Annotated in this window: 58 protein-coding genes, 1 other RNA gene, 1 pseudogene and 1 other annotated feature (1 of these 61 running past the window's edge); of the genes and pseudogenes, 44 read left to right on the forward strand and 16 right to left on the reverse strand. The window is 38.2% G+C overall.

What is annotated here, in order from left to right; translation table 11 throughout:
• The 4 genes from thpR to QFZ28_RS08165 all read left to right on the forward strand — a co-directional run.
• Positions 1 to 448: the 3' portion of an RNA 2',3'-cyclic phosphodiesterase gene (gene thpR, locus QFZ28_RS08150; RefSeq protein ID WP_307194163.1), read on the forward strand. The gene continues 119 nt to the left of window position 1, outside the view; 448 of the gene's 567 nt are visible here — the last part of the coding sequence; its start codon lies beyond the left edge, outside the window; the stop codon is at positions 446 to 448.
• 28 nt (positions 449 to 476) lie between these two features.
• Positions 477 to 1460 (forward strand): diacylglycerol/lipid kinase family protein, encoded by a 984-nt coding sequence (locus QFZ28_RS08155; protein ID WP_307194164.1) that lies wholly within the window; start codon positions 477 to 479, stop codon positions 1458 to 1460.
• The gene (gene pulA / locus QFZ28_RS08160; RefSeq protein WP_307194165.1) at positions 1447 to 3594 is read left to right on the forward strand and encodes a type I pullulanase; all 2148 of its coding nucleotides are present in this window, start codon (positions 1447 to 1449) and stop codon (positions 3592 to 3594) included. Before QFZ28_RS08155 ends, pulA begins: the two co-directional genes overlap by 14 nt.
• 176 nt (positions 3595 to 3770) lie before the next feature.
• The gene (locus QFZ28_RS08165; protein WP_307194166.1) at positions 3771 to 4544 is read left to right on the forward strand and encodes a phosphotransferase family protein; all 774 of its coding nucleotides are present in this window, start codon (positions 3771 to 3773) and stop codon (positions 4542 to 4544) included.
• Here the strand turns inward: QFZ28_RS08165 and QFZ28_RS08170 are convergent, their stop codons facing one another.
• Positions 4545 to 4823, reverse strand: coding sequence for a YtzH-like family protein (locus QFZ28_RS08170; protein WP_307194167.1), 279 nt, complete (start codon positions 4821 to 4823; stop codon positions 4545 to 4547).
• Positions 4824 to 4955: 132 nt separating this feature from the next.
• Here QFZ28_RS08170 and trmB point away from each other — a divergent pair.
• Together trmB and QFZ28_RS08180 are read left to right on the forward strand one after the other, a co-directional pair.
• A pseudogene (trmB, locus tag QFZ28_RS08175) lies at positions 4956 to 5598 on the forward strand (tRNA (guanosine(46)-N7)-methyltransferase TrmB).
• 77 nt (positions 5599 to 5675) lie between these two features.
• Positions 5676 to 6515, forward strand: coding sequence for a YtnP family quorum-quenching lactonase (locus QFZ28_RS08180; RefSeq protein ID WP_307194168.1), 840 nt, complete (start codon positions 5676 to 5678; stop codon positions 6513 to 6515).
• 50 nt (positions 6516 to 6565) lie between these two features.
• On the opposite strand, the gene QFZ28_RS08185 is transcribed toward QFZ28_RS08180, so the two are convergent.
• The gene (locus QFZ28_RS08185) at positions 6566 to 6727 is read right to left on the reverse strand and encodes a hypothetical protein (protein ID WP_307194169.1); all 162 of its coding nucleotides are present in this window, start codon (positions 6725 to 6727) and stop codon (positions 6566 to 6568) included.
• 34 nt (positions 6728 to 6761) lie between these two features.
• Positions 6762 to 6893 (reverse strand): hypothetical protein, encoded by a 132-nt coding sequence (locus tag QFZ28_RS08190; protein ID WP_307194170.1) that lies wholly within the window; start codon positions 6891 to 6893, stop codon positions 6762 to 6764.
• 160 nt (positions 6894 to 7053) lie between these two features.
• Here QFZ28_RS08190 and QFZ28_RS08195 point away from each other — a divergent pair, with 160 nt between their 5' ends.
• The 7 genes from QFZ28_RS08195 to murC all read left to right on the forward strand — a co-directional run bounded on the left by QFZ28_RS08195 (position 7054) and on the right by murC (position 14560).
• The gene (locus QFZ28_RS08195) at positions 7054 to 8127 is read left to right on the forward strand and encodes a M42 family metallopeptidase (RefSeq protein WP_307194171.1); all 1074 of its coding nucleotides are present in this window, start codon (positions 7054 to 7056) and stop codon (positions 8125 to 8127) included.
• Positions 8128 to 8171: 44 nt separating this feature from the next.
• Positions 8172 to 8690, forward strand: coding sequence for a DUF84 family protein (locus QFZ28_RS08200; RefSeq protein ID WP_307194172.1), 519 nt, complete (start codon positions 8172 to 8174; stop codon positions 8688 to 8690).
• A gap of 124 nt (positions 8691 to 8814) precedes the next feature.
• Positions 8815 to 9330 (forward strand): hypothetical protein, encoded by a 516-nt coding sequence (locus QFZ28_RS08205; RefSeq protein WP_307194173.1) that lies wholly within the window; start codon positions 8815 to 8817, stop codon positions 9328 to 9330.
• A 17-nt stretch (positions 9331 to 9347) separates the two neighbouring features.
• The gene (locus QFZ28_RS08210) at positions 9348 to 9662 is read left to right on the forward strand and encodes a thioredoxin family protein (RefSeq protein ID WP_307194174.1); all 315 of its coding nucleotides are present in this window, start codon (positions 9348 to 9350) and stop codon (positions 9660 to 9662) included.
• A 78-nt stretch (positions 9663 to 9740) separates the two neighbouring features.
• Positions 9741 to 10559: a DUF1444 domain-containing protein gene (locus tag QFZ28_RS08215; protein ID WP_307194175.1), complete on the forward strand. Its 819-nt coding sequence runs from the start codon at positions 9741 to 9743 to the stop codon at positions 10557 to 10559.
• A 92-nt stretch (positions 10560 to 10651) separates the two neighbouring features.
• Positions 10652 to 13036 carry a DNA translocase FtsK gene (locus tag QFZ28_RS08220; RefSeq protein WP_444875315.1) on the forward strand — a complete coding sequence of 795 codons (2385 nt, stop codon included), beginning with the start codon at positions 10652 to 10654 and terminating at the stop codon, positions 13034 to 13036.
• Positions 13037 to 13258: 222 nt separating this feature from the next.
• On the forward strand, positions 13259 to 14560 hold the full coding sequence (murC, locus tag QFZ28_RS08225; protein WP_307194176.1) for a UDP-N-acetylmuramate--L-alanine ligase: 1302 nt from the start codon (positions 13259 to 13261) through the stop codon (positions 14558 to 14560).
• 164 nt (positions 14561 to 14724) lie between these two features.
• On the opposite strand, the gene QFZ28_RS08230 is transcribed toward murC, so the two are convergent.
• The gene (locus QFZ28_RS08230) at positions 14725 to 15840 is read right to left on the reverse strand and encodes an aminopeptidase (RefSeq protein ID WP_307194177.1); all 1116 of its coding nucleotides are present in this window, start codon (positions 15838 to 15840) and stop codon (positions 14725 to 14727) included.
• Between the two features lie 213 nt (positions 15841 to 16053).
• Between QFZ28_RS08230 and QFZ28_RS08235 the strand changes: the two genes are divergently transcribed.
• The 5 genes from QFZ28_RS08235 to ccpA all read left to right on the forward strand — a co-directional run bounded on the left by QFZ28_RS08235 (position 16054) and on the right by ccpA (position 19849).
• A complete protein-coding gene (locus tag QFZ28_RS08235) occupies positions 16054 to 16515 on the forward strand; it encodes a DUF948 domain-containing protein (protein ID WP_307194178.1) in 462 nt (153 codons plus the stop codon).
• 25 nt (positions 16516 to 16540) lie between these two features.
• Positions 16541 to 16909, forward strand: coding sequence for a YtxH domain-containing protein (locus QFZ28_RS08240; RefSeq protein ID WP_307194179.1), 369 nt, complete (start codon positions 16541 to 16543; stop codon positions 16907 to 16909).
• Between the two features lie 89 nt (positions 16910 to 16998).
• On the forward strand, positions 16999 to 17331 hold the full coding sequence (ytxJ, locus tag QFZ28_RS08245) for a bacillithiol system redox-active protein YtxJ (RefSeq protein ID WP_307194180.1): 333 nt from the start codon (positions 16999 to 17001) through the stop codon (positions 17329 to 17331).
• A 228-nt stretch (positions 17332 to 17559) separates the two neighbouring features.
• Complete coding sequence (locus tag QFZ28_RS08250; protein WP_307194181.1) at positions 17560 to 18636, forward strand: bifunctional 3-deoxy-7-phosphoheptulonate synthase/chorismate mutase; 1077 nt, start codon at positions 17560 to 17562, stop codon at positions 18634 to 18636.
• 214 nt (positions 18637 to 18850) lie between these two features.
• Positions 18851 to 19849: a catabolite control protein A gene (gene ccpA / locus QFZ28_RS08255; RefSeq protein ID WP_307194182.1), complete on the forward strand. Its 999-nt coding sequence runs from the start codon at positions 18851 to 18853 to the stop codon at positions 19847 to 19849.
• A gap of 112 nt (positions 19850 to 19961) precedes the next feature.
• On the opposite strand, the gene acsA is transcribed toward ccpA, so the two are convergent.
• On the reverse strand, positions 19962 to 21680 hold the full coding sequence (gene acsA / locus QFZ28_RS08260) for an acetate--CoA ligase (RefSeq protein ID WP_307194183.1): 1719 nt from the start codon (positions 21678 to 21680) through the stop codon (positions 19962 to 19964).
• A 200-nt stretch (positions 21681 to 21880) separates the two neighbouring features.
• On the opposite strand from acsA, the gene QFZ28_RS08265 reads away from it, so the two are divergent.
• The 3 genes from QFZ28_RS08265 to QFZ28_RS08275 are packed head-to-tail and all read left to right on the forward strand — an operon-like array spanning position 21881 to position 24360.
• Positions 21881 to 22513 carry a GNAT family N-acetyltransferase gene (locus QFZ28_RS08265; protein ID WP_307194184.1) on the forward strand — a complete coding sequence of 211 codons (633 nt, stop codon included), beginning with the start codon at positions 21881 to 21883 and terminating at the stop codon, positions 22511 to 22513.
• 27 nt (positions 22514 to 22540) lie between these two features.
• Positions 22541 to 23188: an acetoin utilization AcuB family protein gene (locus QFZ28_RS08270; protein WP_307194185.1), complete on the forward strand. Its 648-nt coding sequence runs from the start codon at positions 22541 to 22543 to the stop codon at positions 23186 to 23188.
• Positions 23185 to 24360, forward strand: coding sequence for an acetoin utilization protein AcuC (locus QFZ28_RS08275; protein ID WP_307194186.1), 1176 nt, complete (start codon positions 23185 to 23187; stop codon positions 24358 to 24360). The genes QFZ28_RS08270 and QFZ28_RS08275 overlap by 4 nt, the downstream gene beginning before the upstream one ends.
• Before the next feature lie 38 nt (positions 24361 to 24398).
• On the opposite strand, the gene QFZ28_RS08280 is transcribed toward QFZ28_RS08275, so the two are convergent.
• Entirely contained in the window at positions 24399 to 27155 is a 2757-nt protein-coding gene (locus tag QFZ28_RS08280; RefSeq protein WP_307194187.1) for a transglycosylase domain-containing protein, read from the reverse strand.
• Between the two features lie 148 nt (positions 27156 to 27303).
• Positions 27304 to 27519, forward strand: a binding site (T-box leader).
• 53 nt (positions 27520 to 27572) lie between these two features.
• Between QFZ28_RS08280 and tyrS the strand changes: the two genes are divergently transcribed.
• Positions 27573 to 28829, forward strand: coding sequence for a tyrosine--tRNA ligase (tyrS, locus tag QFZ28_RS08285; protein ID WP_307194188.1), 1257 nt, complete (start codon positions 27573 to 27575; stop codon positions 28827 to 28829).
• Between the two features lie 62 nt (positions 28830 to 28891).
• On the opposite strand, the gene QFZ28_RS08290 is transcribed toward tyrS, so the two are convergent.
• The 3 genes from QFZ28_RS08290 to rpsD form a co-directional block, all read right to left on the reverse strand.
• Positions 28892 to 30193 carry a S8 family peptidase gene (locus QFZ28_RS08290; protein WP_307194189.1) on the reverse strand — a complete coding sequence of 434 codons (1302 nt, stop codon included), beginning with the start codon at positions 30191 to 30193 and terminating at the stop codon, positions 28892 to 28894.
• Between the two features lie 114 nt (positions 30194 to 30307).
• Positions 30308 to 31669 (reverse strand): N-acetylmuramoyl-L-alanine amidase, encoded by a 1362-nt coding sequence (locus QFZ28_RS08295; RefSeq protein WP_307194190.1) that lies wholly within the window; start codon positions 31667 to 31669, stop codon positions 30308 to 30310.
• A 235-nt stretch (positions 31670 to 31904) separates the two neighbouring features.
• Complete coding sequence (rpsD, locus tag QFZ28_RS08300; RefSeq protein WP_307194191.1) at positions 31905 to 32507, reverse strand: 30S ribosomal protein S4; 603 nt, start codon at positions 32505 to 32507, stop codon at positions 31905 to 31907.
• Between the two features lie 307 nt (positions 32508 to 32814).
• Between rpsD and megL the strand changes: the two genes are divergently transcribed.
• Positions 32815 to 34002, forward strand: coding sequence for a methionine gamma-lyase (megL, locus tag QFZ28_RS08305; RefSeq protein WP_307194192.1), 1188 nt, complete (start codon positions 32815 to 32817; stop codon positions 34000 to 34002).
• A 25-nt stretch (positions 34003 to 34027) separates the two neighbouring features.
• Here megL and QFZ28_RS08310 read toward each other — a convergent pair whose 3' ends face one another.
• The gene (locus QFZ28_RS08310; RefSeq protein ID WP_307194193.1) at positions 34028 to 34510 is read right to left on the reverse strand and encodes a GAF domain-containing protein; all 483 of its coding nucleotides are present in this window, start codon (positions 34508 to 34510) and stop codon (positions 34028 to 34030) included.
• A gap of 155 nt (positions 34511 to 34665) precedes the next feature.
• Between QFZ28_RS08310 and refZ the strand changes: the two genes are divergently transcribed.
• The 6 genes from refZ (at position 34666) to mbcS (ending at position 41968) form a co-directional block, all read left to right on the forward strand.
• On the forward strand, positions 34666 to 35295 hold the full coding sequence (refZ, locus tag QFZ28_RS08315) for a forespore capture DNA-binding protein RefZ (RefSeq protein ID WP_307194194.1): 630 nt from the start codon (positions 34666 to 34668) through the stop codon (positions 35293 to 35295).
• A gap of 292 nt (positions 35296 to 35587) precedes the next feature.
• On the forward strand, positions 35588 to 37276 hold the full coding sequence (gene ezrA, locus QFZ28_RS08320) for a septation ring formation regulator EzrA (RefSeq protein ID WP_307194195.1): 1689 nt from the start codon (positions 35588 to 35590) through the stop codon (positions 37274 to 37276).
• Positions 37277 to 37400: 124 nt separating this feature from the next.
• Positions 37401 to 38543 carry a cysteine desulfurase family protein gene (locus QFZ28_RS08325; RefSeq protein WP_307194196.1) on the forward strand — a complete coding sequence of 381 codons (1143 nt, stop codon included), beginning with the start codon at positions 37401 to 37403 and terminating at the stop codon, positions 38541 to 38543.
• Between the two features lies 1 nt (position 38544).
• A complete protein-coding gene (gene thiI / locus QFZ28_RS08330) occupies positions 38545 to 39753 on the forward strand; it encodes a tRNA uracil 4-sulfurtransferase ThiI (RefSeq protein WP_307194197.1) in 1209 nt (402 codons plus the stop codon).
• Positions 39754 to 40036: 283 nt separating this feature from the next.
• Positions 40037 to 40240, forward strand: a complete 204-nt coding sequence (locus QFZ28_RS08335) for an alpha/beta-type small acid-soluble spore protein (RefSeq protein ID WP_307194198.1) — start codon at positions 40037 to 40039, stop codon at positions 40238 to 40240.
• Positions 40241 to 40384: 144 nt separating this feature from the next.
• Complete coding sequence (mbcS, locus tag QFZ28_RS08340) at positions 40385 to 41968, forward strand: acyl-CoA synthetase MbcS (protein WP_307194199.1); 1584 nt, start codon at positions 40385 to 40387, stop codon at positions 41966 to 41968.
• A 48-nt stretch (positions 41969 to 42016) separates the two neighbouring features.
• Here mbcS and QFZ28_RS08345 read toward each other — a convergent pair whose 3' ends face one another.
• Positions 42017 to 42835 carry an NAD kinase gene (locus tag QFZ28_RS08345; RefSeq protein ID WP_307194200.1) on the reverse strand — a complete coding sequence of 273 codons (819 nt, stop codon included), beginning with the start codon at positions 42833 to 42835 and terminating at the stop codon, positions 42017 to 42019.
• A 160-nt stretch (positions 42836 to 42995) separates the two neighbouring features.
• Between QFZ28_RS08345 and sppA the strand changes: the two genes are divergently transcribed.
• From sppA to QFZ28_RS08390, 9 genes are all read left to right on the forward strand, one after another.
• Complete coding sequence (sppA, locus tag QFZ28_RS08350; protein WP_307194201.1) at positions 42996 to 44006, forward strand: signal peptide peptidase SppA; 1011 nt, start codon at positions 42996 to 42998, stop codon at positions 44004 to 44006.
• An 11-nt stretch (positions 44007 to 44017) separates the two neighbouring features.
• Positions 44018 to 44497, forward strand: a complete 480-nt coding sequence (locus tag QFZ28_RS08355; RefSeq protein WP_373428053.1) for an RDD family protein — start codon at positions 44018 to 44020, stop codon at positions 44495 to 44497.
• Between the two features lie 82 nt (positions 44498 to 44579).
• On the forward strand, positions 44580 to 45272 hold the full coding sequence (locus QFZ28_RS08360; protein ID WP_307196982.1) for a DUF2953 domain-containing protein: 693 nt from the start codon (positions 44580 to 44582) through the stop codon (positions 45270 to 45272).
• A 17-nt stretch (positions 45273 to 45289) separates the two neighbouring features.
• Positions 45290 to 45778 (forward strand): GerW family sporulation protein, encoded by a 489-nt coding sequence (ytfJ, locus tag QFZ28_RS08365; RefSeq protein ID WP_307194202.1) that lies wholly within the window; start codon positions 45290 to 45292, stop codon positions 45776 to 45778.
• 170 nt (positions 45779 to 45948) lie between these two features.
• Positions 45949 to 46449 (forward strand): thiol peroxidase, encoded by a 501-nt coding sequence (tpx, locus tag QFZ28_RS08370; protein WP_034676799.1) that lies wholly within the window; start codon positions 45949 to 45951, stop codon positions 46447 to 46449.
• Positions 46450 to 46514: 65 nt separating this feature from the next.
• The gene (locus QFZ28_RS08375) at positions 46515 to 47498 is read left to right on the forward strand and encodes a class I SAM-dependent methyltransferase (protein WP_307194203.1); all 984 of its coding nucleotides are present in this window, start codon (positions 46515 to 46517) and stop codon (positions 47496 to 47498) included.
• A gap of 243 nt (positions 47499 to 47741) precedes the next feature.
• Positions 47742 to 48926, forward strand: a complete 1185-nt coding sequence (locus tag QFZ28_RS08380; protein ID WP_307194204.1) for an acetate kinase — start codon at positions 47742 to 47744, stop codon at positions 48924 to 48926.
• Between the two features lie 119 nt (positions 48927 to 49045).
• Entirely contained in the window at positions 49046 to 49882 is an 837-nt protein-coding gene (locus tag QFZ28_RS08385; RefSeq protein ID WP_307194205.1) for an EcsC family protein, read from the forward strand.
• A gap of 1 nt (position 49883) precedes the next feature.
• A complete protein-coding gene (locus QFZ28_RS08390) occupies positions 49884 to 50396 on the forward strand; it encodes a MogA/MoaB family molybdenum cofactor biosynthesis protein (RefSeq protein WP_307194206.1) in 513 nt (170 codons plus the stop codon).
• Positions 50397 to 50429: 33 nt separating this feature from the next.
• Here QFZ28_RS08390 and QFZ28_RS08395 read toward each other — a convergent pair whose 3' ends face one another.
• Both QFZ28_RS08395 and QFZ28_RS08400 read right to left on the reverse strand, forming a co-directional pair.
• Positions 50430 to 50744: a hypothetical protein gene (locus tag QFZ28_RS08395; protein WP_307194207.1), complete on the reverse strand. Its 315-nt coding sequence runs from the start codon at positions 50742 to 50744 to the stop codon at positions 50430 to 50432.
• A gap of 55 nt (positions 50745 to 50799) precedes the next feature.
• Positions 50800 to 51252, reverse strand: a complete 453-nt coding sequence (locus QFZ28_RS08400) for a universal stress protein (RefSeq protein ID WP_307194208.1) — start codon at positions 51250 to 51252, stop codon at positions 50800 to 50802.
• A 103-nt stretch (positions 51253 to 51355) separates the two neighbouring features.
• On the opposite strand from QFZ28_RS08400, the gene QFZ28_RS08405 reads away from it, so the two are divergent.
• The 3 genes from QFZ28_RS08405 (at position 51356) to ald (ending at position 53141) form a co-directional block, all read left to right on the forward strand.
• Entirely contained in the window at positions 51356 to 51511 is a 156-nt protein-coding gene (locus QFZ28_RS08405) for a hypothetical protein (RefSeq protein ID WP_307194209.1), read from the forward strand.
• Positions 51512 to 51637: 126 nt separating this feature from the next.
• The gene (locus QFZ28_RS08410) at positions 51638 to 51859 is read left to right on the forward strand and encodes a spore coat protein (RefSeq protein ID WP_373428054.1); all 222 of its coding nucleotides are present in this window, start codon (positions 51638 to 51640) and stop codon (positions 51857 to 51859) included.
• A gap of 160 nt (positions 51860 to 52019) precedes the next feature.
• The gene (gene ald / locus QFZ28_RS08415) at positions 52020 to 53141 is read left to right on the forward strand and encodes an alanine dehydrogenase (protein WP_307194211.1); all 1122 of its coding nucleotides are present in this window, start codon (positions 52020 to 52022) and stop codon (positions 53139 to 53141) included.
• A 151-nt stretch (positions 53142 to 53292) separates the two neighbouring features.
• Here ald and ssrS read toward each other — a convergent pair.
• Positions 53293 to 53489, reverse strand: a non-coding RNA gene (gene ssrS / locus QFZ28_RS08420) — 6S RNA.
• 47 nt (positions 53490 to 53536) lie between these two features.
• A complete protein-coding gene (locus QFZ28_RS08425) occupies positions 53537 to 54634 on the reverse strand; it encodes a M24 family metallopeptidase (protein WP_307194212.1) in 1098 nt (365 codons plus the stop codon).
• A gap of 174 nt (positions 54635 to 54808) precedes the next feature.
• Between QFZ28_RS08425 and QFZ28_RS08430 the strand changes: the two genes are divergently transcribed.
• The 3 genes from QFZ28_RS08430 to QFZ28_RS08440 all read left to right on the forward strand — a co-directional run bounded on the left by QFZ28_RS08430 (position 54809) and on the right by QFZ28_RS08440 (position 57237).
• Entirely contained in the window at positions 54809 to 55489 is a 681-nt protein-coding gene (locus tag QFZ28_RS08430) for a metal-dependent hydrolase (RefSeq protein WP_307194213.1), read from the forward strand.
• A gap of 64 nt (positions 55490 to 55553) precedes the next feature.
• Positions 55554 to 55790, forward strand: a complete 237-nt coding sequence (locus QFZ28_RS08435) for a hypothetical protein (RefSeq protein WP_307194214.1) — start codon at positions 55554 to 55556, stop codon at positions 55788 to 55790.
• Between the two features lie 127 nt (positions 55791 to 55917).
• Complete coding sequence (locus QFZ28_RS08440) at positions 55918 to 57237, forward strand: CBS domain-containing protein (protein ID WP_307194215.1); 1320 nt, start codon at positions 55918 to 55920, stop codon at positions 57235 to 57237.
• A 41-nt stretch (positions 57238 to 57278) separates the two neighbouring features.
• On the opposite strand, the gene QFZ28_RS08445 is transcribed toward QFZ28_RS08440, so the two are convergent.
• Positions 57279 to 57587 (reverse strand): YtpI family protein, encoded by a 309-nt coding sequence (locus tag QFZ28_RS08445; RefSeq protein ID WP_307194216.1) that lies wholly within the window; start codon positions 57585 to 57587, stop codon positions 57279 to 57281.
• Positions 57588 to 57671 lie beyond the last annotated feature (84 nt).

Consider the following 57671-nt stretch of genomic DNA (forward strand, 5'->3'; position numbering starts at 1 on the left):
TGAAGATTTGCATATTACTTTAGCTTTTCTAGGCAATGCCCCTTCGGAAAAACTTACGATCGCGATGGAGAAGGTTCACGGAACAATAAGCGGGTCAAAAGGATTTATATTGGAAATAAACCAGCTTGGAATCTTTGGAAAGCAAGATTCTCCGCGTATTTTTTGGGCAGATACAAAGGAAAGTAATGATTTACAGATGGTCCGAAAAAAAGTTTTTACGGCATGCTTAGAGGCTGGTTTTCAACTGGAAACAAGACCCTTTAAACCTCACATCACCCTTGCGCGGAAATGGAAAGGGGACAAACCTTTTCAAAAAAATCTCCTCGATGTTTGGAACGAACTTCACCCCGAGCCGATTCTTTTTAAAGTGAGTGAAGTAGTTTTATATCAAACACATCTTGATAAAACACCTAAATATGAGGAAAAAACAATATACAAATTGGAATGAGATTAATTTAACTTAAAAGGTTGGTTGTATGAAACAAATCTATTTTATTATCAATCCAAAAGCGAGAAATGGTTACTGTTTAAAGATATGGAAAAAAGTGGAAACAAAATTAATCGATAATAAAATCCCTTACATTGCATTCTTCACAGAATACCATGGTCATGCAATCAAACTAGCGGCACAAATTGCGTCAAGGAATCATGAGCAAAAAGTCATTATTGCTGTTGGCGGGGACGGAACCATGCACGAAGTTTTGAATGGAATTGTAGAATATAACCATATTACTCTTGGTTTTGTTCCCGGAGGATCTGGAAATGACTTTTCAAGAGGGTTCCAAATTCCCGCAGATCCAGAAGAAGCACTAAAGGTTATTCTCCGTCTGATAAGAGAGGAAGCAGCTATAATAGATATTGGAAAGATTACGATGAAGGATGATTCTCAAGCCTATTTTATTAATAATATGGGTGCGGGGTTCGATGCATTAATTTCTTACGAAGTTAACCATTCTAAAGTCAAAGCTTGGCTTAATAAACTGTCTTTAGGCCGGCTCGTTTATGTATATTTTTTACTAAAAAAACTATTTTCTTATAAATGCTCAACAATTGATTTATCAATTGACGGCAGAAGGCATATACTTGAACAAACGTGGTTTGTAACTGTTTCCAATCAACCCTATTACGGGGGAGGAATGATGATTGCTCCCGATGCGCTCCCAGATGATGGTCTCTTAGACATTACAGTGGTCCATAGATTATCAAAGTTGAAGCTATTATTGGTTTTTATCAGCGTATTTTGGGGTAAGCACGTTCAATTCAAAGAGGTGAAAACCTTTAAGGGACGAATGATTTCCATTCAATCCTCATCTTCCTTATATGTCCATGCTGATGGCGAGGATATCGGATTCACTCCCTTAAATATCCATGTTCAAACAAAAACTCTAAAAGTATTAACGAGGGTGCGAAGTGTGCGAGAAACTGTTCTGAAAGAGAGGGATACGAATGAACTCCAATGAACGTATTTTCCTTGCTTATTTGGATGAGATGGATATCATTACGATTCTTCTTCCACTTTCCTATCATCAAGGATTGTCTTCCACTTTCTCGATTACTGATGAATCACAACATGTTACTCCCTTACAAATAATCAAAAAGCAGGAGATTGAAAATCATAATAAATATACTTGTCGGATTGCTGAGGAAATTTCTTTTGGTCATCTTTATTGGATTATCGATGAACATGGCGGAAGAACTGATCTTCAAATAGGGGCAGTGATTCGAACAGCTGCTTTTGATGATCGCTTTTTCTATGAGGGTAATGACCTTGGGGTAAAAAGCAGCGGCAATCAAACAAGCTTTAAACTTTGGGCACCAACAGCAACACAAGTAAAATTGAAATTACGAAACCCAAGCAGTTCCTTTTCGGAAATTGTCAAAATGAAACGTGATGATAAAGGTGTTTGGTCAGTAGTCATTCACGATGATCTAGAACTTTATCAATATACGTTCCTAATCCTTGTCAATCAGGTATGGAGAGAATCGGTCGATCCTTATGCTGTTGCAGTCACAGCAAACGGGGAACTTGGGGTAATTGTTAAGCTCGAGAAAACGCGGAGGGAAAAACCTGCATTACCGCCCTTTGAAAATCCAGTTGATGCGATTATATATGAAACGCATATTAGGGATTTCACGATCCATCCAAATAGCGGTGTGAAACACAAAGGACTCTATTTAGGTGCAAGTGAGTTAAATACAAAAGGTAAAGACAGTGGGCTGACAGGACTATCCTATGTAAAAGATTTAGGTATTACTCATATTGAATTTCTGCCATTCAATGATTTCGCAGGAGTAAATGAATTAGAACCACATAAAGACTATAATTGGGGGTATAACCCGATACACTTTAATGTCCCTGAAGGATCCTATTCCACAAATCCATCCGATCCTTACGCACGAATTATTGAATTGAAGCAATTAATTGATGCCATTCATAGACAAGGAATAAGAGTCATTATGGATGTTGTATACAATCATGTCTACATTCGAGAAACTTCTTCCTTTGAAAAAGTCGTTCCGGGGTATTACTTTCGCCATAATGAGCTTGGTTTCCCATCGAATGGAACAGGAGTAGGTAATGATATTGCATCGGAGAGAAAAATGGTCAGAAAGTTCATCCTTGATTCTATTCGTTTTTGGATGGAAGAATATCATATTGATGGGTTTCGTTTCGACCTAATGGGGATTTTGGATGTTGAAACCATGAATGAAGTCAGGAAGACTTGTAATCTTATTGAAGAGGGAAGCCTGATTATTGGCGAGGGCTGGAACCTTAATACGCCTCTTCCCATTGAAAAGAAAGCAATCATTCGCAATCACGGAAAGCTTCCTGACATCGGACAATTTAATGATAAATTTCGTGATACGATAAAGGGAAGTACTTTTAATTTGTATGATAAAGGGTACGTATTAGGAAATGAGCATTATTATGAGGGAGCTATCGATGTCATCACTGGAAGCATTGGTTTAAATCAAGAAACAGGCGGGCTCTTAACTGAACCTTTTCAGTCGGTAAATTATGCTGAATGCCATGATAATCATACGATATGGGATAAACTTGTTTCTTGCCTTCCGGATTCAGACCATGCTCTTCATATGAGATATCACCGGCTTGCAACAGGTCTGGTACTATTATCTCAGGGAGTTCCTTTTCTTCACAGTGGTCAGGAATTTTTCCGAACAAAACGTGGCGATGGGAATAGTTACAAATCACCAGACCATATTAACCAACTAGATTGGAATCGAAAGCACCTTTATAAGGAAAATGTCTATTATATAAAGGAATTGATTGAAATCCGTAAAGAGTTACCTTGTTTTCGAATGAAAAGTGCGGATGAAATCAGAACTAATACTCAAATTTTACCACTCCCTGCACCTCTAATTGGATTATCCTTTCATAATAAAAGTAATGATATCGGTGAGGTGCTTCTACTCATTAACCCGCTAAGGACGAAGCAGTTAGTCGAAATTCCGGATGGCAGCTGGACAGTAATCGCCAATGATAAAAGAGCGGGAATTTATTCCAAGGAAAAGGTTCAAGGAAAAGAAATAGTGCTAGAACCAGTTTGCTTAACCATTTTAGCGAAAAAATAGTTTGTTCAGATTTACTTGACGACTAAAGCTAATTGGAGATAAAATTTAGTAAGATGGCTATTGTGTGTTATTGTCCAATAGCTTTTTTTATTTTTCTAAAATATTTTTCTTAATTAAACTACTAAATGGTGTTTTGAGACCCATTTGAGAACGGCATAAATTGAAGGTGAACAATTTTGGAACATATATTAGGACAAGAATGGGAGATTGTCCCTGCGGGGGGCGCAACGGGAGAAGCCTTTTATGCTAGCTATGAAGACCAAAGGCTTTTTCTAAAACGCAATTCCTCTCCTTTTCTAGCAGTTTTATCTGCAGAAGGAATCGTCCCAAAGCTTGTATGGACAAAACGATTGGAAAACGGAGATGTGATTACGGCACAGCAATGGCTCCCTGGACGTGAATTAAAGCCGCATGATATGAATCATGAACGTGTTGCTAGGATGCTTAGGAAGATTCACCGCTCTGAACCAATGGTTGGGATGTTAAGCAGGCTTGAAAAGCAGCCTTTACAGCCAGATATGATTTTTCAATCTGTTGTCGAGCTCTTGGATGAAGAAGTGTTAGCTTTACCTGTTGTAAAAAAAACGTTGAACTTTCTATTAGACGAGGCAGCGAATGTTTTCAGTAATGAGAAAGTCGTTTGTCATGGTGATGTCAACCATAACAACTGGCTGCTCACGGAAGACAACCAGTTGTATTTAATTGACTGGGATGGTGCGATGATAGCAGACCCAGCGATTGATCTTGGTATGCTTCTTTATTTGTACATTCCGGAAGATAATTGGAGTAGCTGGTTAAACATGTATGGAAAACCGTTAACAGAAAACCTAAAGCTTAGAATGAAATGGTATGTGGCACTTCAAACACTGTCTTCCATTCAATTTTACAAAAACAAAGACCGTCTACAGGAAATGGATAAGTGGATTGCATTTTTAGATGAGCTTTTGTAATCAAGAGTAACTGTCTATATTTGACACCCATTGTGATAAATTACCTTGATTAGATAAAATATGCTCATCTAGGTCTGCTGTTTGAGCACCATACTGACTGTAATTGTATACCTCCTGCAAAATGCTTTTAACGTTTTGATCAATCTGTGTGTTTACCATTAAAGACTTTACTAAACGTTCCAATTGTTCACATTCTGAAACAGACCCACAGCAGTCGGTTTGATGATTATTTAATATATCTTTTAGTAATGAAACTTGGTCCTGATGACTTAATGGCATGTTAGTACACCCTTTCAAGTGAAAATAAAAACGAATTCACAGTTAGGTTGTGAATTCTTTTTTTGTTTATACATTAATGGATAACCCCATTATTACCAATAATAAAAATAATATCTTTTTAGGAGTGGCATAATGAGACTTAGGCATAAACCTTGGGCAAAGGAAATGATAGATAACCATCCACAATATATTGTCGCAAACCCCGAAAATTATAAAGGAAAGTGGCATGAAGTTTTTCATAATGAACAGCCTCTTCACATTGAAGTGGGAACAGGAAAAGGCCGCTTTATAACAGAAATGGCAAAGGCACATCCTGATATAAATTATATAGGCATAGAACTTTACGACTCCGTTATTGTTGCTGCTTTAGATCGATTAATTGAGGTTGATTTGCCAAATTTAAGATTACTCAATGTCAATGCGAGCGATTTAAGTAATTATTTTGCAAAAAAATGATGTTGACAGAGTCTATCTTAATTTTTCCGATCCATGGCCAAAGACCCGTCATGAAAAAAGAAGGCTAACCTATAAGGACTTCTTGAAGCTTTACGAAACCATATTGGTTGATAAAGGTGAAATCCATTTTAAAACCGATAATCAAGGCTTGTTTGAATATTCATTGAAGAGTTTTTCCGAGTATGGATTATTATTAACCTTCCTGAGCCTTGATCTTCATAAAAGTGATTTTGAAGGAAATATCATGACAGAATATGAACAAAAGTTCTCAGAAGCTGGTAATCGGATTTACCGTTGTGAAGTAAAATATCAAAACTAATCATCGGACAGTCTATTCATAAGACTGTCCTTTTTGTATATGGTAAAATATGAATAATCAATGAAAGGGGGCTGGGTATGGAGACTTTAAAAATTGGCAGAGTTAAGCTGACGTGGTTATCAGGGGGTGTTACAAACCTAGATGGCGGCGCTATGTTTGGTGTTGTTCCTAAAGCATTATGGTCGAAAAGGTATCCACCAAATGACAAAAACCTAATTGAACTTCCTACTGATCCAATCTTAATCCAAATGGAAGGCAAGAATATTTTAGTAGAAGCAGGACTTGGCAAGGGGAAATTATCGGAAAAACAACTTCGGAATTTTGGTGTTACAGCAGAATCGGACGTTGAGGGATCCTTACAGCATATAGGGTTAACTCCAGAAGATATTAATTATGTATTAATGACTCATATGCACAATGATCATGTTGGCGGACTAACAAAGTTGGAAGATGGGATTTATAAATCAGTCTTTCCTAATGCCAAAATAATTACCACTACGATTGAATGGGATGAAATGAGGAACCCAAATATACGATCAAAAAGTACATACTGGAAAGAAAATTGGGAGCCCATCCAATCGCAAGTGATTCCGTTTGATGAAAAATGGAGTTTAGGGGCTATTACTATGCATCATACTGGCGGTCACAGCAACGGACATTCAATCCTTATTATTGAGGATGAAGGAGAGATGGCTATTCATATGGCAGACTTAATGCCTACACATGCGCATAAAAACCCATTATGGGTCATGGCTTATGACGATTATCCAATGGACTCCATTGCTGCAAAAGAGAAATGGGGAACCTATGCTGCAAATAAAGATGTATGGTTTACTTTTTATCATGATGCCTTTTATCGTGCGGTAAAATGGGGAACAGATGGTCAAATTCTAAACAGTATAAAGAGGGTAAAATAAGGTCACGATATAAAAAAAGCCGTACCTCTTGGGATACGGCTTCTCGAGTTTTATAGGACTGGATCTGTAGTGGACTTGATGTCTAAAAGGGTTCCTGTAGAAGCATCAGCAATGAATTCGAATTGTTCATTTATCCCATTTTGACTTTTAGAAATTCCGCCTTTATAAACTTGATAGTTGATTTGGTGCTTTTCAAAAGGCTCCGTTACCATATGTATCCATGAGCCGCTAATCGGTCCGTTTTGGTTAAAATGTTTTTTTTACGTTTTCCAAAACTCTTTCAGGTGAAACATATGTTTTTTGTGAAATGATTTCCTTCACTGCATAGCCGCTGATTACTCCGACCGCAGCTCCAAGAAAAAATGATTTCCAGTTCATAAGGCACCTCCAAAATTTCAACTTGCTCTTGTTTCCAGTATATCTCATTTATGGGGAGGAACATAATAAATCCTTCAGACAAATTAATTGGTAAGAAAACTACTATTTCAGTAATATAAAAACATACATATTGAAAGTACACATAAAGGGGGAATTTACTTTGAATGAGCAGACATTAGATTTATTCAAAACTCTGACAGAACTCCCAGGGGCACCTGGAAATGAGCATTTAGTTAGAAACTTTATGAAAGAGCAATTATCTCAATATGCGGATGAAATAATCCAGGACAAATTAGGCAGTATTTTCGGAGTCAAAAAAGGCAGCCAAAATGGACCAAGAATTATGGTTGCCGGTCATATGGATGAAGTTGGATTTTTAGTGACCGCGATTACGGATAATGGAATGCTGCGATTTCAACCGCTTGGAGGCTGGTGGAGTCAGGTCTTATTGGCGCAGCGGGTTCAGGTAATGACCAATAATGGTCCGGTTATTGGTGTTGTAGGATCTATTCCTCCGCATCTATTAGATGAGGCTAAGCGAAACAAACCAATGGAAATGAGAAATATGCTAATTGATATTGGTGCAGATGATCGTGAGGACGCAGAACGAATCGGAATTAGACCAGGTCAGGCAATTCTGCCGATTTGCCCATTTACACTAATGGCGAATAAAAAGAAAATACTTGCGAAGGCTTGGGATAACCGCTATGGCTGTGGGCTTGCAATAGAATTGCTTCAAGAAGTAAAGGATGAAAACCTGCCTAATATTCTTTATTCTGGTGCAACAGTTCAGGAAGAAGTAGGACTTCGCGGAGCCCAAACAGCAGCCAATATGATTAATCCAGACATCTTTTTTGCGCTAGACGCGAGCCCAGCTAACGATATGTCAGGAAGTAAATCAGAATTTGGTCAACTGGGAAAGGGAGCGCTTCTCCGGATTCTTGATAAATCCATGGTGACGCACCGCGGAATGAGAGAGTTTATTCTTGATACCGCAGAAACAAATAAAATTCCGTATCAATATTTTGTATCACAGGGTGGGACTGACGCAGGACGCGTTCACCAATCCAATGAAGGAGTTCCAAGCGGCGTAATCGGTATTTGTTCTCGTTATATACACACACATGCTTCCATCATCCATATCGATGACTACGCAGCCGCCAAAGAACTAATCGTAAAACTAGTTAAGGCTTGTGACCAAACTACGGTGGATACCATTAAAGCAAACAGTTGAGGGGGCATATATGTGCCTTCTTTTTATATGAGAGGAAAGAGAAAATGAAAATTATTATTGGGTCAAATAATCCTGCAAAAGTTGCTGCTGTAAAAAACGCATTTCATTATCAACAAACAGAGATTCTATCGTTAGATATCCCTTCGGGCGTCAGTGAACAACCGTTTTCAGATGAAGAGACCATTAGGGGGGCAATCAACCGTGCCGTCGGTGCCTTAGAAATGGGAAACGGAGACATTGGAGTTGGGTTAGAAGGCGGTGTCCAAGAGACTTCTCACGGTTTACTGCTATGTAATTGGGGCGCGTTAGCCTCGAAAAATATGGAACCAATTATTGCTGGAGGAGCTAGGTTTCTTCTTCCCCTTGAGATTGCAGACAGGTTAAGAGCAGGAGAAGAACTTGGACCCATCATGGATGATTATGCAAAAAAAGAAAATGTTCGAAAAAACGAAGGTGCAGTTGGTATCTTTACCAATGGATTAATCAATCGTTCAGAGATGTTTTCACATATTATGAATCTCCTTGTCGGTCAATTTCACTATCAAATAGCTGCAAGGAAGTAAAATTGGCTGCTATTAAGGAATTCCTCCTTTTTCGACAACAAATATCGACAAAAGACTTGTCTTATGAATATTATCAAAGGTATGATATAGATAGGACGATAGTCGTATTAGGAGGCGAAGAAAGATGAAATTCTTTAATGCCATTTTGATCATAATTTTATCTATACTCTTATTAAGTGCCTGTGGCCAATCAAATTTTAAAGCCGAAAGTAAAGAAACCATTGGGACGGTGAAAGAAGCACTTAATGAAAAGGCGAAAAAGCCAAATAAAAAAAGTGGAGAAATTAACTTTTATTTGCCCTTTGGATATGAAATCGAAGATGAATCAGCTAATAATATAATTTTAAAAAATGGGTCTAAACAATATATTCTTTTTAATAATCCGCAAGAAAATAAAATGAGCGATGTAGTTTATAAATCAACTGTTGCACAAAATAAAGACCTAGATATTAATGAACAATTTAAGAAAAGTGACGAATTTGGATACCTTATCATAAAGAAACTAGACGACGATATGAATGAAATGACGATTGGGATTGGCGGCACAAAGATTACAACATTGATAAAAACTAGCAGCATGAAAAATGAAGCAGCAGTGATGACACAAATGGTAAAATCAGTTGTAAATCAGGCAAAATAAAGAAGGAGCGATACCGGTTGAAAAATTTAGAGTCTATAGAGCAATTTGAACAACTCCGTGATGGAGGAAAAACCATATTTATGTTCTCAGCAAACTGGTGTCCTGATTGTCGGATTATTGAACCAGTACTTCCAGAAATAGAAGAAAAGTTTAGTGAGTTTGCTTTTATTCATGTTGATCGAGATCAGTTTATTGACTTATGTCAACAATTAGACGTTTACGGTATTCCAAGTTTTATTGCATTTGAAAATGGAAAAGAGCTTGGCCGCTTTGTAAGTAAAGACCGGAAAACACAAGAGGAAATAGAAGGATTTATTAACGGTCTAAAATAATACAGCCATTCTCCTCCATCTTTTTTGAGATGGGGGATTTTTTAATGTACAATTGGTGGGTAGGCTGGAGGGATAAAGATGAAGATGGATAGTATTAAAATGAAAAGAGAATTAGAAACACGCTTAGCTGCAGAAGATCGGCAAATCACGTATGATCGTGATAAGGATCAATTACGTATTGAACATAAAAAGGTTGGAAAAGGAATCACTATCTCTCTAGGTGGTATTGTTGCAAAGTGGCATTCTGAAAAGGAAAAGGCCATTGATGAAGTGGTTTATTATGTGGAAGAGGGACTTAGAGCCATGACGGACAAAGTCCAATTAACAGACCACGAGAAGAAAATTTTCCCGGTTATTCGCTCGACATCGTTTCCTATCGAATCAGAAGAAGGTGTTGCTTTTTTAACGGAGGAGCACACTGCCGAAACGAGAATCTATTATGCCTATGACATGGGGACAACATACCGATTAATTGATTCACGGATCATGGAAAAAGAGGGATGGCAGGCAAGCCGCATTAAAGAAATTGCCTTATTTAATGTGAGGTCTTTAAAGACATCACTAAAAGAAGACCGAGTTGCGGGAAATACCTTTTATTTTCTTAATTCCAACGATGGTTATGACGCAAGCAGGATATTAAATAAAGGCTTCCTAAATGATATGCAGAAAAGAATTACAGGGACAATGGTCCTCGCTGTTCCACATCAGGATGTTTTAATCATTGCTGATATTGAAAACAATACAGGGTATGATGTTTTAGCGCAAATGGCCATGAGCTTCTTTGCTAGTGGACGTGTACCGATAACGGCGTTATCCTTTTTGTATGAGGATGGAGAATTAGAACCAATTTTTATATTAGGTAAAACAAGAACTCAAGACGGAAAAGGATCACAGTAAGTGGTCTTTTTTGCTTATTCTTAGATTTTTTGTCGAAAATTTTATAATACCTGTTAAAATAGATTGATAGAAATATAGAAAGAGTGATAGTTTTGAGCTGGATCCAAAACTTTTTTCAAAAGTTTATAAAGGACAATCGGGATGAATATGCTGAATATAGCATACATAACAAGCAACTGGAAAGGTCGCTGCCACATAAAATAATGGAGGGCAGTTATCATCTTGATACCAAAATTTCCTATCAGTATCCTAAAGGTAAACGACAATTGTATGTACAGCCAGAGACACCGGTAGTAACATCTGAAAAAACGAATCGTAAAGAGCGGGCAGAGCTGCGTTTTGAACTAAAAAGTTCAGAAATAAGAAGTTCAGAAATAAGAAGTTCAGAAATAAGAAGTTCTGACATTAAAAGCTCAAATACAAAGTCTAGAGAGGTAATAAACAAAAGTAACCCTCCGATTCAGAAAAAGCCGTTCCAGCTGACAGAGGTCCCTTCACCTGTTTATGGTTTTAGCAGACCTGCTAAAACTTCAGAAAACATTGTTGAGCATGAGTTAAGCCATTTTCTAGATGTTGATACTGACAAACTACTGGTTTCACTCATGGCCACAGAGCAAAAGCCCATGCCCGAAGTGGAAATAGCTGCCTCTGAGAGTGCTGTTGCAATATCTGAAGCAATTGAGGTAAATGAGGAGCATCCCGTAAATGAGCCAAATGCAGCAGAACAAACGCAGGATTCTAGAGGGGTACAAACACGAAAACGGTCCCATCTTCCTTTCAATGTGATGATGCTAAAACAGGATAAGCTAAAATGGGAAGAAAGAAACAGCAGAAGAACTTTGCCTGAGGAAAAAGAAAAGGGTAAGGAAGAAACAACTGAAGTAAAGAAAAATACAGACACTCTCGAATCACAAGAGAAAATTCAACTAGACCTTCCAAAAGTTGAAGTGATTGTTAATAAAACGGAAAAGATTCAACCTGACCTCAAAGTTGAATACTTGCCTGCAAGCAATATCGTAAAAGCGGAAACCATGGTAAAATCAGATTCAAGTTCATATGAGTTTCCTAAGATGAACTTGTTAACACCGCCTATTATTGTTGAAGACGATACGGAATGGTTACTGTACCAAGAAGAACTATTAAACCAAACGCTACAAAATTTTAATGTAGGTGCGAGTGTTGTAAATGTAACACAAGGACCAGCTGTGACTCGTTTTGAAGTCCAGCCTGAGCCAGGGGTAAAGGTAAACAAAATCACCAATTTAAGTGATGATATTAAACTAAGTCTAGCTGCCAGAGACATACGGATTGAAGCACCTATTCCAGGTAAACATACGATAGGTATTGAGGTACCAAACCAAAAATCACGTCCTGTGTTCATCAATGAAATTATTCAGAGTCCGGTATTTCGTGAATCTGCTTCTCCGTTAACCGCAATACTGGGTCTTGATATTTCCGGAAAACCAATTGTTACAGACCTAAAGAAAATGCCTCATGGGTTAATAGCTGGTGCAACAGGTTCTGGTAAGAGTGTGTGTATAAATACGATCCTAGTAAGTTTATTATTTAAAGCTAGTCCAGAAGATTTAAAGCTATTATTGATTGACCCTAAGATGGTAGAGCTTGCTCCCTATAATCGAATACCACATTTAGTTAGTCCAGTCATAACCGATGTAAAGGCAGCGACCGCTTCACTGAAATGGGCTGTAGAGGAAATGGAGAGACGTTATGAGTTATTTGCGCATTCAGGCGTCCGCGACATAAATCGATTTAATGAGCTTGCCATGCAGCATAAACAATACTCTGATAAACTACCGTTTATTGTGATTATTATTGATGAGTTAGCAGATTTAATGATGATGTCTCCTGCAGATGTGGAAGAGGCGATTTGCAGGATTGCTCAAAAAGCAAGAGCATGTGGAATTCATTTGATCGTGGCTACACAAAGACCATCTGTGGATGTAATAACTGGATTAATAAAAGCCAACATTCCAACACGGATTGCCTTTTCCGTATCTTCTCAGGTGGATTCTCGCACCATTATTGATATAAGCGGTGCCGAAAAATTACTCGGCCGTGGAGATATGCTGTTCTTAGAGAATGGGTCATCAAAACCTGTACGTCTGCAAGGAACCTTTGTTTCAGATGAAGAAATTGATCTTGTCGTCGGTCACGTGAGGGATCAGCGTGAGCCTGATTACTTGTTTGAACAAGAGGAACTGTTAAAAAAGGCACAGGTAACGGAAGAAGAAGATGAGCTCTTTTACGAAGCATGTGAATTTATAATCGAACAAGGGCTGGCGTCAACCTCTAGCTTACAAAGGAGATTTAAAATCGGTTATAACCGTGCTGCAAGATTAATGGATATGCTTGAATCTAATGGTTTTATTACGAGTGCTAATGGAAGTAAGCCGCGCGAAGTCTTGATTACGCTCGCAGACTTGGAGTCCTTGCAAGATACTGGTACAATGAACTAATCTTAAGTATCCTTTGCTAAGATAACACAAAAAATATACTGTTAATGAAGTATCAAATAGTTTTTATTGATGAACAATGATATAATACTTAAATGTGAATCACTCAAATATTTTTATTCGTTAGCAAGTTAAAGCGTCAAGGCGTTTCGTTTCAACAATTAGCATTTTAAGATAGATGTCATATACTGTTTTACAGATAGACGTTGGTTGGAGGTTCTTTATATGACTATTTACCATTTTGTAGGTATAAAGGGGTCAGGAATGAGTGCACTAGCACAAGTTCTCCATGATATGAATTTCGATGTACAAGGCTCCGATGTCGAAAAGCGCTTTTTTACTCAACTGGCCCTTGAAAAATCAGGGATAAAGATTCTCCCCTTTCAAAAGGAAAATATCAAACCGGGGATGACTATTATTGCTGGAAATGCATTTCCTGATACTCATGAGGAAATTCAAGAGGCTATGAAGCTGGGGCTGCCGATAATTCGTTACCACCGATTCTTAGGCGATTTTATGCAAAATTTCACCAGTGTCGCTGTAACCGGTGCACACGGTAAAACGTCCACAACAGGTTTGCTTGCCCATGTTATCAAGGGTGCAAAGCCGACTTCGTTTTTAATTGGTGACGGTACAGGCAAGGGTGAAGAAGGCTCGAAATATTTTGTTTTTGAAGCATGTGAATACAGAAGACACTTTTTGTCCTATTTTCCTGATTATGCGATCATGACAAATATAGATTTTGATCATCCAGATTATTTCGCCAATATTGATGATGTTTTTTCAGCATTCCAAGAAATGGCCGTTCAAGTTAAGAAGGGCATATTCGCTTACGGTGATGATGAGCAGCTGCAAAAGATCCAAGCAAAGGTTCCCGTATTGTTTTATGGGTTTGGCGAGGAAAATGATTACCAAGCGAAAAATCTTGTTAAATCTACAAGTGGAACAACATTTGATGTGTTTATTCGTAATACTTTTTATGATACGTTTACAATCCCTACCTTCGGTGAGCATAGTGTTTTAAATGCCCTGGCTGTTATTGGGGTATGCCACTACGAAGAAATTGATGTATCGATTGTGAAAGAACAATTAATTACTTTCCAAGGTGTGAAAAGAAGATTTTCTGAAAAAAGCATAGGGTCACAAATTTTGATTGACGATTATGCCCATCACCCAACAGAAATTAAAGCAACTATCGACGCTGCTAATCAAAAATATCCAGATCGAGAAATTGTCGCAGTGTTCCAGCCTCATACGTTTTCGAGAACGCAGGCTTTTCTTGAGGATTTTGCCAAAAGCTTGAGACTTGCAGATAAAACGTACTTGTGTGAAATTTTTGGCTCTGCAAGAGAAAATCATGGAAAACTGACGATAAAAGATCTCCAGACAAAAATAGAAGGTGCAGAAATTATATCGGAAGAAACTACCTCTATGCTCGAGAAACATAAAGACAGCGTCATTATCTTTATGGGTGCAGGAGATATCCAAAAATTCCAAGAATCCTATGAAAACCAGTTAACCTTATAAAAAACAAAGGATGCCAGTCCAGCTGACATCCTTTGTTTTTTTATTGTCTAGCTTCAGCGCCTAGGGGCTCGGGGTCATAAGCCAATCCGACAAGAAGGTGAAAACCAACCTTCTTGTCAGCTCGTCTTATGCCTGTCGCCCCTGTTCAAGGCGCTTCCGCTTTTCTATTTTAAATTTTCAGGATTAAGTCCTTCCAGTTCAGGAATAACGAAAAGACCGTCTTTACGAATCAAAACATCGTCAAAGTAGATTTCGCCGCCGCCGTATTCTGGACGTTGAATGTTAACCATGTCCCAGTGAATATTAGAGTGATTTCCGTTAAAAGCCTCGTCATAACATTGACCAGGGGTAAAGTGGAAGCTGCCTGCGATTTTTTCATCAAATAAAATATCCTGCATTGGATTTAAGATATATGGGTTAACGCCGATAGCAAATTCTCCAACATAACGTGCCCCTTCATCAGTATCAAATATTTTATTGATACGTTCCGTATCATTTGCTGTCGCCTCAACGATTTTACCATCCTTAAAAGTCAGTTTTACATTTTCAAAAGTAAACCCTTGGTAAGGGGATGGGGTATTATAGGAAATCACTCCATTTACTGAATCACGTACAGGCGCACTATATACCTCTCCATCAGGAATATTCGCATGACCCGCACACTTTATCGCAGGGATATCTTTTATAGAGAAGGTAAGGTCTGTTCCGGGACCTGTCAGACGAACTTTATCTGTCCGGTTCATCAATTCCACAAGACTGTCCATGGCTTTATCCATTTTTCCATAATCCAAATTACAAACATCAAAATAGAAGTCCTCAAATGCCTCTGTGCTCATCTTTGCAAGCTGAGCCATGTTTGATGTTGGGTAGCGGAGAACAACCCACTTTGTTTTTGGTACGCGGATATCGCGATGAACCTTTTTACCAATCGTACTGCCATGAATTTTAATTTTATCGTCTGGCACATCTGCATGCTCGTTGATGTTATCACCAGAGCGTAGTCCTATGTATGCGTTCATTTTACTCATAACATTTGCTTCAAAATCAGCAATCATATTAAATTGTTCTTCCTCGGCACCAAGTAATAACGCACGGTCAACTTGTTGGTCCTTTAAAAGAACAAATGGATATCCTCCAGCTAAATAAGCTTCTTTAACTAGGGCTGTAACAAGTTCGCGCTGCAGACCAAAGTTTTCAATTAATACCTTTTCACCTTTTTGCAGTTCTACCGAGTAGTTAATAAGATTTTTTGCTAGTTTTTCAATACGTGGATCCTTCATGTTTAACCCTCCAAAAAATATATGTAGAATACATAGTCTATTGTAACCGATTTCTCCATGGATTGAGAAATATTCAACTTAAGAGCAAAACGTATTGTAATCCTTTGCAGGAAAATGAGACAATCATATTGAAGTAGTATTAGATACCTATTTACGTTTAACACTGCCTAAGATAGGTAATACATAAGGATATAAAAGCGGAGGTAAAAACGAATGGAAATTATTTTATACTTAAGCGTGGCTTTAATTGCGATTGCATTTTTGGTACTAGTCATTTACTTAGCAAAAACACTTAACTCTCTACAAACGACTCTTTCAAGTGTTTCTAATACGTTAACAGGGTTAGAAAAACAATTGGATGGAGTCACAAAAGAAACGACGGAACTTTTACAGAAAACCAATGCACTAGCGGATGATATCCAGGAAAAATCACAGAATTTAAATAGTGTAGTCTCGGCTGTGAAAAATGTAGGGACAACGGTAAATAAATTCAATGGTACCTTAAAAACGTTAACTGAATCCTTTGATATACAAGTTGAAGAAAATAAAGAAAAAATCTCCCAAATTGTGCAATGGGGTAACGTTTTCCTTGAACTAAAAGATAAATGGACTGCGAAGAAGCAAGAAAAAAAGGAAAATCCCGTTCAGGAGATTAAGAGAGTTAGGTCACGTTAATTTTTATATAAGGGAGGAATCCAGAATGAGCAGTAAGGAGTATGAATTACGAGAAACAAATCAAAACAAAAGCGAAGACTCATCCAGCAGTTTCTTGTTAGGGGCATTGATTGGCGGACTAGTAGGTGCCGCTGCAGCCATATTCTTAGCCCCTAAATCAGGCAGAGAGCTTCTAAGTACACTTAACAACCAAGCGGGTACAATAAAGGAAAAAACTACCCAACTCATGAATAAAACAAAGACACCAGTTGATGAAGAGGAAGTCAATTATATTTCAATCGGCGGTATGCCAAAAGCAACTAATGAAGAATCAGTTGATGAACAATCGATAAGAAAAAAATTAGAAGAAGCAAAAAAAGCTTTTGAAGAGGAAGAAAATAAAGTAACACAATAGAAGAATATTCAAATAATAATCCAATTATTTGTAACAAAAACGGTGAAGTGATAGAATGACTTCACCGTTTATTATTTGGAGGAAAAAATATGTTAAAAAAAATTGATACTGTAGAGCAATTTGAAGATTTATTAAAGCAAGAGGACAAATTCTTTTTATTAAAACATAGTTTAACTTGTCCGATTAGTCATGCGGCCTATCAGGAGTATGAAAAATACGCAGGCAGTGATGAAAGTATACCGGCCTATTTTTTAGCTGTTCAAGATGCACGTCCTTTATCTAATGAGGTTGCAGAGAAGTTTGAAATTAAACATGAATCCCCTCAAGCCCTGTTGATAAAAAATGGTGAGCCTGTTTGGAATGCTTCTCATTGGAAGATTACAAACAAATCTTTAACCACTGCAACAACTGAAAATTTATAGTACTATTTTTATCTCTCTAGCATAGAATATTTTATTATTAATGATTTGCTTTAGCGCTTAAAAGCGTTTAATCACTAAAGAAAAAATACGTGACAAAAAAGCTCATATCAGCTATAATAAAACCTAATTATTGAATAGTGAAAAAATTCATGTTTAAGGGAGCTAGCTGACAGTATTTAGTTATTCTGCAATCATTCTGTCAGGCTATTGAAAGGGCGGGGACAATAAATGAGCAAAAGTAATTTGGAACAGTTAAGGACACGTGTCGATGATTTAAACTTGGAATTATTGAAACTAATTAATGAAAGAGCTCAACTTGTCCAAGAGATTGGGAAGGCTAAAGAAAGTCAAGGAGTTTACAAATACGATCCTGTTCGTGAAAGAAAAATGCTTGATGTCATTAAAGAACATAATGATGGACCATTTGATAATGCGACAATTGACCATTTATTTAAGGAAATCTTTAAGGCTGGCTTAGATTTGCAAAAAGATGATCATCAAAAAGCACTTCTTGTTTCTAGAAAGAAGAAGCCAGAAAATACAATTGTCAACTTAAAAGGTGAAACTGTCGGAGACGGAAAACAACATTTTGTTTTTGGTCCATGTGCAGTCGAGTCTTATGAACAAGTGGCTACAGTGGCAAAAGCAATGAAAGAAAAAGGTCTAAAACTTCTTCGCGGCGGGGCCTATAAGCCAAGAACATCTCCATATGATTTCCAAGGACTTGGGGTTGAAGGGTTAAAAATATTAAAACGAGTGGCAGATGAGTATGATATGGCTGTCATTAGTGAGATTGTAAACCCAGCTGATATTGAGATGGCGATTGATTATATTGATGTAATCCAAATCGGTGCCCGTAATATGCAAAACTTTGAATTGTTAAAAGCAGCAGGAGCAGTAAATAAACCAGTTCTATTAAAGCGTGGTATTGCAGCTACGATTGAAGAATTTATTAATGCTGCCGAATATATTATGGCACAAGGAAATGGGCAGATTATTCTTTGTGAACGTGGAATTAGAACATACGAACGGGCAACCAGAAATACGCTTGATATTTCTGCAGTACCGATTCTTAAGCAAGAGACACATTTACCGGTCATGGTCGATGTAACTCACTCAACAGGCCGCAGAGATTTACTTCTTCCTGCTGCAAAAGCAGCACTTGCGATTGGCGCAGATGGGGTTATGGCTGAGGTTCACCCAGATCCAGCAGTAGCACTTTCAGATGCGCAGCAGCAAATGAATCTAGACCAGTTTAATACATTCTATAAAGAACTGCTTGCATCCAACCTCGTTAGAATATAAGATGAATAAAGGGATCTTCTGTCTGGCAGAGGGTCTCTTTTTGTTTGATAAAATGAAAATATGTGAAAATGAGAACAAATTTCATTGCGACTTGATGGTACTTATCGTATGATTAAATACATAAAAGATTGTATACTATATCACAATGACTAATTTATTAAAAAATGCTGTAAAATAAAGAAAATACGTATCGTGTTTAAGGAGAGTGTAAAACGTGAATATTACAATTTATGATGTTGCCCGTGAAGCGAATGTTTCGATGGCAACTGTTTCACGTGTCGTCAATGGAAATCCAAATGTAAAGCCTGTTACCCGCAAAAAAGTATTAGAAGTCATTGATAGACTTGGTTATCGTCCTAATGCAGTTGCAAGAGGATTGGCCAGCAAAAAAACAACAACCGTTGGGGTTGTCATTCCGGACATCTCGAATATCTTTTTCGCAGAACTCGCACGTGGTATCGAAGATATTGCAACTATGTACAAGTACAATATTATTTTAAGTAATTCCGATCAAAACAAAGAGAAAGAATTACACTTATTAAATACCATGCTAGGAAAACAAGTGGATGGAATTGTTTTTATGAGTGGAAATATTACCCAAGAGCATGTGGAAGAATTCGGGAAATCACCAGTACCAATTGTCTTGGCTGGATCTATTGAAGAATCTGAACAGATTCCTTCGGTTAACATAGATTATGAGCAGGCAGTTTATGACTCAGTGGAAGAATTTATCGAGAAAGGTCATAAGCATATTGCATTTGTAGTAGGTCCATTACAGGAGCCGAGAAATATCCACAAAAAACTAAAAGGATATCAGCGGGCACTGGCAGAGGCAAAATTAGATTTTGATGAGTCACTTATCGTCGAAGGTGATTACACCTATGACTCCGGATTAGAAGCGTTCGATAAATTATTAGAAGCTCCTAATAGGCCTACTGCAATACTGGTGGGCTCTGATGAAATGGCACTTGGTGTAGTCCATGGTGCCGAGGATAAAGGATATAAAATTCCTGAAGACTTCGAAGTAATCACATCAGATAATACAAGGCTTTCATTAATGGTTCGCCCGCAGCTGACCACAATCGTTCAGCCTTTGTACGATATCGGAGCTGTGGCTATGCGTCTACTCACCAAATTAATGAACAAAGAAGAGGTAGAGGAACAAACGGTTGTTCTTCCACACCGTATCGAGCACCGACAATCAACTAAATAAATAAGAAAAGCAGAAGCGCCTTGTCCAGGGGCTTATGACCCCGAGCCCCTAGGCGCTGGAGCTAGACAAAATAAAAAAAGGAAGCGCATATCGTTTATGCGCTTCCTTTTTTTTAATCTTCCATTGTAGATAAGTCACCTGTTGGGAGGTTAAGTTCCCATGCTTTTAGAACACGTCTCATAATCTTACCGCTTCTTGTCTTTGGAAGCTTATCGCGGAAATCGATTTCTCTAGGAGCTGCGTGCGCTGCAAGGCCCTTTTTCACAAAAAGTCTGATGTCTTCTTTAAGTTCATCAGAAGCTACATAGCCATCTCTTAGGGCGATAAAGGCTTTAATGATCTCGCCGCGTACAGGGTCAGGTTTCCCGATTACCCCAGCTTCTGCGATTGCAGGATGTTCGACAAGTTTGCTTTCCACCTCAAAAGGTCCAACACGTTCACCTGAAGTCATAATTACATCATCGACTCGTCCCTGGAACCAGAAGTATCCATCCTCATCCATATAGGCGGAATCTCCAGAGAAATACCATCCGCTTGGCATAAAATAGGAATCGTATTTTTCCGGGTTATTCCAAATGGTGTACATCATAGAAGGCCAGCCCTTCTTAATAGCAAGATTCCCCATGCGGTAAGGAGGAAGTTCATTGCCTTGGTCGTCAACAATCGCAGCAACGACACCAGGAATCGGTTTACCCATTGAACCTGGTTTAATCTCCATACAAGGGTAGTTACTAATAAGCTGTGCACCTGTTTCCGTCATCCACCAGTTATCATGAATTCTTTTGTTAAAGACTTTCACGCCCCATTTTACTACCTCAGGGTTTAAAGGTTCCCCAACACTCAAGACATGGCGAAGACTGCTTAAATTGTATTTCTTAACGATTTCATCTCCTGCCCCCATTAACATCCGGAAAGCAGTAGGAGCACTATACCAAACGGTTACACCAAAGTCTTCAATCATTTTATACCAGGTATCAGGGCTGAAACGTCCGCCAACAATTACGTTGGATGTTCCTGTTAACCATGGTCCAAAAATACCGTAAGAAGTCCCTGTAACCCATCCTGGGTCAGCGGTACACCAATATACATCTTCTTCTTTTAAATCTAATACCCATTTTGCTGTTTGATAATGTTGGATCATTGCATTATGTACATGCAGGACTCCCTTTGGTTTACCTGTAGAACCTGAAGTATAGTGAAGAATGAGCCCATCAGTCCGGTCTAACCATTCAATTCGCAGCTCGTTGCTAGCATTCTCGAATTTTTCCAAAAAGTTAATGTACTGCTCATTTTCTTCAACATTTTGACCGACAAGGAAAATGTGTTTTAATGCCGGCAACTCATCGACAGGTACACGGTCTAATAATTCAGGAGTGGTTACCAAGACTTTCGCTTCGCTATCTTGCAAACGATCGCGAACAGCTCCCTCCATAAAAGCTTCAAATAATGGACCAACAATCGCACCAAGCTTTATTGCACCTAATACAGTAAAATAGAGTTCAGGTGACCGTGGCATAAAAATGAATACGCGGTCTCCTTTTTCAACATCTCCGTATGTTTTTAATACATTACCAGCTTTATTTGAAAGCTCTTTCATTTCTTTAAACGTATACTTTTCATTTCGAGAGTTATCGCGGTAATAAAGTGCTACTTTATTTTTTCGAAAAGTTTCAGCATGGCGGTCAATAGCCTCATAAGCCATATTAACCAGTCCAGTTTCATACCAGGAGAATTCCTTTTCAGTCTCTTCCCAACTGAAGGTCTTATACTTTTCATCATAATTTGATAAGTTATGCTCTCCTTGCATAACCGGCAGCTTTTCCACTTTCATTCCATTTCCCCCTTATGCTAGTATGAGATAATTATAGTACAAATAGAAACTATTCTCAATTTTTAAAATAATTTATTTGATTTCGTAAAATTGTCACATCATTTTCTAATTAAACAGAAAGTTAAGTAAAGGGACTAAAAATTGATAGAAATTATGTATAATAGAGATGATACGCGAATGATCTTTCAGGTGGTGTAGGGATGGAACACAAAAAGACGTATAATGCGAAAGAATTAAAAACTCCCCATGGTAACTTAATTATAGAAGGTCCTATTTCCTCAGATAAACTTGCTGGATATGAATTTCACGAACATCTCACCGCTTTTCGCCCTCCCGAACAGCAGCATCAAGCACTCGTTGGGATTGCAAAACTCGAAGAAGGAAGAATTATTATCGCAAGGCATCACCATACTATTGTTGGCTATGTGACATATCTTTTTCCAGATCCTCTTGAAAGATGGTCTGAAGACAAAATGGATAATTTAATTGAATTAGGTGCGATTGAGGTAATTCCTAAATTTAGAGGATGTGCTGTTGGGAAAAATCTCCTCACCGTTTCGATGATGGATGATGCCATGGAGGATTACTTAATTATTACGACTGAGTATTATTGGCATTGGGATTTAAAGGGAACAGGGTTAAATGTTTGGGAGTATCGAAAAATCATGGAGAAAATGATGAATGCTGGCGGCCTCCAATGGTATGCAACAGATGATCCTGAGATTTGTTCACACCCTGCTAACTGTTTGATGGCGAGAATTGGAAAAAGGGTAGATGTAGAGACTATCCAGAGGTTTGATCGATTGCGGTTTATGAATCGATTTATGTATTGATCCAAATCAATTGAGGAGGCCATTGTGATGATAGTAGAAGAAATAATGAAAACGGAGATTGTTACGGTTACCCCGTCAGTTTCAATTGCTGACACAATGAGAATAATGGAGTCAAAAAAAATCCGGCATATCCCCATTATCGATTCCACTCAACAGCTTGTTGGTATTGTAACCTTAAACGATATACGTGACGCTGCTCCATCTATATTTCGTGCAAACGAACATTTGGAAGACCTAGAAAAACCCGTTGAATCAATCATGAAAAAAAATGTTATTACAGGCCACCCTCTTGATTTTGTGGAGGAAATAGCCGCATTGTTCTATGAACATAAAATTAGCTGTCTTCCGATTACAAATAATCAAAAACTCGTTGGGATCGTTACTGAAACGGATTTACTGAGAACGCTCGTTGAGTTAACGGGTGCCCATCAGCCTGGGTCTCAAATCGAAATCAGGGTACCTAATTTTGCAGGAAAGCTTAGCGATATTACTAGTATAATAAAAAATCGCAAAGCCAATATATTGAGTGTGCTCGTTTATCCTGACAAAAAGGATGATCAATTTAAAATTCTCGTCATAAGATTGCAAACCATGAATCCAACTATACTCATCGAGGATCTAAAGCAATCGGGCTATGACGTTCTATGGCCAAATCTGCCAGGTGTTTCCCTATGACCGATTCCTGTTCATTTGTATTTTCAGAAGAATTGTTAAACTATAAATTTAGCAATAACCATCCTTTTAACCAGTTTCGATTAAAACTTACTGTGGATTTATTACATAGATTAAATGCCTTAGACAATATGCAGGTTGTTCCGCCAAGAATGGCTACAGAGGAAGAACTAAGCCTAGTTCATGATCCAAGCTATATTGAAGCTGTAAAGAAGGCCGGATATGGAAAGCTTCCATTACAAGTGGCTGAAAACTATGGGTTAGGAACAGAGGATACACCAATTTTTCCTAACATGCATGAAGCTAGCGCTCTGCTTGTTGGAGGGGCATTAACGGCTGTCGATCAAGTAATGACAGGACAAGCAGTCCATGCCCTTCATTTAGGCGGGGGATTGCACCATGGTTTTCGTGGAAAAGCTTCTGGATTTTGCATTTATAATGATAGTTCAGTAGCTATTAAATATCTGCAAAAAAAATATAATGCTAGGGTTCTTTATGTAGATACGGACGCACATCATGGAGATGGAGTCCAGTGGTCCTTTTATGATGATCCCAATGTCTGCACGCTCTCCATACATGAAACGGGAAGATACCTATTTCCGGGTACCGGTAACGTGAACGAAAGAGGGCAAGGTAAGGGGTATGGTTATTCTTTTAATATTCCAGTAGATGCATTCACTGAGGATGAATCATGGCTCCATGTCTATACTCATTCAATAAAGGAAGTAGCAGAGTTTTTTAAACCAGATGTTATTTTGACTCAAAATGGAGCAGACTCTCATTATTATGATCCTTTAACTCATTTATCCGCTTCAATGAAAATCTATCGTGAAATCCCAAAGCTGGCTCATGAGATTGCCCATCAATATTGCGGGGGTAAATGGATTGCAGTTGGCGGCGGGGGTTATGATATATGGCGTGTGGTTCCTAGAGCTTGGGCACTTATTTGGATGGAAATGACTGAAAACTCAAACTGTTATGGAAGTTTACCACAGGACTGGATCGATTATTGGCAAGAAAAAGCACCAGTCAGCCTTCCAAAAAATTGGGACGATCCAGATGATATGTATAAGCCAATTCCGAGAAAAGCCGAAATAACGGAAAAAAACTTACTCACGCTCGAAAAGGCGCTGTATCCAATTAGAAATAATCAAAAAAGTGAATCTAAAAAATAAAGGGGCTTGGATTTTCCAAGCTCCTTTATTGTTATTTATTAAGGTGCAGGTACAGGTGCAGGTGTAATAGTAACACCAACATCCACTTTGTTTGATGGTCCAGATTCATTCCCTGCGATATCTACGGCGGTTACATAGTATGAACCGTTAGATGCTGAAAAGGAAAGACTAGAACCACTAATGATACTCGCGACCTTTGATCCGTTCTGATAAACTCGGTACCCAACAATATCATTATCTGCTGGTGGTGACCAAATGAGATTATTACCGGATACTGAAAGGGTTATCCCGTCAGGCCGTTTTCCGTTATCGACAATCTTATCATTCGGAACTAGGATTTTACCCCATCGTTCCATCTTAGGAATTAGCTGGCTTGTATTACTAAAATTACTTCCAACCATTTGTGTGATAAAGTCTGGATTGAGGATAACCCCTTGTTGGGCAAATTCTTTTGGTGTTGAATCTAAAGCTAGATACCTTTTATCACCAATTTGCACATAATTTCCTGCAATCAGGCTGTCATCTCGTTTTGTTGGAACATTTTCTGCGTTAAAATAATCACTTTCAACTAAACCAACCTTAGCGCAGGCATCCGAAGGCAGCAAGCCTGAAACCGCACAGAACGAACGCTTTACAATTCCTTCTGGTACAGGAAATGATTCAGAAGGATTAACTAACTCAGGTTTAATATCATAAGCCGCATTCATTAATTCAGCCCATAGATTATTTGTTCTCTGTGAGTAAGACATTCCGCCGGTTTTTAATGATTTTGGTGTATCATAGCCAGTCCAGATTCCGAAGGTTACATTTGGATTGGTAGCCACAAACCAAGCGTCATGATAATCATGCCCAGTTCCTGTTTTACCTGCCCAATCAGCCCTAAATTTCAGCCTACTGTTAATACCAGCAGCTGTACCGCTTTTGATTACATCCCGCATCATATCAAGTGTTAAAAACGCTGTTTGCGGTTTAAACACGTCAACAGGCTTCACTTCGTGCTGGTAAATGATTTTGCCGTTTTTATCAACGATTTTTTCAATCATATACGCGTCAATAAATTTACCTTGATTCGCAAAGGTTCCAAAGGCGTTGGTGTTTTCTTCAACTGTTACACCATTTTTCATTGATCCAATAGAGGTTGAAAGATTGGTATAATCCTCACTTCTTAAGGATGTAAAGCCCATTTTTTCAAGATATTTAGCAGGCTGCTGATCAATGATATCTTTATACAGTTTAACTGCCGGTACGTTATAAGATTTTTTTAGTGCATGTCTGGCTGATGTGATACCGCTATAACGCCTGTCATAGTTATTAGGCCATGGTTTCGAATTAGAAGGATCTAACCTTAAGGCTACATCCGGTAAAGGTGTGCCTGGTGAGACTTTCCCCAATTCTATTGCTGGTGCATAAACAAGCAGGGGCTTCATCGTAGAACCATTTTGCCGGACAGCACTCGTCGCGTGATTTAGCTCTTGTTTATTATGGTCTCGTCCACCGACAAAACTAATAATTCTTCCCGTTTTATTTTCGATCAGCATAGCGCCGACTTCAACCGGCTCCATGACAGTAATCGTTTCACCTGTTTCAGGGTCCTGTTTGGTTTCTTGCTTATCAGGTCCATAGTTGGGGTAGTTATTCTTTACAGTCTGAAATACATCATATATCTCTTTGTTAATCGTTGTGTGAATTTCATACCCATTTTGTCGTAAGTTTTGCTTGGCTAATGTTCGGTATTTATAATAGAGATTTTCATCTTCCCTTAAATCCTTTTCTTCATAACCTTCGTTTTTCGCCAATACATTGGTCAGAACTTCAACTGCACGATTTTCAACTTCAAATGATAAGTATGGATATTTTTCAAGCGGGTTGTCCCCTGCAGGAATAAAATCCTTTGTAATATCATAGGATGCGGCTTCAGCATACTGCGTTTCAGTGATGTGGCCGCCATCATACATTCTTTTTAAAACCGTTTTCATTCTAGTAAGACCCGGTTCTAAATTGTTTTTCACTGTACCTTCTCTTGTAAACGGAGTGTAGCCAAAGGGACTTTGCGGTAAACCTGCAATAAAGGCTGCTTGGGGAAGAGTCAATTCGCTCGCATTTTTCCCAAATATTCCTTTTGCTGCGGCTTGAACACCGCCGATATTTTTACCAGATGAATTTCTTCCAAATGTAGATACGTTTAGGTAAGCTTCTAGAATCTCCTTTTTGCTAAAAAACTTCTCTAGACGCAGTGCCAGCAAGATTTCATTTGCTTTTCTTTCGAAAGAAACCTCATTCGTTAAAATTTGGTTTTTGATTAATTGCTGTGTTAATGTACTTCCACCTGATTGCACTGCAGAGTTTGTTACTTCTTGAAAGAGTGCACGAAAAACAGCTTTTGGCACGACTCCTTTGTGTGTGTAAAAATACTCATCCTCAGTTGCAATTACTGCTTTTACCAGGTAATCTGATACTTGGTCAATTTTCACTTCTTCACGTTCGAGATCTGTACGCAGCTTTCCAAGATAAACATTGTCAGAAAAATATAAGTCCGATGTTTCAGTATAATTATAAATATCTTTTTTCATGCTGTCATAAGACCGGACAGGCTCGTCCTTTACAAGCGAGGCGAAATATCCCGCGCCCACACCACCTGCAAATGCTCCCCCAAGGATGACAACTGTCAATACCAGCAGCAAAAGGTTCCAAAAGACCTGGTACGTTATTCGTGCACTTTTTACAGTTTTTTTATGGGTAAACAAGTTGGTAATGGACTTGATTTTCTCGATCCACGCTTGAAATTTATCATTCATAGAATCACCTCTTTTAAAATCACATATATTATAGCATAATGATGATTACAAAATTGACAAACTTCTACATTTTTCTGATATTACCAATTCCTGTTTGACAGTGGAAATAATTTATAATGGTAAAAATTCTATAAGTTATAAATTTAATAATCAAGCTATGAAGGGAACCTACTGTAGGTCTTCTATCCCTGTTTTTTAGAGAGTCAGCGGCTGGTGAGAGCTGATACAAATAGAAGAGTGAATTACGTCCCAGAGCTTTCTCTGTGAACATAGAAGTAGCGGAGAACGGTCTAAACCGTTAATTTTTCGAGTTGGAGTGTTTTTTGCTCAAGCCGGGTGGTACCGCGCGTTATGCGTCCCTGCATTTTTTGCAGGGGCGCTTTTTGTGTTATTTTTGAGAATTTGGAGGAAAAGAAAATGGATTTATTACAAGATTTAGCATGGCGTGGGCTCATCTACCAGCAAACAGATGAAGAAAGTCTTAAGGATTTGATTGGTAAGGAGAGTATCTCTCTATACTGTGGTGCAGATCCAACAGCGGACAGCCTGCATATCGGTCACTTGGTACCGTTTTTAACTCTTAGAAGATTTCAACAGCATGGCCATCGCCCGATTGTTTTAGTGGGCGGTGCGACAGGGCTTATCGGAGATCCGAGTGGTAAAAGTGAAGAGCGTAACCTGCAAACCTTGGAGGCTGTACAGGAAAATGTTAAAGGGATCCAAAAACAGTTAGCTGCCATTTTTGACTTTGATGGTCAAAATGGTGCTGTTATGGTAAATAACTATGACTGGGCTGGATCTATGGATATTGTTACATTCCTACGTGATATTGGTAAGCACATTGGTGTTAATTACATGCTCGCTAAGGATACTATTGCTTCGCGACTTGAAACAGGGATTTCGTTTACAGAATTTACGTATACGATTCTGCAAGCTATGGACTTCAATCACCTTTACGAGAATTTCAATTGTAAATTACAAGTAGGGGGAAGTGACCAATGGGGTAATATCACTTCAGGCCTGGAATTAATTCGAAAAATGCAGCCAGAAGGTTCCAAGGTATTTGGATTAACCATCCCGCTTGTTACAAAAGCAGATGGAACGAAATTCGGAAAAACAGAAGGTGGAGCAGTTTGGCTTGACGCTAAGAAGACGACTCCTTATGAATTCTACCAATTCTGGATTAATTCTGCAGATGCAGATGTTGTTAAATACTTGAAGTACTTTACGTTCTTGTCTCATGAGGAAATCGAGGGACTAGAAAAGTCTGTTCAAGAAGAACCTCATTTACGTCTGGCACAAAAGGCATTGGCTGAGGAAATGACTCGTCTTATTCATGGTCAAGATTCTTTGCAGCAGGCGATAAAAATTACCGAAGCATTATTTAGCGGAGATGTTCGCAGCCTGACTGCTTCCGAAATTCAGCAAGGATTTAAAGATGTACCTTCCTTTAATGCAGGTGATACAGATGGAAATTTGGTAGACTTATTAGTCGCGGCGAAAATTTCTCCATCCAAGCGCCAGGCCAGAGAAGATATCACTAATGGTGCAATCACAGTGAATGGTGAACGAATTACTGATACATCGTATGTATTACAAGAAACGGATCGCATTGAAGGGCAGTTCACAATTATTAGAAGAGGTAAAAAGAAATACTCGTTAATTAAATATTAAACACTTTGAAAACCGGTCCTATGAAATTAATAGGCCGGTTTTCTTATCAGTCATTCAAGGGATTAATGTTGTCTTATATTCATATTTAATAACTTTTCAGCGTTTAAATAACCATTCCCTTGAGCAGTAGGGTCTTGTCCCATATCTTCACATGCATTAATTAGCTGTAGTTTGATGTCGTCAGGAGATTGGTTTGGATTCCTTTGCAGCATTTGTGCGACTATGCCTGCACAGATTGGGGTGGCCATTGAGGTTCCTGATAAGGAGAAATAGTTTGAATTGACACGTGCTGATGCATTTGTTTTATCAAGAAAAGATCCCGGTGAGCGTAAAGAAATAATATTGACCCCAGGTGTTACGAGATCAGGTTTCATCAGCCCATCAATAGTTGGACCACGGCTTGAAAAGTCGGCTACAATATCATCAGAACGGTCAACCGTATTAAGATCATTGACAGCACCTACGGTAATCACTTTTGGGCTTATCCCAGGGCTGGCAATCGTGGATGGACGAGGACCTGAGTTTCCGCCAGCTACACACACAACCATTCCATTATCCCACGCTTTTTCCACAGCTTTTACGACAGGGTCATCTGCAGCGGACTGCTGTGCATCACTGCCAAGCGATAATGAAAGAATATCTATATTTAATTGTGCTTGATTTTGGATGCACCAATCAATACCGGAAATGACAGTTGAAAGTGAACCAGAACCCATTTTATCGAGAACCTTTACTCCCACTAGATTAGCTTCAGGTGCAGGTCCTTTATATTTACCTCCGGATAAAGATCCGTTGCCTGCTGCATCTCCTGCACAGTGGGTACCATGGCCATTATCATCATATGGAGCTGTTCGATTATTAATAAAATCTTTAAACCCTTTGATCCGTCCTTGTAAATCTTCGTGTGGATGTATGCCTGTATCAATAACCGCTATCGTTACATCTTTTCCTGTTAAGCCGGTTTGCTGTAATTGGTCGGAGTGAATGGAAGTGGTAGCTATATCAAGGAGGGCTGTCAATTTTCGATCATAATAGATTTTCTTAATGTGACTACAGTTATTGAGTAAATGTTCTATTTTTTCTATAGATAATTTAGTAGAACAACAGGAAATGGAAGGATACTGATTCAACTTTTTGCTATTTGTATTTTTTACATCGTTTATACCATCATCAAAACAATCTGCCTCAAACTCAATAATTAATGGTAGCTTCTTTGCCTTCTTACTTACATACTCTAAGGGTCGGTGTAAAAAACACGGAATGTTGCTGAATGGGGAATAGATATGCAGTAATTCTTGACGTATGTTCTTATCAAGTTTATGCCCATTTCGCCGAACTAGCTGAATCACGGAAAAACCAAACATGAACATCAACCTCTCTTAAAAATTTTTCGTACAAGATATCCTACGCAAATTTTTAATAGAGGGAATGAGTAAAACGTTCAAAAAAGTCAAAAAGGGCAAAAAACTAGAAAAGGATTAGCCTTTTACCTCTTTTAGGACCTTCTCTAAATTTTCCTTTGCACTATTAATCATTCTTTCATACAGGCCTAAAATGGATTGACCATAAGTAGTGCCCGGTACAGCCCATTTTCCGTTTAAACCAACCCATGTTGGAGCAGAACCTCTTGCTACAAGACTAAAACGAGGATCAACGAGTGGATATCCATCAGGTAATGGTTTCGTAGAAGCATAGGCATATAAATGTTGCAAATGGGCAAGCACACCTTCCCTTGGTGTTTCAAAGCTTGCGCCCGGGTTATCTGGACCAGTTGCTCCTAATCCACAAAAGTTGTTCTGCTCAGGTTTCACAACCCCTGTGAATCGGAGATAGTCCGTTTCATGCATGGCTTGTGCAAAGGCAACGTCACCTCTGATTCCATAATATTCTCCGAACGTTAAATAATAAATCCCTAACTCTAGCGCATCTGGCTTGATATTTTTAACAAATAGATTCATCTGTTCCGGAGAGAGATAAGTTTTGCCTAGTATGGAATATCCAGATGGAGATTCTAAATCTTCGGCAGTGTTGGAGTCTTCAGCAAGAATAAATGCATCAGAAATCCCCGTCTTTTTGACTTCTTCCAAACGTTTTTCTGCATTATCCCTGCTTGAAAAAGCACCTGCCTGAACCCTGTACCAGGTGGCACCTGAGATGGATACGGCATCCACAAACGATTCAATCCCTTTGGATCGAAGAAATGTGACACGCTCGTCCGCATTTTCTCTTGATTGGAATGAGCCGGCAATGACTTTATACACGGTACCAGAATCGGGAGCATCCTGTTGTTGTTTACGCACAAGATTAAATGCTTTTGCCACTCCATTTGCATGACCTTGTGCCACTTGTTGACGCCATGTTGATTGTTTCATCAGTGCAGCATCTTGAGCGTTATCAATAAATCCATTTTCTGTTAAAAGGGCAGGCATCGCGGTTTCACGCAGAACATGGAAATTGGCCTTTTTTTGGCCGCGGTCTGGTAATTGATTTAAGTTTATAACCTCTGCATGGATGATATCTTGATATTTTGCGGTCGTAGAGGAATCGGATAAGCTTGTGTGAATATAATCTTCGTAGCCTCTCGCAGAACCATTGAAAGCATTGCAGTGAATCGACAAATAAAAATCGGCTCCCCAAGCGTTCGCCTCATTTGTCCGCTGGCTTAAGCTCTTGGTCGTATCGTCTGTACGACTCATCTTCACTTGAATATTTTCATATTGAGAGGTTAAGATGGACTGTATTCTAAGTGCAATATCTAATGCAATATTTTTTTCACTCAGTCCATGACCCACTGCACCTGGGTCAGAGCCTCCATGACCTGGATCTAAATAAAGCTTCATCAACTATCTTCCTTTCTTCTATTAAATTTATCATACTATACATATATATGGTGGAAATTCAAATTTGTATGGGACAAGTGTAATGTTTTCTGCCAGATTTGGGGGTATTGTAGTATATATTTTTGAGGAGAATACAAAATTGCTCCAAAGCAGAGTATAAATAAAAAAACCCTAGAAGCGTTGATATAACGCAGTTTCTAGGGTTTTCGCAATTGCTATTTAATAAGCAAATCAATTAACGAGAGTAGAACTCGACGATAAGAGTTTCGTTAATTTCAGCTGGTAATTCAGAACGCTCTGGTAAGCGAGTGAATGTACCTTCAAGCTTGTCTGCATCAAATGTTAAGTAGTCAGGAACGAAGTTATTAACTTCAACTGCTTCTTTAACAACATCAAGATTACGTGATTTGTCACGAAGGCTGATAGTTTGACCAGGAGTTAAACGGTAAGATGGGATATCTACGCGAGATCCATCAACCAAGATGTGTCCGTGGTTAACTAATTGACGAGCTGCACGACGAGTACGAGCTAAACCTAAACGATAAACTACGTTATCAAGACGTGATTCAAGTAGGATCATGAAGTTTTCACCGTGAACCCCGCCTAATTTGCCAGCTTTATCAAATAAGTTACGGAATTGACGCTCAGTTACTCCGTACATGTGACGAAGTTTTTGCTTTTCTTGTAATTGCAATCCGTATTCAGAAAGCTTCTTACGTTGGTTTGGACCATGTTGTCCAGGAGCGTAAGGACGCTTTTCTAATTCTTTACCTGTGCCGCTTAGAGAGATTCCAAGACGACGAGAAATTTTCCAGCTTGAGCCAGTATAACGAGCCATGAATGACTCCTCCTTAGTGTTTTTATTTTTTGGTAAAATAAAAACCGTTATGAAACATCAATGATAGCCATTTTGTTTTCATGCACCTTCGCCCTAGCAGCAGAGGGTTACAAGATACACCATCAAATGAGTTCAATGACTCATGAGGAACAAAATGAATCCATTCACGTGTTCACATAGGCTGCAGTTATTTTACACAAAGGATATTATATAATTTTATTCATCAATGTGTCAAGTTAATTTCAGGAAATGAATAGGATAAAGAAACAGATAGAGATGATAACGTTTTCAACTAGGAGGAGTCAGCTTGGCAAATGAAAATTTTCGCTTTGAAACGGAAGCCATTCATTCAGGGTATAATTCAGAAGAACATCAAGGTAGTTTAGTCCCCCCTTTGTATCAAACTTCCACATTCACCTTTTCAGGTGCAGAACAAGGGGAAAGAAGATTTGCAGGTCAAGAGGAAGGATTTATATACTCCCGTCTGGGAAATCCTACAGTAAAAATTCTCGAAGATCGAATGGCAAAGCTGGAACAAGGTGAAGGAGCCTTGGCATTTGCATCAGGGATGGCAGCAGTTTCTGCTGTGTTAACGGCTTTAACTAAATCAGGTGACCATATCCTGTGTTCACAAGGTGTATATGGTTGTACGTTTGGATTACTGCAATTGTTAAAAGAAAAATACCACATCAACCATCATTTTTCGTTAATGGCATCAAAAGAAATTCTAGAAGAAGAAATCCGCCCAAACACTGCTTGTATCTATATAGAAACCCCGATTAATCCTACCATGAAACTAGTTGACTTAGAATTGGTCGCCAGTATTGCTAAACAACGTGGTATTCCTGTTGTGGTTGACAATACATTTTGCTCACCGTATTTACAAACCCCTATAAGCCAAGGATGTGATGTTGTTATTCATAGTGCAACAAAATATATCTGTGGTCACGGTGATGTGATTGCTGGAATTGTTGTTGGTGAACGTGATTTTATCAAAAAGGTATCAAAAACAACACAAAAAGATTTCGGCGGCACGATTTCACCGTTTGATGCCTGGCTTTTATTAAGAGGATTGAAAACGCTGCCCGTTAGGATGGATCGTCATTGTGATAATGCTACTATGCTTGTTGAATTTTTACGGAATCATCCAAAAGTAGAGAAACTCTATTTTCCTGGCAATAGTGATTATATAGATGATAATAGAATCATGTATAAACAAATGAAAAAACCTGGCGGTGTGATTTCGTTTTCTGTAAAAGGAACAAAGGAAACCGCTCAATTTTTTATGAATCAATTACAATTGGTAAAAATAGCGGTAAGTTTAGGAGATGCTGAAACGTTGATACAGCACCCTGCAACCATGACACACGCTGTCGTTCCAGAAGAAGAACGAAGAAAAATGGGAATTGACAATACATTGCTTCGTCTGTCAGTCGGTCTTGAAGCATGGGAGGATATACAAGAGGACTTAGAACAAGCACTTGAAAAAATATAAAAAACTCGCCTCGGCGAGTTTTTTTTTACAAATGGTTTACAAGAATGGCTGTTAATTCCTCCAACTGCTGTTGGTCCAGCTCATCAAAGCGATTTTTCTCAGGTGAGTCAATGTCTAAGACCCCAAGTAATTTTCCATCCTTGATAAGAGGTATTACAATTTCGGAATTGGAGGCAGCATCACAGGCAATGTGTCCAGGAAATTGGTGAACGTCTTCTACCCGAATGGTTTTCATTTTCTTTGCCGAGGTTCCGCATACACCTTTGCCCAGTGGGATGCGAACACATGCCGGAAGTCCTTGGAAGGGACCTAATACTAGCTCATTGTTCTTATCCATTAAATAGAAACCAACCCAATTTATACGATCCAGGAATTGATTTAATAAAGCTGAGGTATTGCTAAGATTAGCGATTTGGTTATTCTCGCCATGGAGAAGAGCCTGTAACTGTTTTTTTACTAATTCATAATTTTCTAGGCGGCTCCCCTTATACATTTCGACATTAAACATGTTTTTTCACCCATCCATTAATAAATTTCTAATATATTTTATCAAACTTACAAGAAAAAGAGCACACTTTGTCGATATTTTCATGAAGGAATCAACCATACAATCAAGAAATGTTTATAGATAGATAAAAAAACTCGTGTATACGGAGGTGTACGATGAAAAAGGATTCTAAGGAAGAAATAGTGAAAGCAGCGATATCGCTTTTTAATTCAAATGGATATGCAGGAACATCGATACGAGATATTGCAACTGTGGCAAAAGTAAACTCTGCAACCATCGCTTACCATTTTGAGAATAAGCTTGGTTTATTAGAATATTGCTTTACTTACTTTTTTGAGCAATATCTCTGTATTATTGAAGAAAAGTTTTCTTTAATGGATACAGGTGTTAAGGATTGTTTAAAACGAATTACCGCTGACTTGCTTCACTATCAATGTGAAAATATTGAACTTACAAGCTTCGTATACCGAGAGATGTCAATGGATTCTCAGGTAGTCAGAGAAATTATGTCTACCTATGCATTAAAGGAGAAGTATTATTTTCAAAAGATCTTTGAAAAAGGGTTTGAAAGGAAGGAATTCCGTCCACATTCTATTGCATATTTAATTATTCAATACAAAGGCTTACTAATGATGCCGTTTATTAATGCACATTATTTAAGAGAGGTATTATATATTTTTCCAAATGAAAGGTTCTTTGAACAAAAGTACCTAAAGGAAATTAATAGCTGGATCGAAAATACGCTGGGAACTAAAATAATAGAAAAGAAAGAGGCCATCCTCTAATTGAAACAACAATATAAATATTTATTTGGTAAGCACTAGCTAGGAAACCTAATTTCCTTCAGCAAGTGCTTTTTAATTTGGAGTTACAATGATTCATCTTTTCATAAAGATTTTGTCATAAAATAGTAAATTAAAATTTCTTTTACAAAAAAATTGAAAATACTGGTCAAAAAATGTCGTTTACATGGTATCATAGAGGCATTGAACTTTACCGTATATCGATGGTTTTTAATAGATTAGTATCTAGCGCTTGAAAGATTTAAATGAAGTGTTTGAAACAGGGGGCTTGAACGTGACATATTTTATTGGATTTATTATCCTGCTACTAGCCTTATTCGTATTGGGGTATTTTATAAAGAAAAAGTATTTTAAAGAAATGGATAGGTTAGAAGCCTGGAAAATAGATTTGTTTAACCGGCCGATACTGGATGAAATGTCAAAGGTAAAACAATTAAATATGACCGGACAAACCGAGGAATTATTCGAAGGCTGGCGTAATCAATGGGATGATATCATAACGGTTAAATTGCCTGATCTTGAAGAGATGTTATTTGACGCTGAAGAATTTATCGATAAATACCGATTTAATAAAGCAAAGGCTGTTCAACAGGAAATCAAAGATAAATTACAGTCCACTGAAAATGAGATTAATAAAATTGTTGAAGAGCTTCATGAACTTGTTGGAAGTGAAGAAAAGAACAGGACGGAAATTGAGCAGTTAAAGGAATTGTATCGGGAAACGAAAAAAACGCTACTTGCTCATCGACATAGTTTTGGGAAGTCCGAAAAATACTTAGAAGCTCAACTAGAGGAAGTTACGAAAAAGTTTCACGAATTTGATGAGAAGACGGATCATGGTAACTATCTTGAAGCACGAGAGCTGGTATTAGGAATTCACGATCAACTAGTGAAGGTTAAAAACAATATGGATACTATTCCTCAGCTGTTAATAGAGTGTCAATCTCTTATTCCGGCTCAATTGTCAGATATTCTCGAAGGCTATCGTGAAATGACCGAGAAGGGGTATTACTTAAGCCATATTCAATTAGAAAATGAAATTGAAAGTCTGCACGAAAAATTGGTTGAGTATTTAGCACTGATTGAAGAGACGAAAATAGAAGAAGCACTTGAGGGAATTGGTGAAGTTAAAGAGCGAATTGATATTCTGTTTGATTTATTAGAAAAAGAAGTGAATGCCAAGCATTTTATCCTTCAAAATGAAAAAGGGATGAGTGGACTTTTATCTTCGGTTCTTGAAGAACATGACCATCTTTCTAATGAAGTAAAGCATGTTCAAGAAAGCTATCATCTGACAGAAAGTGACTTTGAAATTCAGAGGCACTTGGAAAAACAGCTTTCCACTGTTACAAAGCACTATGAAATCTTGATGGAAAAAATTAATATCAATGAAACAGCCTTAACGATTCTTTGTGAAGAACTGAAAGAAATAAAAATGCATATAGAAATGATTCAGGAAGAGCAGGAAAATTTCGCTCTGAAGTTACAAGCCCTAAGAAAAGATGAGTTCGAAGCGCGTGAAACACTAAGGGATTTAACTAAAAAAGTAGGCGAAACGATTCGTTTAGTAACTAAGAGTAATATTCCGGGATTACCAGAGGACTACAAATATTTATTGGAAGATACAAATGAGAGTATACAAAACGTAAAGCTTCAGCTTCAAGAAAAGCCGCTTAACGTTTCAGCACTCAATCAATATTTAGAGATTGCAGTTTTAACAGTTGAAAAATTATCAAATACAACCGTTGAACTCATTGAAAATGTTATGCTTGCTGAAAAGGCGATTCAATACGGAAACAGATACAGAAGTCAGTATCCTTCTGTTGCTAAGGGACTTAGTGATGCAGAACGTGCATTTAGACATTTTGAGTATCAGGCCGCTTTAGAACAAGCTGCTGCTTCGCTTGAATCCATTGATCCAGGTGCCCTGAAGAAAATTAAGGCAACATTTGTAAAACAATAAGAAAATAACTTTAAACCGATTCTGCTAAAAAATGGCGAATCGGTTTTTATTTGCCTATCACAATTCTTTTTCAATTGATTAAGTTTGTGGTAAGATTTAGTCCTGCAAAGGTGAGGTGTTAAATGTGATTTATTTTGATAATAGTGCAACGACAAGACCATATAAAGAGGTTTTAGACTCATTTGTGAAGGTCTCAAGTGAATTTTTTGGCAATCCTTCTTCCCTGCATGGCCTAGGGCTGCAAGCTGAAAAACTTCTCACACAGGCGCGTACACAAGTAGCTAATCTCTTAGCTGTAAAACCAACAGAGGTTTACTTTACTTCTGGTGGTACAGAAAGTAATAATTTAGCAATTAAAGGGACAGCGATGTTAGATAAAAACAAAGGGAAGCACCTGATTCTATCTAGTGTTGAGCACCCTTCTGTCCGTGGAGCAATGGAACAGTTACAAAATTTAGGATTTGACATTACCTATCTTCCAGCTGACCAAACTGGAAGAGTAATGGTAGAGGATGTCAAAGCATCTATAAAAAAAGATACAATACTTGTTTCCGTTATGCAGGTAAATAATGAGGTAGGAACAATTCAGCCAATTGCAGAAATTGGCAGGCTCTTGAAGCAATACCCAACTATTCTCTTTCATGTTGATGCTGTACAAGCTGTCGGAAAGGTTCCTTTAAATTTAATCGAAAATGGTGTGGATTTATGTTCATTTTCTGCACATAAGTTTCATGGATTAAAGGGGACTGGTGCGCTCTTTATAAGAGAAGGAGTTAGATTGGACCCGCTGCTTTCAGGCGGAAATCAAGAATGGAAAGTCAGAAGTGGAACAGAGAATGTAGCAGGAGCCGTCGCAATGGCAAAGGCTCTAAGAATGACGATAGAGAAAAGTGAAAAGGGATTTGAAAAAATGAAAAGGGTTAAGTCCCTTTTGAGAGAAGGGTTAAGCAGGATAGACGGTCTTACCATCAACACACCGTTAGAAAATTCTGCACCCCATATTCTTAACTTTTCAATCAGTGGTGTTAAAGCTGAAGTTTTAATCCACACTTTGGAGCAAAAAGGAATTTATCTATCGACAACTAGTGCCTGTTCTTCTAAGAAACAATTACCAAGTCAGACACTCTTAGCAATGGGGGTTCCAGATGATTTGGCTGACAGTGCATTTAGAATAAGCTTATCGTATGATAATACGGAAGATGAGGCAGAAAAAGTAATTGTGGCAATCGAAGAGGCTGCCAAACAATTAAGAAAGGTTATGAAATAATATGAATTATGATCGAATATTGATTCGCTATGGTGAAATCTCTACCAAGGGCAGAAATCGAAAGAAATTTGTAGATAAATTAAGAAAGAGTGTTCGGATTGCATTAGCTCCCTTTCCGAAAATAAAAATACGAGCAGAGCGTGATAGGATGTACGTGCTCGTTAACGGAGAAAACGTTGAAGAAATCATCAAGTCTTTGAAAAATATATTTGGCATCCAATCCCTTAGTCCAGCAATCAGAGTTGAAAGAGATATTGAACAAATGAAAGAGGCAGCTCTTTCCTTAGTAAAAAGCCTGTACAAAAAGGGACAGACCTTTAAAATTACCCCTAAACGATCGGATAAATCATTTGAATTGGATACATCCGGAATTAATCACACCTTTGGCGGCTATATTCTAGAAAATATACCAGGCATCAAGGTGGATGTGAGAAATCCTGATATTAATTTGAAAATTGAGGTTCTAACCGATGCCATATACATGTCATGTGAGAACATCTTAGGTGCCGGGGGACTTCCGGTTGGTTCAAGCGGTAAGGCAATGTTAATGATATCTGGAGGAATCGATAGTCCAGTGGCAGGATATCTGACAATGAAACGCGGAGTAGAAATAGAGGCTGTACATTTTTTCAGTCCACCGTATACAAGTGACAGATCCAAGGAAAAAGTAATCGACTTAGCAAAAAAGCTGGCTGAAATATTTGGTTCAATGAAACTTCATATCGTTCCATTCACAGCTATACAAGAATCAATTAAAGAACAAATTCCGGAAAATTACTCAATGACAACAACAAGAAGGTTTATGCTTCGAATAACCGATGAAATTAGAAAAAAACAAGAAGGTCTTGCGATTATTACGGGAGATAATCTTGGTCAGGTTGCTAGTCAAACATTGGAAAGCATGTATGCGATTAATGAGGTCACCAATACCCCAATCCTAAGGCCATTGCTGACTATGGATAAAAATGATATTATAAAAATCGCCAAAGAAATTGATACCTATGATATCTCAATAAGACCTTTCGAGGACTGCTGTACCATATTCGTTCCATCATCACCAAAAACCAAACCAAAAAAAGAAAAAGTCCAGCACTACGAAAGCTTCTTCGACTTCGAACCACTAATCCAAGAAGCAGTAGAAAAAACAGAAATGCTGACAATCAAACCAGATAGCAAAGAACAACCATCCGAATTTGAGGATTTATTTTAAAACGGCCGTGTTAAAGCTAATTGTAATATTGGCACTCTGTTGATTTGTGCGGAAGGCACGAAGACTCCTGCGGGAGGACGGGGCTGGGGAGACCCCACAGGCGCTTACGCGCCGAGGAGGCTCCCCGGACCGCCCGCGGAAAGCGAAGTGCCTGGAGCACAAATCAACAGACCTAATTAACACGGCCCTTTTTTGTGAAATATTTGTGAACAATTACCAATTGTAAAAAAGAATACAGCCATGTGATTCTACACATTCTATACTCACAAGGAGGTGATATCACATGGCTAATAACAACAACTCAAACAATTTACTTGTACCTGGTGTAGAGCAAGCTCTTCAACAAATGAAATTTGAAATTGCTCAAGAATTTGGTGTAAACCTTGGTGCAGACACTACTTCACGTGCTAACGGTTCTGTTGGTGGTGAAATCACTAAGCGTTTAGTATCAATGGCTGAATCTCAATTAAGCGGATTTTCACGATAACAAATGAATACGATGGCTACAGAGAGTGGGATTCTTCCCACTCTCTTTTATTTGCTATTTTCGGTATAACAATTTTAAATTTTTCAATAATTTTGTATAATAGTATTTGTGATAATACTTATATTTTGAATGAGGAGGAGAAACATGAACCGCGAAGAATTAATTGCTCCCGAAAAGTATAATCTTGTTTCAGAAGTAGAACGATTTGCACTAGATCCAAACAGATTGGCATTAAAGTGGGAAAATGAATCAGGCGAAACAAAACAGGTTACATACGAGGAATTAATAAAAAAAGTTAATCAAGCGGGAAATGTCTTCACACAGAATGGTTTGAAAAAAGGCGATGTAGTCTTAGTGATAATACCAAGGCTAATTGAAGCCTATGTTGTATACTTGGCTGCTTTAAAAGCTGGTCTGGTTGTTATTCCAAGTTCAGAAATGCTGCGAGAGAAGGATCTTCAATATCGAATTTTACACGGTGATGTAAAAGCAGTAATCAGCTATTACCCGTATGTCGATCAATTTGAAAATATTACTAGTCCACAACCACTTTTAATGTTTTCAGTCGGCGAAAAGAAGGAAGGCTGGATCTTTTTAGAAGAAGAAATGAAATCAGCATCACTAGATTTTGAATTTGCAGAAACACTTCGTGAGGATATGGCGTTTTTATCCTATACATCAGGTACAACCGGGAACCCGAAAGGGGTAGTACATACACATGGATGGGCATTTGCTCATTTGAAAACAGCAGCACCAAAGTGGCTTTGTATCGAAGATGGTGATACAGTTTGGGCTACAGCAGCTCCTGGCTGGCAAAAGTGGATTTGGAGTCCATTCTTATCCGTGCTTGGTTCAGGCGGGACGGGGTTAGTGTATAATGGCAAGTTTGAACCCCAAAAGTATTTGAGTCTTTTAGAAAAATATTCTGTAAATGTCCTTTGTTGCACACCAACAGAATATAGGTTAATGGCAAAGGTAGAAAACCTTGATGAATACAAATTACCTAACCTTCATAGTGCTGTATCCGCTGGTGAGCCGCTTAATAGAGAGGTTATCGACACTTTCAAAAGACATTTTAATGTTGATGTCCGCGACGGCTATGGACAAACTGAAAATACCTTGTTAGTTGGCGTAACGAAAGGGATGGAGTTAAAAGCTGGTTCAATGGGTAAACCAACTCCAGGCAATCGCGTTGAAATTATTAATGAAGAAGGCGGAGTCTGCCCTGTCGGTGAAGTTGGTGACATAGCTGTACATGTTGAAACACCAGCACTGTTTAAAAATTATTATAAGGACCCGGAAAGAACAGCTATGCAATTCCGTGGTGATTATTATATAACAGGGGATAAGGCAAAAAGGGATGAAGATGGATACTTTTGGTTTGAAGGCCGCGGTGATGATATCATTATCAGCTCGGGCTATACAATTGGACCTTTTGAAGTAGAGGATGCACTTGTAAAACATCCATTTGTTAAAGAATGTGCTGTAGTGGCAAGCCCTGATGAAATTCGCGGCTTTATTGTAAAGGCTTTTGTCGTTCTAAAAGATGATGTCGACGCAAATGACCCTGAATTAACAAAGAACCTTCAAGAGCATGTTAAAACACTTACCGCACCTTATAAATATCCAAGGAAGATCGAATATTTATCTGAACTTCCAAAAACTACTTCAGGGAAAATTCGAAGAATTGAGCTTCGCCAGCAAGAATTACAATCATTAAAACAATAGTATGCAAAGGTAAGGCTGTCTATTTTGCGACAGCCCTTTTTGTCGTTATTACAAAAATGTTCTTTTAACCTTCTCCCAGAAGGAATTATCTTTTAGCTTTAGAGTTTTAATTTTCTTTTCACTAAGTCTGATTTGGATTTTATCAACATGACGTATGCTTAAAGCCTCATTGTCTAATCCCATTGTCGGGTGCTCATTGCCTTCCGAAATAATTTTAAGAGTCAGTGAGCGTTTGCCTCCAATTACAAATGGAGCACCTAATGTACGATACTTGTTGTTGTTGATAGATGCGACCTCGCTCACCTGCATGCAGGGAATTAATGGATCAACAACTGCGCCATTAACTGATTTATTGTAAGCCGTACTTCCTGTTGGTGTTGCAACGATCAAACCATCACCACGGAAGGTTTCAAAATGTAATTCATCAATACAAACATCTAATTCAAGAGTTCTAATGATGGAAGAGCGAATACTAAACTCATTGAGGCATGGAAATACCCCTTGTCCATCGACTATGACTTCAATAATAGGATAACGCCGTACCTTTAAATCTTCATTCGTAACTGTCTCAACCTTAGAAACAGCTTCAACCATTTTAGAAGAATCATTAATTTTGAAATCACAATACATACTCAAACTATCCTTTGTTGTTATTCCACAATAAAGGACATCATCACGAAAACCGGTTTTTCTTACAGCCTGAAGGAAAGTACCATCATCACCAATGCTAGCAATAATATTGGCGTCGCGGTGATCATTTACAATTGTTAAACCATACTGTTTTGCGGAGTCATCTAATTTCCCGACCTTTTCCAGCATTTCCTTATCTAAATGATGATAAAAGAAGATGTTACGTCTATGTCCCATAGTGCCCTCCATATTTTGGTTGTTAATTTTGTGGAAAATTCCCATGAAACTTTTTATTTTTGATAAACTAGGATAGTCTGCTTTAATTTTAGCATTATTTTGAAACAATATTAAATTATGTAAGAGAAAATTATGAAGAATTAAAGGAGGAATCTAACACATGAATGGGAAACGATGGGCCGCCCTTGGAATTGCTGCGGCATTATTTTTTGTATCGGTCGTGATTAACTTTTTATCCGCTTTTGCTTTTAAAGGGGTTGAAACGGATTTAAGTGAGCTTTTAGCTGCGACAGAGCTGCCTTTCACGGAAGAAATTGTGCAGGAAGGAAATGAAATGAAAAAGATTGCCGTACTTGACGTTGAAGGAGTTATACAAGATACAAACAGTGCGGAATCTTTTTTTCAATCAGCTGGATACAATCACCAAGGATTTATGAAAAAATTAGAGTACATAAAAGAAGATGATACCGTAAAGGGGATTATTCTTAAGGTTAACTCTCCCGGTGGCGGTGTAGTGGAAAGTGCTGAAATTCATGATAAATTAATCGAAATTCAAAAAGAAACAAAGAAACCAGTCTATGTTTCAATGGGATCAATGGCTGCCTCTGGAGGTTATTATATTTCAGCTGGTGCTAAAAAGATTTTTGCAAGTGAAGAAACTCTTACTGGTTCTCTTGGAGTCATCATGCAAGGAATTAATTATGAAGGATTGGCTGATAAGTATGGCGTAGATTTTGTTACCATCAAAAGCGGCCAATATAAAGACATCATGAGCCCAACCCGCCAAATGACTGAAGACGAACGGCAAATTCTCCAGAGCATGATCGACAACTCCTATGAGGGGTTTGTTAAGGTGATTTCAGAGGGCAGGAATATGACAACTGAACAGGTAAAAGAAATAGCCGATGGAAGAATTTACGATGGGAGACAAGCCAAAGAGCTAAATTTGATAGATGACTTTGGATACCTAGAAGATGTAATCCAGCAGATGAAGGAAGACGAGAAGCTTAAAGACGCTAAGGTTGTCCGTTATACAGACGCGATTGGATTTGGTTCACTGTTAAATCTAAAGGTTCAGAAATTAATTGGCACTGATAATGAGATGACTGGGATTATGGAAATTTTATCAAGACCAAATTCTCCACGTCTCATGTATTTATATGCAGAGTAGGGGGAAAAAAGATGGAATATGAAAACCAAGGGGAATTTGCCAAATCAGTAACAACTCATGAACCCGATCCTGTCTCTATCCGTTTTGCTGGTTTTTGGATGCGGTTTTGGGCATACCTGCTAGATTTGATTGTTATAGGGAGTATAGAAAGATTAATCATTAACCCTCTATTTCGAATCTTAGAGATTCCATTAGTAGAATTTAATATGTTTGCCCCTATTTCAATCGCTTCAGCAATCATATTTTATTTATATTTTGTGTTAATGACAAAGTACTTTCATCAAACTCTTGGAAAAATGGTATTTGGATTAAGAGTAGTTGATTTAAAGAGTGAAAAATTATCATGGGGAACAATACTGTTTCGAGAATGGATTGGTCGATTTATCTCTGCAACCATTGTCATAGGCTATATCGTAGTTGCCTTTTTACCAAAGAAACAAGGTCTGCACGATCTATTTACAGACACTTCCGTTATCCATGTAGAACGATAACTTTTGACCCGCTAACGATAAATTAGCGGGTTTATTTTTTTCTCTTGAGGTGATACTAATAGGCTGAAGGGGTGTGAAAAAAATGGTTTGGCTGGTAATAGCTCTCATTATTATCATTTTATTCATTCTACTAATCATTTTTTCGAAACTAACGATTCGCCTTAATTATTTTCATCATAATGAAAACGATGAATTGAAAATACAGTTTAGAATCTGGTTTGGCTTAATTCGATACACAATCAATGTACCGCTTGTCAAAATTGATGAAAACTCCCCAAGCATTGTCATGAAGGGCAATACACAAATGGGGGATTCAAGTGAAAAACAGTCCCCGACAAAGGAAGCGCAAATCACAAAAGATGGTATCATATCAAAATTTACTAACGCAAAAGAAATCATCCAGCATGTTGTGAACACCAGTGTCATCGTAAAGAAATTTATGAAAAGATTAGTAATCAAACATTTTGAATGGCATTCATTAGTAGGTATAGGTGATGCTGCGCATACAGGGATCATAACTGGTGCACTTTGGACACTAAAGGGAAGTATTTTGGGGGTGCTTAGTCACTTTTTGAGGCTTAAGGAAATGCCAGTACTATCGATTACACCCCATTTTCAATTGGCGATTATCCAAACCCATATCACATGTATTTTTCAGTTTCGCATCGGGTATGCTATTTTAGCAGGATTAAAACTAATTAAATTCTGGAAGGGCGGACTCCCGGATCTCAAAATGGATACTGCCTATTCGAAGGAAAAAACTAAAACCGTGTAAAAGAGGAGGAAACAGCTATGTCTGAACACCCAATTCAAGGTTTAATGACGACTGCGATGGAAAGTTTAAAAGAAATGATTGACGTTAATACGATTATTGGTGATCCTGTAGAAACTCCTGACGGAAGTGTTATTCTAACCGTCTCCAAAGTAGGTTTTGGATTTGCCGCAGGTGGAAGTGAATTTAAACTAGACGGGTCACAATCAAAAGGACAAGAAGAAGGTAAAGGTTCTGCAAAGCTTCCATTTGGCGGAGGTAGCGGTGGCGGTGTCTCGATAACTCCAATTGCATTCTTAATTGTAAACTCAAAAGGTGTAAAAATGCTTCATCTTGACGAAAGTACCCACCTATATGAAAAGATTTTAGAATTGGCGCCTCAAGCGGTCGATAAGATTCAACAAATGTTCTCGAAAAAAAATGAGCAACAAGGTTCCAAGCAAGACTCACAGCAGGGTTCGCAGCAATCGAAGCAAAACGAATCTCCTAAGCAAGAATTTGATATTTAAGTTAAAAAGTTAACTTCCACATTCAAAAGGCGGAGGTTAACTTTTTTCATGAAAGTGAAAGCTTAAATAATTGCAAAAAGATTTCTGAAAAGATATATTTACACTGTACATAATTGTAATGAAGGCGAAATGGATTTGCTTTTGTTCGTACGAAAAAGGAGGATGTTAAAATGGCAAACGTAACTTTTAAGGGGAACCCAGTAACATTGCTAGGCAACGAAGTGAAGGTGGGAGACAAAGCTCCTAATTTTAGCGTATTGGCAAATGATTTATCACCTGTAACCTTAGAAAACACAAAAGGTCAGGTTCGTTTAATCAGTGCGGTTCCTTCTTTAGATACTGGCGTGTGTGATGCGGAAACACGTCGATTTAATGAAGAAGCAAATAGCTTAGGAGATGTTAAAATCCTAACGATTAGCGTAGACCTGCCATTTGCACAAAAGCGCTGGTGCGGGGCAAACGGTATTGAAAATGTCCAAACATTATCAGACCATCGTGATCTTTCTTTTGGTGAAGCATACGGCGTTGCAATTCAAGAATTAAGATTATTAACTCGTGCAGTCTTTGTTGTAGATTCTACAGATACTGTTACTTATGTGGAATATGTAAGTGAGGCAACAAATCACCCGAACTATGAAGCAGCACTTGAAGCAGCTAGAAACGCAAAGTAATTTTAACGGCGATTAAGGCCTCGTCTATTGGATGAGGCCTTTTTCTATATTTAGGAGGTGTTAGCATGAAGATTGCTCCAGTCGAACAGCTTTTCACACTATTTAATGAAACAGCTCTTGTTTTACAGGAAGAATTATCATGTACATATTTAGAGGCTTTGGCTGAAACAGGAGAGAATCTCTTTCACGGCTCTGTACTTCAGGAAGAAGTAAGTGAAATAACGGAAAAAAGACTCAATAAACAATACAAAGAAATAAATTTAGGTAATTTTACAAAGGAAGAAATTCGTAAAGCCTATCAGTTGGTCATCTTAAAGGGAATGAAAGAAAATGTTCAGCCTAACCATCAGATGACACCTGATAGTGTAGGAATGCTACTTAGTTATCTAGTGGGAAAGTTTATGACACAGCCATCCTTCCGATTATTAGACCCTGCCATTGGAACAGGGAATTTATTAACAACCGTATTAAACCAATTGCCAAAAAATGTACAATCAATTGGTATCGATATTGATGACTTGTTAATCAAACTTGCCTATGTGAATGCAAATCTACAAGAACATCCGGTTGAGCTTTTTAACCAGGATAGTCTTGAACCTTTATTTATTGACCCCGTCGATGCGGTGATAGCCGATTTGCCTGTTGGGTATTATCCCAATGATGTTCGTGCGCTAGATTACCAATTAAAGGCGGATGAAGGCCATTCCTATGCTCATCACTTATTTATGGAGCAAAGTGTCCGCCACACCAAATCAGGAGGATATTTATTTTTTATCATTCCTAATGGTCTCTTTGAAAGTGATCAAGCACACCAGCTTCGGGATTTCTTTAAACAAGAGATTATTATTCAAGGTGTACTCCAACTGCCAATCAGTATGTTTAAAAATAAAAGTGCAGCGAAAAGTATCTTAATTTTGCAGAAGAAGGGCGAAGAAATAGTCGCACCGAAACAAGCATTACTTGCCAATTTGCCAAACTTATCAAGTGCAGTTGAGATGGACAGTATCTTAAGAAAAATAGATAAATGGTTTCAAGATAATAAGCGATAAAACCGGGTTTAGTAACGGTTTTATCGCTTTTTTACTGGTTAAGAACAATTAGAATAATGTGAATAAATTTTCATTTTGAAGGTAACCGTTTCCACCCAATTTCATCCTTGAAATGTAAATTATACAATGATTAAATGAGATGATGAGAGCAATAAACGATGTCGGTTTGTGCAAAATAACGTTGTACGGAGTATTGACCTTCCCCGAACCGATGTTGTTTTTATAAAAGGAGCGGTAAACGAAATGTCTAAAATTATTGCGATTAATGCAGGTAGTTCTTCATTAAAGTTTCAATTATTTGAAATGCCAAGTGAAGATGTTATTACGAAAGGAATCATTGAGAGAATCGGATTAAATGATTCAATCTTTACTATTTCTGTTAACGGTGAAAAAATTACTGAAACCACTGATATTCCTGACCATGAAGTCGGGGTAAAAATGCTGCTTGATAAGCTTACTACTTTAGGTATCATTCAATCATTAAATGAGATTGAAGGAATTGGCCACCGTGTTGTGCATGGCGGAGAAGAGTTTAGTGATTCTGCTCTTATTACAGAAGAAGTACTTAAGAAAATTGAAGATTTATCAGAGTTAGCACCATTGCATAATCCTGCAAACCTTACAGGAATCAGAGCTTTTCAAGCGGTACTTCCTAATGTCCCAGCTGTAGCTGTTTTCGATACAGCTTTCCATCAGACTATGCCAGAAAGTTCTTATCTATATAGCCTTCCATATGAATACTACGAGAAATACGGAATTCGTAAGTACGGATTCCATGGAACAAGTCATAAATATGTTTCACAGCGGGCTTCAGAGCTTTTGGGTCGTCCCGTTGAACAGCTTCGTCTTCTTTCATGCCATTTAGGCAATGGAGCTAGTATTGCTGCGATAGAGGGCGGTAATTCCATTGATACATCTATGGGCTTTACACCTCTTGCAGGGGTTACGATGGGAACACGTTCAGGTAACATTGACCCTGCGCTAATTCCATTCATCATGGAAAAAACCAATAAAACTGCTGAAGAAGTTCTCGATGTCCTAAATAAAAAGAGTGGAATGTTAGGTGTTTCTGGTTTCTCTAGTGATTTAAGAGATATTGAAATTGAAGCTCGTAATGGAAATGAACGCGCGCAGTTGGCATTAGACGTCTTTGCCAATCGTATTCATAAATATATTGGTTCATATGCTTCACGTATGTATGGCGTGGATGCCATCATCTTTACTGCTGGCATTGGTGAAAACAGTGATGTAGTACGTGAGAAGGTTCTAAAGGGTCTAGAATTTATGGGCGTTTATTGGGATCCAGCTTTAAATAAAATCAGAGGTGAGGAAAGATTTATTAACTATCCTCATTCACCTGTAAAAGTAATCGTTATTCCTACAAACGAAGAAGTAATGATTGCCCGTGACGTTGTTCGATTAGCATAATAATTTTTGAAATAGAGGCAGACTGTCATAGAGGCGGTTTGCCTTTTCACATTTTTTATGTATATTTCTTTGTGATATACTGAGGGAAATAGTCAAAGTGAAGCAAGGAGGGATTGTCTATGCCATTAACGGACCGGGAAACAGAGGTATTGAATGAAATTAGGGAGTGGGAAGAGCATTTATTAAACTACGAGGCAAATGACCTGCAGCTTACGTATGAAAAATATTTGGAACGTTCATTCTCTTTATTACCTGAAAAAGTTCAAAGTCAATTTTTTTCAGTTATTGATACCTGGTTGTTCCATTTGCACGGTATGATTCAGGGCTCTCAATTACAGATGGACGCAAAGGAAAGAATCCTATCTTCAGGTCGTGTTTTTAATAAGGATTTGCAACAAATTGAGGATTTAACAAAATTGGACATTGATCAGTTACAGTACATAGCCATGCAGCAAATTGCAAGGCACCGATTATATTCCTTTGCGCAGGGGGGCTTAGCAGGGACAGGCGGACCGCTCCTTTTGGGTACAGACATTCCTGCGATGGCCGTTATTAACTTAAGGGTGGTTCAATTAATTGCCATGACATATGGGTTTGAGGTGAATACACCTTATGAGATGATGAGTTCATTAAAGGTCTTTCATACTGCGACACTGCCTCCTCGTCTGCAAAAAGAGGGATGGTCGGTGTTAAGGAATGAAATGAAGTCAAGCCGTGATCATTATTTTTATGAAGGAAATGAAGAAATCACTGATGTAACCTGGCTGGAACAGCCAATTCAACAATTACTAAAAGCTATGGTCATTACGGTGTTCCGAAAAAGGCTCATTCAAGGTATCCCGCTGGTTAGTATGGCCATTGGTGCAGGGACTAATTATCAATTAACAAGAAAAGTTACGGAATTTGCCCATAACTATTACCAATTGCGCTATCTTAATCAGAAAGAGGAAATCTAAAATGAGTACAACGGAACATAAAGAAGGAGCTCCAAAAACTGTTAATTGTAAAGTCATTACCGTAAGTGATACGAGAAATAAGGATACAGATAAAAGTGGCAGGCTGATGATTGAATTGCTGGAACAAGCCGGGCATGCCATTGTTGACTATTGTATCGTCAAAGATGAAGCCTCTCCTATAAAAGAGGCTATCTTACAAGGATGTGACCGCGAAGATATTGATGTCATCCTAACAAATGGAGGGACGGGAATCGCAAAGCGCGATGTCACAATTGAAACTGTTCAAAGTGTACTAGATAAAGAAATAGTTGGATTTGGAGAATTATTTAGGATGTTGAGCTATCAAGAGGATATTGGCTCGGCAGCTATACTTTCACGAGCTATTGCCGGCGTGGTTAAGGATAAGGCTGTCTTTTCTACACCCGGTTCAACAGGGGCCGTAAAGCTGGCGATGAATAAATTAATCCTTCCTGAGATTGGCCATGTAGTTAGAGAGATAAAAAAAGATTTATAGCCTAAATGAGCTCCCTTCTACAGGGAGCTCATTTTAATTATGCATTTTTTCCGATACGGTTTGATTTGCTCGGTACCAGAGCCATAAATCATTAATGATGGAAGCCAATTCAGCTATCTCACTGTTTAATTCACATGATTTTTTAAAATTACTTTCATTAGAAAGTTGTGCTTGTTTTTGATTGATTGTACTTTCAAGTTCTGCAATCCGATCAGGAATCGAACCTCGAATTTTTTCCCAATGAAACAGGATTGCTTGCTGGGTTTCCTCGCTATATTGTGCCCATTCTATTTCTAGATTGGGAATAGAAATGCCAAGCCGTTGATCGTAGGAAAAATGTTCTTTCATGTGACAGCCTCCAAGACGAGTTATTCTTTTATTTTACACCACATCTAGAGAGCATTCACGAATTTATTTTTTGAGTACGGACAATGAGGACATCACATGGGGAGTAACGAGTAATATGTTCTGAGACACTGCCAATCAAGAACCTTTCAACTGCATTCATACCAGTGGCGCCGCAAACAATTAAATCAATACCATGTTTTTTAGCAATTTCCTTTGGAATTTTCACTTTTGGAGAGCCATATTCGATTTCATATTGAACATGCATAATCCCTGCAGCTTTTGCTTGATCTTGATATTTTTCAAGCATGTCTACAGCAAGTTTGTCTGCACGTTCGGCAATATCTGGGTCATATGAATCAATTAACATAAATGACCTTGTGTCGATAACATGTGCTAATAATAATTTTGCGTGGTTTCTTTTAGCAATTTCAATCGATTTTTCCAGGGCCCACTCTGATTCTTTTGAACCGTCAATCGCAACTAATATATGGTCATATCTTCCTCCCATGGGAATCCCTCCTTACCTAAATTATACATTATTTTCTAGGGATAAATGTTTCAATTTTTCGAAAAATAAAGGGGTAATTATCCATAGAAGGGAGAATGGACAAATGTCTAAACAAGATCCGAATAAAACATTTTTATTTGAGTTTGATGAAAGAGGAACTAATGAGGTAAGTGAACAAATTATGGATTCCTATAATAGCGGATATATTGACCAGGAGACAGGACAAATAAGAAGTGAAGTATTCCAGGTTAACGAATAATAGCAAACTAAACTCGCCATGAGGCGAGTTTTTCTATGCTTGTGTCTACTAAAATTTTTATACTTATGGACATTTACCCAAGAGTTGAGTTTTCTAAGTGCATATTCTTTAGTGAGTGAAGTATAAATGAGGAGGAAAAGATTTATGCACATGAATCAAAATGATATGAGGTTTGGCTTCGGCTTTGGCCGTCCAGGCTTTGGTTTTGGCCGCCGTCGATTTGGATTTCCATTGGGATTCTTAGGAGGATTAGCTCTAGGGGCAGCATTAAGTCCACGGCCTTACTATTATCCGTACCCGCCGTATCCGTATCCATATTATCCTTATCCGTATTACCCTTGGTATTAAGAAATGTTTAAATTAAAAGCTTTGCTAGGTGCAAAGCTTTTTGCCTTTTAGTAATATTATATTAAATAGATTTGGGTTCAAAGGATTTTTTTGGTAAAATGAAAGTGTTTTCGCAGTTAAAAGCATTTAACTTTGCACAATCTTAATTGGGGGTTTATACATGCGGATCGGCGTTCCTAAAGAGATAAAAAATAATGAAAATCGTGTTGCGATGACACCGGCTGGCGTTTTCAATATACTTAAATTTGGACACGAAGTTTATATTGAAAAAGGAGCAGGTCAAGGTTCTGGTTTTACGGATGAAGATTACGTTTCTGCAGGTGCAAAAATAGTAGAGACCGCATTTGAAGTATGGTCAATGGAAATGGTAATGAAGGTTAAAGAACCTCTGCCAAGTGAGTACCAATATTTCCGTGAAGGATTAATTCTATTTACATATTTACATTTAGCTCCAGAGCCTGAATTAACTAAGGCTTTAATTGATAATAAAGTAGTTGGTATTGCTTATGAAACGGTTCAGCTGCCTAATAGATCATTACCTTTATTAACGCCAATGAGTGAAGTAGCTGGAAGAATGGCTGCACAAATAGGGGCACAATTTCTAGAAAAGGTTCATGGTGGAAAAGGAATTCTACTTTCTGGGGTACCTGGGGTACAAAGAGGAAGTGTTACGATTATCGGTGGCGGCGTAGCAGGAACAAATGCTGCGAAAATGGCAATCGGACTTGGAGCAAAAGTTACGATTATTGACTTGAACCCAGAGCGTCTCCGTCAGTTAGATGATATTTTTGGATCGGATGTTACAACCTTGATATCCAACCCTTACAATATCGCCGAAGCTGTGAAAGATTCTGACGTTGTGATTGGTGCAGTACTAATTCCAGGAGCTAAAGCTCCAAAATTAGTAACAGAAGAAATGATTCGATCCATGAATCCAGGAAGTGTAGTAGTTGATATTGCGATTGACCAAGGCGGTATTTTCGAAACAACTGACCGGATTACTACACACGATCATCCAACATACATTAAACATGGGGTAGTTCATTATGCTGTTGCAAATATGCCTGGAGCGGTACCAAGAACATCCACGATTGCATTAACAAACGTTACCGTACCTTATGCCATCCAAATTGCCAATAAAGGTTTTAGACAGGCATGCCTGGAGAATGAAGCATTACTTAAGGGGATTAATACACTAGGCGGCTTCGCAACTTATGAAGCCGTTGCAGAAGCTCATGGACTGCAATACTCCGATACAAAATCATTACTTGGTCAAGTGTGAAAACTTGATTCGGACAGCATTACTTATGGAACCACCCAAGCTGTCCACATGCGGACTTGATCCGTACATTTTGGTTTACCAAACATTGTCCGATTTCCTAAAATAAAGAAAAGCCAGCTTCATACCGAAGCTGGCAGTTGGATTTCATCATTATAGAGCCGCATTTGCCGTACCTCATATAAGAAAGTTTTAAACCACCACTCCTCAAAGTGGGTGTTCGCAGAAGCCTTCCTGCATGTCCTCCATGTCGTATAGACAGAGGCTTGTCATTATAGCTTCGATAGTAAAACTCCCTTTTACAGCTTAAAGGTTAAAACTTTATTATCACTACGAGCAACGCAGCTTGTATTAGTATAATACTCCAATTCCTTCCCGACTGCAATGGTAAAAAATTCTTATCTAATGATTTGTAGTTCTTTAGGGAACTTAGTTAAGATTTTAGCTCCGTCAGCAGTAATATAAATATCATCCTCAATCCTTACGCCTGCTATACCAGGTACATAAATTCCTGGTTCAATGGTATACACCATTCCTTCTTCAATTACCAAGTGGTTTGTTTCCGTCATGGAAGGATACTCATGTACACTTATTCCTAATCCATGACCAAGACGGTGTGGAAAATATTCTCCATAACCTGCATCCGAAATGATTTTTCGTGCTGTTAAGTCAACCTTAGCAGCAGTTACACCAGGTCTGCTTGCTTCAACAGAGGCTAACTGTGCCTTTAGCACAGTATCATATATTTCTTTTTGTTTTTCATTAATATCACCATAAGCTACTGTTCTTGTAATATCTGAACAATAGCGATCCACAACTACACCTAAATCAAATAATACTAAGTCACCCTTTTTAATTTTTGTACTGCCGGGATTACCGTGAGGGGAAGCTGCATTTGCACCAGTCAGAACCATAGTTGAGAATGACATTTCCGTTACGCCCTTTTGCTTAAGTGCATACTCGACAGCATTAAGAACCTCTAATTCCGTTCTGCCTTCTTTAATTTCGCTGCAGCCGACTTCTATTGCGTAATCAGCTAAGGCACAAGCTTCTTCAATAATTTTTAATTCCTTCGCGTCTTTAATCATTCGCAGCTTTCTTAATTTTTCTTCGGCGGAAACAAAAGCAGCACTTGGAAATAAAGCAGATAGCTGTTCGTAGCGTTCCACATTCAAATGTTCTTTTTCAATTGCGACGTTTCGTACAGTGCTGATTCTTTTATTGATAGAGGTATGTACTAGTTCCCATGGATTGTCGATATCGCTATAGCCGATAATTTCTTGGTTCCAGCCGGAGTTTCTGACATCATGAACCTCCATTCCTGGACAGACGAGGAAGGGCTCATCTTCTTGGAACAGTGCAAGTGCCAGTAAACGTTCATGTGGATTTGAGAAAAATCCACTTAAATAAAATACATTTTCAGAAGAGGTGATGAAGCTGACTTCAATCCCATTTTCCTTCATCCATGCTTGAAGTTTTTGTAATCGTTGGTTCATTTTTTCTCCTCCTTAACTAAACAGTCCCATTTGAGGGTATCAATTTTAAATCCAAGTGTAAACAATCTTCCTTTATCATGTGCTAAATTCCCCCATTTGTGGATATAAATGAGGAAGGAAATTAGAAGTTTTTATGGAAATACATATTATCAACAAAAAAGAGGAGATGGGAAAATGAAAGTATCTTATCATGGGCATTCGGTTATTCAAATTCAGGTCAATGGCAAAAACATTATCATTGATCCTTTTATTACTGGAAACCAATTAACAGATTTAAAATTAGAAGATGTAAATCCAGATGTGATCATCCTCACTCACGGTCACAGTGATCACGTAGGAGATACCGTTGAGTTGGCGAAAAGAAACAATGCTCTTGTTATAGCCAATCATGAGCTCTCTACATTCTTAGGGTGGCAGGGAGTCAATACTTATGCTATGCATATCGGCGGTGCTCACGAATTTGAATTTGGAAAGGTAAAATTAACACAAGCCTTTCATGGGTCAAGCTATATAACAGAAAATAATGAAATTATCTACTGTGGTATGCCAGCTGGTATTTTATTTATGGCAGAAGGTAAAACGGTCTATCATGCTGGTGATACAGCATTATTTTCTGATATGAAGCTAATTGGGGAAAGACATCCGATTGATTTAGCCTTCTTGCCCATTGGTGATAATTTTACAATGGGACCGGAGGACGCAGCGTATGCTGCAAAATTACTTGGAGCAAAAACAATTGTTCCGATCCATTACAATACATTCCCGCCAATTAAGCAGGATCCAAAACAATTTATTGAGATGCTTGAAAATAAGAATGGAAAAGTCCTGGAATCTGGAGATTTTATCGAATTATAATACTTTTTTATCCCTTCAATGCATAAAGTGAAACAAGCAGTAGTTTTGAAGGGAGACAACAAAATTGAAAAAAAACAGATATTTATTATGTTTGTTGCTATGTAGTTTTATGCTTTATTTTGCTGTGCCAAGACTATCGATTTTTGCAGAAGGACTTGAAGGGACTTTTGCTCTAACCTGGCTGGCGTTTGCATTAATTGTTATTGCAGGAAATCTCACAGCCATGTTGTATAGTCCAAAAAAGGCAGTAAAAAAACGGCAGCAGTTCCGAGTTAACAAAAAATCACGATCTTATTATTAATAGCTATACTGCTTAGGGGAGCCTGTAAAATCGGCTCCCTTTGTGTTGGTTTATTGTTCAAAATAATGGTATAAATAATATATCGTATATTATTATTAATTAAAGGGTTAAGAAATGGGTGAAGGTCTTGGCTACAAAACATGAACAGATTTTGCAATATATTGATGAACTTCCTGTTGGGGAAAAAATATCAGTACGGCAAATCGCCAAGGCGATGACTGTTAGTGAAGGTACAGCTTATCGAGCAATCAAGGAAGCTGAAAATAAAGGTTATGTAAGTACAATCGAACGTGTAGGCACGATCAGGATTGAACGAAAGAAAAAAGAAAATATTGAAAAGCTTACTTTTGCAGAGGTCGTTAATATTGTAGAGGGTCAGGTTTTAGGCGGAAAGACTGGCTTGCATAAAACGCTTAATAAATTTGTTATCGGTGCCATGAAACTTGAGGCAATGATGCGCTACACTGGTCCTGACAACTTGTTAATCGTCGGAAACCGTACGCAGGCGCAGGAACTTGCACTGAAAGCAGGTGCAGCTGTCTTAATAACCGGTGGTTTCGATACCGAGGATCATATCAAGAAGCTGGCAGATAGTTTAGAAATGCCAATCATATCAACAAGTTATGATACCTTTACAGTGGCAACGATGATAAACCGTGCCATCTATGACCAGTTAATAAAGAAAGAAATTATTCTGGTTGAGGATATCCTGACACCTCTTACCGAGACATATTATCTTAAAACTTCTGATAAGGTTTCTAGGTGGCATACGCTCAATCTCGAAACCACCCATAGCCGTTATCCTGTTGTGGATCATAATATGAAGATTCAGGGAATGGTAACCGCCAAAGATATTATGGGGCAAGAATCTGATATGACCATCGAAAAGATTATGACTAAACAGCCAATGACTGTTTCTGGTAAAACAAGTGTTGCTTCAACTGCACATATGATGGTTTGGGAAGGTATAGAAGTTCTTCCGGTCGTTGATGATGCTAACCGGCTTGAAGGGATTATTAGCAGACAGGATGTTTTAAAAGCACTGCAAATGAATCAGCGTCAGCCACAGGTAGGAGAAACACTTGATGATATCGTCACTAACCAAATGGTGTTAATGAGAGGTAAAGCGAAAGGGGAAGAAGTGTATACTTGTGAAGTTACCCCGCAAATGACAAACCATCTCGGAACCATTTCTTATGGCGTATTTACCACGATTGTTTCGGATGCTGCGAACAGGATTTTAAGGAGCTATAAAAAAGGAGACTTGGTTGTAGAGAATATGACCATTTACTTTTTAAAGCCTGTACAGATGGAAAGTATTTTAGAAATCTATCCGAGAGTTCTAGAAGTGGGCCGTAAGTTTGGAAAGGTAGACGTCGAGGTCTTTAATGATGGGATTTTAGTTGGGAAGGCAATGATGATGTGTCAGCTGATTGATCGGAATTAACAAAAAAGCCGCTACCAAAGGGTAAGCGGCTCTCCCATTGATTACTGAGCATTATAGTTTTCAGCTTCTTCCGCAGCAAATGGCAGGTAATGTTTATATTTCTTCACTCCCACCCAGGTAAATACTGCTCCATAAACAATAAAGATTACTGAAACAATTGTTGTAACAGTCGTTTGTGAAATGAAGAAGATATGGTTAATGCCAAATAAACTGACAAACAACCCTAGTGCTATATTAGATTTTGCAGCAAGCCATTTCTTCTCAACTGGACGGCTGCTTCTAAAATACTTGGTTTTATAAAATAAATAAAAAGCAAATAGGATGACGATGAAAAAAACCAGAGCTGACATTATATTACCTCCAAGCCAAAAATTCTCTTGTTCATTGTACATATTATTTTAACAAAATACTACCCTTGCTTCAAAACAATAAAG

Origin of the sequence: Neobacillus niacini (genome assembly GCF_030817695.1) — a bacterium.
In the GTDB taxonomy this organism is placed as follows: Bacteria; Bacillota; Bacilli; order Bacillales; family Cytobacillaceae; genus Neobacillus; species Neobacillus niacini_F.

Excerpts from the sequence above, each read along its gene's own strand:
- QFZ28_RS08155 (WP_307194164.1), top strand. The coding sequence starts at position 477 with ATGAAACAAATCTATTTTATTATCAATCCAAAAGCGAGAAATGGTTAC.
- pulA (WP_307194165.1), top strand. The coding sequence starts at position 1,447 with ATGAACTCCAATGAACGTATTTTCCTTGCTTATTTGGATGAGATGGAT.
- QFZ28_RS08170 (WP_307194167.1), bottom strand. The coding sequence starts at position 4,823 with ATGCCATTAAGTCATCAGGACCAAGTTTCATTACTAAAAGATATATTA.
- QFZ28_RS08180 (WP_307194168.1), top strand. The coding sequence starts at position 5,676 with ATGGAGACTTTAAAAATTGGCAGAGTTAAGCTGACGTGGTTATCAGGG.
- QFZ28_RS08185 (WP_307194169.1), bottom strand. The coding sequence starts at position 6,727 with ATGGTAACGGAGCCTTTTGAAAAGCACCAAATCAACTATCAAGTTTAT.
- QFZ28_RS08190 (WP_307194170.1), bottom strand. The coding sequence starts at position 6,893 with ATGAACTGGAAATCATTTTTTCTTGGAGCTGCGGTCGGAGTAATCAGC.
- QFZ28_RS08200 (WP_307194172.1), top strand. The coding sequence starts at position 8,172 with ATGAAAATTATTATTGGGTCAAATAATCCTGCAAAAGTTGCTGCTGTA.
- QFZ28_RS08205 (WP_307194173.1), top strand. The coding sequence starts at position 8,815 with ATGAAATTCTTTAATGCCATTTTGATCATAATTTTATCTATACTCTTA.
- QFZ28_RS08215 (WP_307194175.1), top strand. The coding sequence starts at position 9,741 with ATGAAGATGGATAGTATTAAAATGAAAAGAGAATTAGAAACACGCTTA.
- murC (WP_307194176.1), top strand. The coding sequence starts at position 13,259 with ATGACTATTTACCATTTTGTAGGTATAAAGGGGTCAGGAATGAGTGCA.
- QFZ28_RS08230 (WP_307194177.1), bottom strand. The coding sequence starts at position 15,840 with ATGAAGGATCCACGTATTGAAAAACTAGCAAAAAATCTTATTAACTAC.
- QFZ28_RS08235 (WP_307194178.1), top strand. The coding sequence starts at position 16,054 with ATGGAAATTATTTTATACTTAAGCGTGGCTTTAATTGCGATTGCATTT.
- QFZ28_RS08240 (WP_307194179.1), top strand. The coding sequence starts at position 16,541 with ATGAGCAGTAAGGAGTATGAATTACGAGAAACAAATCAAAACAAAAGC.
- ytxJ (WP_307194180.1), top strand. The coding sequence starts at position 16,999 with ATGTTAAAAAAAATTGATACTGTAGAGCAATTTGAAGATTTATTAAAG.
- QFZ28_RS08250 (WP_307194181.1), top strand. The coding sequence starts at position 17,560 with ATGAGCAAAAGTAATTTGGAACAGTTAAGGACACGTGTCGATGATTTA.
- acsA (WP_307194183.1), bottom strand. The coding sequence starts at position 21,680 with ATGAAAGTGGAAAAGCTGCCGGTTATGCAAGGAGAGCATAACTTATCA.
- QFZ28_RS08265 (WP_307194184.1), top strand. The coding sequence starts at position 21,881 with ATGGAACACAAAAAGACGTATAATGCGAAAGAATTAAAAACTCCCCAT.
- QFZ28_RS08270 (WP_307194185.1), top strand. The coding sequence starts at position 22,541 with ATGATAGTAGAAGAAATAATGAAAACGGAGATTGTTACGGTTACCCCG.
- QFZ28_RS08275 (WP_307194186.1), top strand. The coding sequence starts at position 23,185 with ATGACCGATTCCTGTTCATTTGTATTTTCAGAAGAATTGTTAAACTAT.
- QFZ28_RS08280 (WP_307194187.1), bottom strand. The coding sequence starts at position 27,155 with ATGAATGATAAATTTCAAGCGTGGATCGAGAAAATCAAGTCCATTACC.
- tyrS (WP_307194188.1), top strand. The coding sequence starts at position 27,573 with ATGGATTTATTACAAGATTTAGCATGGCGTGGGCTCATCTACCAGCAA.
- QFZ28_RS08290 (WP_307194189.1), bottom strand. The coding sequence starts at position 30,193 with ATGTTTGGTTTTTCCGTGATTCAGCTAGTTCGGCGAAATGGGCATAAA.
- QFZ28_RS08295 (WP_307194190.1), bottom strand. The coding sequence starts at position 31,669 with ATGAAGCTTTATTTAGATCCAGGTCATGGAGGCTCTGACCCAGGTGCA.
- rpsD (WP_307194191.1), bottom strand. The coding sequence starts at position 32,507 with ATGGCTCGTTATACTGGCTCAAGCTGGAAAATTTCTCGTCGTCTTGGA.
- QFZ28_RS08310 (WP_307194193.1), bottom strand. The coding sequence starts at position 34,510 with ATGTTTAATGTCGAAATGTATAAGGGGAGCCGCCTAGAAAATTATGAA.
- refZ (WP_307194194.1), top strand. The coding sequence starts at position 34,666 with ATGAAAAAGGATTCTAAGGAAGAAATAGTGAAAGCAGCGATATCGCTT.
- thiI (WP_307194197.1), top strand. The coding sequence starts at position 38,545 with ATGAATTATGATCGAATATTGATTCGCTATGGTGAAATCTCTACCAAG.
- QFZ28_RS08335 (WP_307194198.1), top strand. The coding sequence starts at position 40,037 with ATGGCTAATAACAACAACTCAAACAATTTACTTGTACCTGGTGTAGAG.
- mbcS (WP_307194199.1), top strand. The coding sequence starts at position 40,385 with ATGAACCGCGAAGAATTAATTGCTCCCGAAAAGTATAATCTTGTTTCA.
- QFZ28_RS08345 (WP_307194200.1), bottom strand. The coding sequence starts at position 42,835 with ATGGGACATAGACGTAACATCTTCTTTTATCATCATTTAGATAAGGAA.
- sppA (WP_307194201.1), top strand. The coding sequence starts at position 42,996 with ATGAATGGGAAACGATGGGCCGCCCTTGGAATTGCTGCGGCATTATTT.
- QFZ28_RS08355 (WP_373428053.1), top strand. The coding sequence starts at position 44,018 with ATGGAATATGAAAACCAAGGGGAATTTGCCAAATCAGTAACAACTCAT.
- QFZ28_RS08360 (WP_307196982.1), top strand. The coding sequence starts at position 44,580 with ATGGTTTGGCTGGTAATAGCTCTCATTATTATCATTTTATTCATTCTA.
- ytfJ (WP_307194202.1), top strand. The coding sequence starts at position 45,290 with ATGTCTGAACACCCAATTCAAGGTTTAATGACGACTGCGATGGAAAGT.
- tpx (WP_034676799.1), top strand. The coding sequence starts at position 45,949 with ATGGCAAACGTAACTTTTAAGGGGAACCCAGTAACATTGCTAGGCAAC.
- QFZ28_RS08375 (WP_307194203.1), top strand. The coding sequence starts at position 46,515 with ATGAAGATTGCTCCAGTCGAACAGCTTTTCACACTATTTAATGAAACA.
- QFZ28_RS08380 (WP_307194204.1), top strand. The coding sequence starts at position 47,742 with ATGTCTAAAATTATTGCGATTAATGCAGGTAGTTCTTCATTAAAGTTT.
- QFZ28_RS08385 (WP_307194205.1), top strand. The coding sequence starts at position 49,046 with ATGCCATTAACGGACCGGGAAACAGAGGTATTGAATGAAATTAGGGAG.
- QFZ28_RS08390 (WP_307194206.1), top strand. The coding sequence starts at position 49,884 with ATGAGTACAACGGAACATAAAGAAGGAGCTCCAAAAACTGTTAATTGT.
- QFZ28_RS08395 (WP_307194207.1), bottom strand. The coding sequence starts at position 50,744 with ATGAAAGAACATTTTTCCTACGATCAACGGCTTGGCATTTCTATTCCC.
- QFZ28_RS08400 (WP_307194208.1), bottom strand. The coding sequence starts at position 51,252 with ATGGGAGGAAGATATGACCATATATTAGTTGCGATTGACGGTTCAAAA.
- QFZ28_RS08405 (WP_307194209.1), top strand. The coding sequence starts at position 51,356 with ATGTCTAAACAAGATCCGAATAAAACATTTTTATTTGAGTTTGATGAA.
- QFZ28_RS08410 (WP_373428054.1), top strand. The coding sequence starts at position 51,638 with ATGAGGAGGAAAAGATTTATGCACATGAATCAAAATGATATGAGGTTT.
- ald (WP_307194211.1), top strand. The coding sequence starts at position 52,020 with ATGCGGATCGGCGTTCCTAAAGAGATAAAAAATAATGAAAATCGTGTT.
- QFZ28_RS08425 (WP_307194212.1), bottom strand. The coding sequence starts at position 54,634 with ATGAACCAACGATTACAAAAACTTCAAGCATGGATGAAGGAAAATGGG.
- QFZ28_RS08430 (WP_307194213.1), top strand. The coding sequence starts at position 54,809 with ATGAAAGTATCTTATCATGGGCATTCGGTTATTCAAATTCAGGTCAAT.
- QFZ28_RS08445 (WP_307194216.1), bottom strand. The coding sequence starts at position 57,587 with ATGTCAGCTCTGGTTTTTTTCATCGTCATCCTATTTGCTTTTTATTTA.